Source organism: Kocuria palustris (assembly GCF_007666205.1).
Taxonomy (GTDB): domain Bacteria; phylum Actinomycetota; class Actinomycetes; order Actinomycetales; family Micrococcaceae; genus Kocuria; species Kocuria palustris_A.
Genome location: NZ_VDOR01000006.1, coordinates 1 through 55,905 on the forward strand (window position 1 = coordinate 1; position 55,905 = coordinate 55,905).

At 72.8% G+C, this 55,905-nt stretch carries 51 protein-coding genes (1 of these 51 only partly in view); 29 read left to right on the forward strand and 22 right to left on the reverse strand.

From position 1 onward, the window contains the following. Positions 1-138: 138 nt before the first annotated feature. Positions 139-993: an arylamine N-acetyltransferase family protein gene (locus FSY66_RS07335; protein WP_144792981.1), complete on the forward strand. Its 855-nt coding sequence runs from the start codon at positions 139-141 to the stop codon at positions 991-993. A 36-nt stretch (positions 994-1,029) separates the two neighbouring features. Here FSY66_RS07335 and FSY66_RS07340 read toward each other — a convergent pair whose 3' ends face one another. Together FSY66_RS07340 and hutG are read right to left on the reverse strand one after the other, a co-directional pair. Continuing rightward, the gene (locus tag FSY66_RS07340) at positions 1,030-1,620 is read right to left on the reverse strand and encodes a hypothetical protein (RefSeq protein ID WP_144792984.1); all 591 of its coding nucleotides are present in this window, start codon (positions 1,618-1,620) and stop codon (positions 1,030-1,032) included. 63 nt (positions 1,621-1,683) lie between these two features. Next, on the reverse strand, positions 1,684-2,646 hold the full coding sequence (gene hutG, locus FSY66_RS07345) for a formimidoylglutamase (RefSeq protein WP_144792986.1): 963 nt from the start codon (positions 2,644-2,646) through the stop codon (positions 1,684-1,686). Positions 2,647-2,846: 200 nt separating this feature from the next. Between hutG and hutU the strand changes: the two genes are divergently transcribed. The 6 genes from hutU to FSY66_RS07375 all read left to right on the forward strand — a co-directional run bounded on the left by hutU (position 2,847) and on the right by FSY66_RS07375 (position 9,432). Further along, positions 2,847-4,577 carry a urocanate hydratase gene (gene hutU, locus FSY66_RS07350; protein ID WP_144792988.1) on the forward strand — a complete coding sequence of 577 codons (1,731 nt, stop codon included), beginning with the start codon at positions 2,847-2,849 and terminating at the stop codon, positions 4,575-4,577. Next, positions 4,574-5,857, forward strand: coding sequence for an imidazolonepropionase (hutI, locus tag FSY66_RS07355; RefSeq protein WP_144792990.1), 1,284 nt, complete (start codon positions 4,574-4,576; stop codon positions 5,855-5,857). The genes hutU and hutI overlap by 4 nt, the downstream gene beginning before the upstream one ends. Positions 5,858-6,070: 213 nt before the next feature. Continuing rightward, entirely contained in the window at positions 6,071-6,517 is a 447-nt protein-coding gene (locus tag FSY66_RS07360; RefSeq protein ID WP_144792992.1) for a VOC family protein, read from the forward strand. A 10-nt stretch (positions 6,518-6,527) separates the two neighbouring features. Beyond that, entirely contained in the window at positions 6,528-7,232 is a 705-nt protein-coding gene (locus FSY66_RS07365) for a class I SAM-dependent methyltransferase (RefSeq protein WP_144792994.1), read from the forward strand. Between the two features lie 41 nt (positions 7,233-7,273). Beyond that, positions 7,274-8,113 carry a TetR/AcrR family transcriptional regulator gene (locus tag FSY66_RS07370; RefSeq protein ID WP_144792997.1) on the forward strand — a complete coding sequence of 280 codons (840 nt, stop codon included), beginning with the start codon at positions 7,274-7,276 and terminating at the stop codon, positions 8,111-8,113. 74 nt (positions 8,114-8,187) lie between these two features. Then, positions 8,188-9,432, forward strand: a complete 1,245-nt coding sequence (locus tag FSY66_RS07375) for an acyl-CoA dehydrogenase family protein (RefSeq protein ID WP_144792999.1) — start codon at positions 8,188-8,190, stop codon at positions 9,430-9,432. Between the two features lie 37 nt (positions 9,433-9,469). On the opposite strand, the gene FSY66_RS07380 is transcribed toward FSY66_RS07375, so the two are convergent. Beyond that, positions 9,470-10,603, reverse strand: coding sequence for an alanine racemase (locus tag FSY66_RS07380; protein ID WP_144793001.1), 1,134 nt, complete (start codon positions 10,601-10,603; stop codon positions 9,470-9,472). A gap of 167 nt (positions 10,604-10,770) precedes the next feature. On the opposite strand from FSY66_RS07380, the gene FSY66_RS12585 reads away from it, so the two are divergent. Next, the gene (locus FSY66_RS12585) at positions 10,771-11,664 is read left to right on the forward strand and encodes a cytochrome b5 domain-containing protein (protein WP_186304494.1); all 894 of its coding nucleotides are present in this window, start codon (positions 10,771-10,773) and stop codon (positions 11,662-11,664) included. Positions 11,665-11,710: 46 nt separating this feature from the next. On the opposite strand, the gene FSY66_RS07390 is transcribed toward FSY66_RS12585, so the two are convergent. Both FSY66_RS07390 and FSY66_RS07395 read right to left on the reverse strand, forming a co-directional pair. Beyond that, a complete protein-coding gene (locus FSY66_RS07390) occupies positions 11,711-14,350 on the reverse strand; it encodes an AAA family ATPase (RefSeq protein ID WP_144793004.1) in 2,640 nt (879 codons plus the stop codon). After that, on the reverse strand, positions 14,347-15,615 hold the full coding sequence (locus FSY66_RS07395) for a metallophosphoesterase family protein (protein ID WP_144793007.1): 1,269 nt from the start codon (positions 15,613-15,615) through the stop codon (positions 14,347-14,349). Before FSY66_RS07395 ends, FSY66_RS07390 begins: the two co-directional genes overlap by 4 nt. A 219-nt stretch (positions 15,616-15,834) precedes the next feature. On the opposite strand from FSY66_RS07395, the gene FSY66_RS07400 reads away from it, so the two are divergent. From FSY66_RS07400 to FSY66_RS07410, 3 genes are all read left to right on the forward strand, one after another. Further along, entirely contained in the window at positions 15,835-16,284 is a 450-nt protein-coding gene (locus FSY66_RS07400; RefSeq protein ID WP_144793010.1) for a LapA family protein, read from the forward strand. A gap of 26 nt (positions 16,285-16,310) precedes the next feature. Beyond that, on the forward strand, positions 16,311-17,252 hold the full coding sequence (locus FSY66_RS07405; protein WP_144793013.1) for a diacylglycerol/lipid kinase family protein: 942 nt from the start codon (positions 16,311-16,313) through the stop codon (positions 17,250-17,252). An 88-nt stretch (positions 17,253-17,340) separates the two neighbouring features. Further along, positions 17,341-17,754, forward strand: a complete 414-nt coding sequence (locus FSY66_RS07410) for a VOC family protein (protein WP_186304495.1) — start codon at positions 17,341-17,343, stop codon at positions 17,752-17,754. Positions 17,755-17,922: 168 nt separating this feature from the next. Here FSY66_RS07410 and FSY66_RS07415 read toward each other — a convergent pair whose 3' ends face one another. Then, positions 17,923-20,142, reverse strand: coding sequence for an NADP-dependent isocitrate dehydrogenase (locus FSY66_RS07415; RefSeq protein ID WP_144793019.1), 2,220 nt, complete (start codon positions 20,140-20,142; stop codon positions 17,923-17,925). 171 nt (positions 20,143-20,313) lie between these two features. Here FSY66_RS07415 and FSY66_RS07420 point away from each other — a divergent pair, with 171 nt between their 5' ends. Next, entirely contained in the window at positions 20,314-20,871 is a 558-nt protein-coding gene (locus tag FSY66_RS07420; protein ID WP_144793022.1) for a phage holin family protein, read from the forward strand. Between the two features lie 70 nt (positions 20,872-20,941). Here FSY66_RS07420 and zupT read toward each other — a convergent pair whose 3' ends face one another. Together zupT and FSY66_RS07430 are read right to left on the reverse strand one after the other, a co-directional pair. Next, positions 20,942-21,778 carry a zinc transporter ZupT gene (zupT, locus tag FSY66_RS07425; protein ID WP_144793025.1) on the reverse strand — a complete coding sequence of 279 codons (837 nt, stop codon included), beginning with the start codon at positions 21,776-21,778 and terminating at the stop codon, positions 20,942-20,944. Positions 21,779-21,816: 38 nt separating this feature from the next. Further along, complete coding sequence (locus FSY66_RS07430; RefSeq protein ID WP_313955543.1) at positions 21,817-22,539, reverse strand: PIN domain-containing protein; 723 nt, start codon at positions 22,537-22,539, stop codon at positions 21,817-21,819. Between the two features lie 99 nt (positions 22,540-22,638). On the opposite strand from FSY66_RS07430, the gene FSY66_RS07435 reads away from it, so the two are divergent. Then, positions 22,639-23,364, forward strand: coding sequence for a maleylpyruvate isomerase family mycothiol-dependent enzyme (locus tag FSY66_RS07435; protein ID WP_144793028.1), 726 nt, complete (start codon positions 22,639-22,641; stop codon positions 23,362-23,364). Between the two features lie 167 nt (positions 23,365-23,531). On the opposite strand, the gene FSY66_RS07440 is transcribed toward FSY66_RS07435, so the two are convergent. The 5 genes from FSY66_RS07440 to FSY66_RS07460 all read right to left on the reverse strand — a co-directional run bounded on the left by FSY66_RS07440 (position 23,532) and on the right by FSY66_RS07460 (position 28,315). After that, positions 23,532-23,879 carry a GNAT family N-acetyltransferase gene (locus tag FSY66_RS07440; RefSeq protein WP_144793030.1) on the reverse strand — a complete coding sequence of 116 codons (348 nt, stop codon included), beginning with the start codon at positions 23,877-23,879 and terminating at the stop codon, positions 23,532-23,534. Continuing rightward, positions 23,872-24,372 carry a carboxymuconolactone decarboxylase family protein gene (locus FSY66_RS07445; RefSeq protein WP_144793033.1) on the reverse strand — a complete coding sequence of 167 codons (501 nt, stop codon included), beginning with the start codon at positions 24,370-24,372 and terminating at the stop codon, positions 23,872-23,874. Before FSY66_RS07445 ends, FSY66_RS07440 begins: the two co-directional genes overlap by 8 nt. Before the next feature lie 107 nt (positions 24,373-24,479). Then, complete coding sequence (locus tag FSY66_RS07450; protein ID WP_144793036.1) at positions 24,480-25,379, reverse strand: dihydrodipicolinate synthase family protein; 900 nt, start codon at positions 25,377-25,379, stop codon at positions 24,480-24,482. Then, complete coding sequence (locus tag FSY66_RS07455) at positions 25,376-26,788, reverse strand: protoporphyrinogen/coproporphyrinogen oxidase (protein ID WP_144793040.1); 1,413 nt, start codon at positions 26,786-26,788, stop codon at positions 25,376-25,378. The genes FSY66_RS07450 and FSY66_RS07455 overlap by 4 nt, the downstream gene beginning before the upstream one ends. A gap of 30 nt (positions 26,789-26,818) precedes the next feature. Further along, the gene (locus tag FSY66_RS07460) at positions 26,819-28,315 is read right to left on the reverse strand and encodes an alanine/glycine:cation symporter family protein (protein ID WP_144793043.1); all 1,497 of its coding nucleotides are present in this window, start codon (positions 28,313-28,315) and stop codon (positions 26,819-26,821) included. Between the two features lie 590 nt (positions 28,316-28,905). On the opposite strand from FSY66_RS07460, the gene FSY66_RS07465 reads away from it, so the two are divergent. The 4 genes from FSY66_RS07465 to FSY66_RS07480 all read left to right on the forward strand — a co-directional run bounded on the left by FSY66_RS07465 (position 28,906) and on the right by FSY66_RS07480 (position 34,284). Then, on the forward strand, positions 28,906-30,387 hold the full coding sequence (locus tag FSY66_RS07465; RefSeq protein ID WP_260853566.1) for a peptide ABC transporter substrate-binding protein: 1,482 nt from the start codon (positions 28,906-28,908) through the stop codon (positions 30,385-30,387). Between the two features lie 147 nt (positions 30,388-30,534). Next, positions 30,535-31,461, forward strand: coding sequence for an ABC transporter permease (locus FSY66_RS07470; protein ID WP_144793046.1), 927 nt, complete (start codon positions 30,535-30,537; stop codon positions 31,459-31,461). After that, positions 31,454-32,491, forward strand: coding sequence for an ABC transporter permease (locus tag FSY66_RS07475; protein ID WP_396350886.1), 1,038 nt, complete (start codon positions 31,454-31,456; stop codon positions 32,489-32,491). The genes FSY66_RS07470 and FSY66_RS07475 overlap by 8 nt, the downstream gene beginning before the upstream one ends. Positions 32,492-32,634: 143 nt before the next feature. Further along, positions 32,635-34,284: a dipeptide ABC transporter ATP-binding protein gene (locus FSY66_RS07480; protein ID WP_144793300.1), complete on the forward strand. Its 1,650-nt coding sequence runs from the start codon at positions 32,635-32,637 to the stop codon at positions 34,282-34,284. A 90-nt stretch (positions 34,285-34,374) separates the two neighbouring features. Here FSY66_RS07480 and FSY66_RS07485 read toward each other — a convergent pair whose 3' ends face one another. From FSY66_RS07485 to FSY66_RS07505, 5 genes are all read right to left on the reverse strand, one after another. Further along, on the reverse strand, positions 34,375-35,046 hold the full coding sequence (locus tag FSY66_RS07485; protein WP_144793049.1) for a response regulator: 672 nt from the start codon (positions 35,044-35,046) through the stop codon (positions 34,375-34,377). Next, a complete protein-coding gene (locus tag FSY66_RS07490) occupies positions 35,043-36,419 on the reverse strand; it encodes a sensor histidine kinase (RefSeq protein WP_186304496.1) in 1,377 nt (458 codons plus the stop codon). Before FSY66_RS07490 ends, FSY66_RS07485 begins: the two co-directional genes overlap by 4 nt. 49 nt (positions 36,420-36,468) lie before the next feature. Then, positions 36,469-38,820, reverse strand: a complete 2,352-nt coding sequence (locus FSY66_RS07495; protein WP_144793055.1) for an FtsX-like permease family protein — start codon at positions 38,818-38,820, stop codon at positions 36,469-36,471. Then, the gene (locus tag FSY66_RS07500) at positions 38,820-39,653 is read right to left on the reverse strand and encodes an ABC transporter ATP-binding protein (RefSeq protein ID WP_260853567.1); all 834 of its coding nucleotides are present in this window, start codon (positions 39,651-39,653) and stop codon (positions 38,820-38,822) included. The genes FSY66_RS07495 and FSY66_RS07500 overlap by 1 nt, the downstream gene beginning before the upstream one ends. Positions 39,654-39,746: 93 nt before the next feature. Next, positions 39,747-40,508 carry a TSUP family transporter gene (locus tag FSY66_RS07505; protein WP_144793058.1) on the reverse strand — a complete coding sequence of 254 codons (762 nt, stop codon included), beginning with the start codon at positions 40,506-40,508 and terminating at the stop codon, positions 39,747-39,749. 81 nt (positions 40,509-40,589) lie between these two features. Here FSY66_RS07505 and FSY66_RS07510 point away from each other — a divergent pair, with 81 nt between their 5' ends. Together FSY66_RS07510 and FSY66_RS12590 are read left to right on the forward strand one after the other, a co-directional pair. After that, on the forward strand, positions 40,590-41,678 hold the full coding sequence (locus FSY66_RS07510) for a nitronate monooxygenase (RefSeq protein WP_260853568.1): 1,089 nt from the start codon (positions 40,590-40,592) through the stop codon (positions 41,676-41,678). A 366-nt stretch (positions 41,679-42,044) separates the two neighbouring features. Beyond that, the gene (locus FSY66_RS12590; RefSeq protein ID WP_186304497.1) at positions 42,045-42,185 is read left to right on the forward strand and encodes a hypothetical protein; all 141 of its coding nucleotides are present in this window, start codon (positions 42,045-42,047) and stop codon (positions 42,183-42,185) included. A 48-nt stretch (positions 42,186-42,233) separates the two neighbouring features. On the opposite strand, the gene FSY66_RS07515 is transcribed toward FSY66_RS12590, so the two are convergent. Then, the gene (locus FSY66_RS07515) at positions 42,234-43,232 is read right to left on the reverse strand and encodes a hypothetical protein (protein ID WP_144793061.1); all 999 of its coding nucleotides are present in this window, start codon (positions 43,230-43,232) and stop codon (positions 42,234-42,236) included. A gap of 473 nt (positions 43,233-43,705) precedes the next feature. Between FSY66_RS07515 and typA the strand changes: the two genes are divergently transcribed. The 3 genes from typA to FSY66_RS07530 are packed head-to-tail and all read left to right on the forward strand — an operon-like array spanning position 43,706 to position 47,146. After that, positions 43,706-45,607, forward strand: a complete 1,902-nt coding sequence (gene typA, locus FSY66_RS07520) for a translational GTPase TypA (RefSeq protein WP_144793065.1) — start codon at positions 43,706-43,708, stop codon at positions 45,605-45,607. Further along, entirely contained in the window at positions 45,600-46,601 is a 1,002-nt protein-coding gene (locus FSY66_RS07525; RefSeq protein ID WP_260853570.1) for a PIG-L family deacetylase, read from the forward strand. Before typA ends, FSY66_RS07525 begins: the two co-directional genes overlap by 8 nt. Further along, positions 46,598-47,146: a hypothetical protein gene (locus tag FSY66_RS07530; protein ID WP_144793068.1), complete on the forward strand. Its 549-nt coding sequence runs from the start codon at positions 46,598-46,600 to the stop codon at positions 47,144-47,146. The genes FSY66_RS07525 and FSY66_RS07530 overlap by 4 nt, the downstream gene beginning before the upstream one ends. Here the strand turns inward: FSY66_RS07530 and FSY66_RS07535 are convergent. After that, positions 47,103-47,375 (reverse strand): putative acetyltransferase, encoded by a 273-nt coding sequence (locus tag FSY66_RS07535; protein WP_222115521.1) that lies wholly within the window; start codon positions 47,373-47,375, stop codon positions 47,103-47,105. The two genes, FSY66_RS07530 and FSY66_RS07535, sit on opposite strands and share 44 nt — an antisense overlap. A 109-nt stretch (positions 47,376-47,484) precedes the next feature. Here FSY66_RS07535 and fdxA point away from each other — a divergent pair, with 109 nt between their 5' ends. From fdxA to FSY66_RS07550, 3 genes are all read left to right on the forward strand, one after another. Further along, positions 47,485-47,808 carry a ferredoxin gene (gene fdxA, locus FSY66_RS07540; RefSeq protein ID WP_144793071.1) on the forward strand — a complete coding sequence of 108 codons (324 nt, stop codon included), beginning with the start codon at positions 47,485-47,487 and terminating at the stop codon, positions 47,806-47,808. A gap of 4 nt (positions 47,809-47,812) precedes the next feature. Next, positions 47,813-48,982, forward strand: a complete 1,170-nt coding sequence (gene dapC / locus FSY66_RS07545; RefSeq protein WP_260853571.1) for a succinyldiaminopimelate transaminase — start codon at positions 47,813-47,815, stop codon at positions 48,980-48,982. 211 nt (positions 48,983-49,193) lie between these two features. Then, positions 49,194-50,492, forward strand: a complete 1,299-nt coding sequence (locus FSY66_RS07550; RefSeq protein WP_144793074.1) for a citrate synthase — start codon at positions 49,194-49,196, stop codon at positions 50,490-50,492. Positions 50,493-50,684: 192 nt separating this feature from the next. Here the strand turns inward: FSY66_RS07550 and galE are convergent, their stop codons facing one another. Then, positions 50,685-51,701, reverse strand: coding sequence for a UDP-glucose 4-epimerase GalE (gene galE / locus FSY66_RS07555; RefSeq protein WP_144793078.1), 1,017 nt, complete (start codon positions 51,699-51,701; stop codon positions 50,685-50,687). A 99-nt stretch (positions 51,702-51,800) separates the two neighbouring features. Next, positions 51,801-52,781 (reverse strand): 2,3,4,5-tetrahydropyridine-2,6-dicarboxylate N-succinyltransferase, encoded by a 981-nt coding sequence (gene dapD, locus FSY66_RS07560; protein WP_144793082.1) that lies wholly within the window; start codon positions 52,779-52,781, stop codon positions 51,801-51,803. A gap of 52 nt (positions 52,782-52,833) precedes the next feature. On the opposite strand from dapD, the gene dapE reads away from it, so the two are divergent. The 4 genes in view from dapE to FSY66_RS07580 are tightly spaced (at most 4 nt apart) and all read left to right on the forward strand, a layout consistent with a single transcriptional unit that may run on beyond the window. Then, positions 52,834-53,973, forward strand: coding sequence for a succinyl-diaminopimelate desuccinylase (gene dapE / locus FSY66_RS07565; RefSeq protein ID WP_144793086.1), 1,140 nt, complete (start codon positions 52,834-52,836; stop codon positions 53,971-53,973). 4 nt (positions 53,974-53,977) lie between these two features. Beyond that, the gene (locus tag FSY66_RS07570) at positions 53,978-54,925 is read left to right on the forward strand and encodes an LOG family protein (RefSeq protein WP_186304498.1); all 948 of its coding nucleotides are present in this window, start codon (positions 53,978-53,980) and stop codon (positions 54,923-54,925) included. After that, positions 54,922-55,155: an unc-93 family MFS transporter gene (locus FSY66_RS07575; protein WP_144793089.1), complete on the forward strand. Its 234-nt coding sequence runs from the start codon at positions 54,922-54,924 to the stop codon at positions 55,153-55,155. Before FSY66_RS07570 ends, FSY66_RS07575 begins: the two co-directional genes overlap by 4 nt. Further along, positions 55,152-55,905, forward strand: partial view of a hypothetical protein gene (locus FSY66_RS07580; RefSeq protein WP_144793092.1) — the 5' portion only. The gene runs 530 nt beyond the window's last position; the window shows 754 of its 1,284 coding nt (coding positions 1-754); it begins with the start codon at positions 55,152-55,154; its stop codon lies off the right edge, out of view. Before FSY66_RS07575 ends, FSY66_RS07580 begins: the two co-directional genes overlap by 4 nt.

The window sequence follows — 55,905 nt, forward strand, 5'->3', positions numbered from 1 at the left end:
ACGAGGAGCCCGTTCCTCATCTCATCGACGCACCCGCGCCAAGAACCTCATGACCCACAACACCTAGGCTCGAAGCACCACGGAGCAGGAGCCCCGCACATCGGCGATCCTGCGCACCCGTCGTCGAGGAGGAGCACCATGCCCGCTGCGCTGACCGGCTCGTCGTGGCGCACGGAGGAGATCGACGTCCCCTCCTACCTGGATCTGCTGGGGGTGCGGCGGGCTCGGCCGAGCCTCGAGCTGCTCGAGGCCCTGCACGACGCCCACGTGCGGACGCTGCCCTTCACGAACGCGGACATCCTGCTGGGCACGTACCCCGGCATAGCGCCGGCGGCCGTCCAGCGGCAGCTGATCGAGCGCCGCCGCGGCGGATACTGCTTCGCCCACGGCCAGCTCATGGCCGCGGCCCTCGAGGACCTGGGCTTCGAGGTCGCCCGGCACCTCGGACGGGTGGGCTCGCCGGACAGCGCCCGGACCCACATGTCCCTCGCGGTGCGCATCGACGGGCAGGAGTGGTTCGCGGATCCCGGCTTCGGCTTCAGCGTCCGGGGCCCGATCCTGCTCGAGGACGGGGCCTCGCGCGACGAGGGCGGGAGGCGCTTCGAGCTGCGCCGCGGCGGCGAGGGGGCGGGAGAGACCTGGACCCTGCGGCGCGACGGCGAGCTCCTGCACATCACGGACCGCCTGCCGGTGCGGCCCGTGGACGTGCACACCGGCGACCGGATCACCTCGGGCGGGCTGGCTCCGGGGCCGTTCACCGTGATGCTGATGGCCAACCGCTGGACGGAGCACGGGCACGTCTCCATCACGGACTCCACGCGGGTCGTGCGTGCCGACGGCCGTCCGACGCAGCACGAGGAGATCTCCCCGCGCGAAGCCGTCGAGGCGACCGCGGAGCTGGGCGTGGCCCTGAGCGCGGCGGAGCGGGCTGCTCTGGAGGACGTGCTCATCGGCCTGCGCCGTCGGCGGGAGGCCGAGCAGAAGAAGAGCTGAGGGGCCGCAGGACCGGCGGGGCGAGCCGCGGAGGGCTCAGCCGAAGCGGCGGTGCGCGGCGCGCAGCAGCTCGAGCAGGGAGGCCGGATCCGAGCCGACCACCCGGGGGATGGCACCGCGTCCGCCCTCGGTGGCCGTGGCGCGCTCGGCCCAGCCGCTGCTCCGGGGAGCGGAGCGGTCGTCGAAGCGCCGCGCCGCCCGCGGGCGCAGGGTGTACGACACGTGGTCGCAGCCGCCGACGAAGGGCACGGGACCGCGGGCGGGGGCGAAGGAGATGATCTCGTCCCAGGGCAGCCGGTGCAGGGTGGTCCATGTGCCCCGCGGCCTGTGCTCGAGCACGAGGCTCTCATCGGTGAGGATCAGCTGCAGCCCCGAGCGCCGGATCGTGCGCGTGCGCAGGAGCACGGCCGCGCCGAGGACGAGGATCACGGCCCCGAGCCACAGGGCGGGCCGCAGGAAGATCTGCGCGGCGGACTCGAGCCCGGCGGCCGCCGCCGAGCACAGGAGCGCCCCCGCGATCACGAGCACGCCGCCGGTCAGGCTGCGCAGCGCCAGGCGCCGGCGGCTCGAGGGGACGATCAGCAGCCCGTCCTCCTCGAGGATCTCGAGCTGCTCCCGGCTGTCCATGGGCTCAACCCTAGGCACCCCCGCGAAGCCGCCACCAGACCCGGGCGCTCGCCGGGACGGAGCTCACTGCGGGGCGGCCGCGGCGGTCGCCGCGGAGAGGATCTCGTGGATGAGCCGGGCCGCCGTGCGGGCCGTGCGGGAGTCGACGTCGTAGGACGGGTTCAGCTCGACCACGTCGAAGTGGCGCAGCCGGCCCGATCCCGCCGCGGCCGAGCAGGCGGCCAGGATCACGTGCGCGGGCACGCCCAGCCCGGCCGGCGCGCTGACCCCCGGCGCCACGCAGGCCGGGAGCACATCGAGGTCGATCGTGAGGTACAGGCCGTCCACCTGCGCGGCGAACTCCTGGACCTGCGCGACGACCGGCTCGACCTGCTGGGAGCCGACATCGGTGAGCCAGCCGACGCCGAGATCGCGCGCGGTGTCGAAGAGCGCGCGGGTGTTGCCGGGCTCGCTGATGCCGATCACCCGGTAGTCGAACGGATCCCCTGCGGCCGCCCGGTGCTCGGCGATCTGCCGGAACGGGGTGCCGGAGGTCGGGCGGTCGGCCTGGCGCAGGTCGAAGTGGGCGTCGAGGTTGAGGATGCCGAGACGACGGCCGCGGAACTCCTCGGCCAGTCCGAGGTAGCTGGCCCACGCGGACTCGTGGCCGCCGCCGAGCAGGCCCGTGAGCCCGCAGTCCCGGCGCAGGGCGGCCAGCTGCCGGCCGACCTCGGCCTGGCCGCCCTCGAGGTCCTCTCCCTGGGTCATGACGTCGCCGGCGTCGTAGAGCGACAGCGGCTGCTGCAGGGCCAGGGCGCCGAGCGCGGCGCGCAGCGCGTCCGGGCCCTCGGCGGCCCCGACCCGTCCGGCGTTGCGGGAGACGCCCTCGTCGGAGCGGAAGCCGAGCAGCGCGGCGTCGGCGTCGGCGGCGGTCGCCGAGCGCGCGGCCTCGTCGGGCGAGGCCGGCCCGATGATCGAGCTCCAGAGGCGCCGGTGCTCGTCGCCGGGGCCGTCGCTGCGTCCGCTCCAGGTGGGAAGGCTGTTCACGGGAGGCTCCTCGCGGTCGTCGGGTCGTCCGTCCCAGGCTAGGCGGACGGCGCCGGCGGCAGGGCGGCCGTCGTCGATCCTGTCTGGGATGCCGGACAGAAGGTGACGCGCACCACGTCGGAGCGGCCGGCGGCGGCCCCACCCTGGAGTGACAGCCACCACAGGCGGAACCTCTGCCCCCGATCATCGAGGAGCCCAGCATGCCCACTGCGGACCAGTCCTTCACCCGCCACGACCCCTCCCGCGTGATCCGCGCCCCGCGCGGCACCGAGATCACGGCCAAGTCCTGGCAGACCGAGGCCCCCAAGCGCATGCTCATGAACAACCTGGACCCGGAGGTCGCCGAGCGCCCCGAGGACCTCGTGGTCTACGGCGGCACCGGACGCGCCGCGCGCTCCTGGGAGGCCTACGACGCGATCGTGCGCACCCTGGACGACCTCGAGGACGACGAGACGCTGCTGGTCCAGTCCGGCAAGCCGGTGGGCGTGCTGCGCACCCATGAGTGGGCCCCGCGGGTGCTGATCGCCAACTCGAACCTCGTGGGCGACTGGGCGGACTGGGAGCACTTCCGCCGCCTCGAGGCCGAGGGCCTGATGATGTACGGGCAGATGACGGCCGGGTCCTGGATCTACATCGCGACCCAGGGCATCCTGCAGGGCACGTACGAGACCTTCGGGGCCGTGGCCCGCAAGCGCTTCGACGGCACCCTGGCCGGAACCCTCACCGTGACGGCCGGCTGCGGCGGCATGGGCGGCGCGCAGCCCCTGGCCGTGACCCTCAACGGCGGTGCCTGCCTGATCATCGACGTCGATCGGAGCCGCCTGGAGCGCCGGCGGGCCAAGCGCTATCTCGACCAGGTCGAGACCGATCTGGACACCGCGCTCGAGGCCGTGCTGGCGGCCAAGGAGGAGAAGCGCGCGCTGTCCGTCGGCCTGGTGGGCAACGCGGCCGAGCTGCTGCCGGTCCTGCTGGAGCGGCCCGAGGCGGCCGAGGTCGACATCGTGACCGATCAGACCTCCGCGCACGACCCGCTGTCCTATCTGCCGATCGGCGTCTCGCTCGAGGACTGGCAGGCCGAGGCCGACGAGGACGCCGAGAAGTTCACGCGCCGCGCCGAGGAGGCGATGGCCAAGCACGTCGAGGCCATGGTCGGCTTCCAAGACTGCGACGCCGAGGTCTTCGACTACGGCAACTCGATCCGCGACGAGGCCCGCAAGGCCGGGTACGAGCGGGCCTTCGAGTTCCCGGGCTTCGTCCCGGCCTACATCCGCCCGCTGTTCTGCGAGGGGCTCGGCCCGTTCCGCTGGGTCGCCCTGTCCGGGGACCCCGAGGACATCCGCGTGACCGACCAGGCGCTCAAGGAGCTCTTCCCGGAGAACGAGTCCCTGCACACCTGGCTGGACGCCGCTCAGGAGTACGTCGAGTTCGAGGGCCTGCCCGCGCGCATCTGCTGGCTCGGCTACCGCGAGCGCGAGAAGGCCGGCCTGCTGTTCAACCGGCTCGTGGCCGAGGGCAGGGTCTCGGCGCCGATCGTGATCGGCCGCGACCACCTGGACTCCGGCTCCGTGGCCAGTCCCTACCGCGAGACGGAGGACATGCTCGACGGCACCGACGCCGTGGCCGACTGGCCGCTGCTCAACGCCCTGGTCAACACCTCCTCGGGCGCCACGTGGGTCTCGATCCACCACGGCGGCGGTGTGGGCATCGGCCGCTCGATCCACGCCGGCCAGGTCTCCGTGGCCGACGGCTCCGAGCTGGCCGCCCGGAAGCTGCAGCGCCTGCTCACCAACGACCCCGGCATGGGCGTCATCCGCCACGTGGACGCCGGCTACGACCGCGCCCACGAGGTCGCCGAGCAGCGCGGCATGCGCGTGCCCATGGACCCGGCCCTCGACGTGCGGGCCGCGGCCGATCGGCCGGAGCAGGCATGAGCGCGCGGCTGCTGATCACCGACATCGGCGAGCTCGTCACGAACGAGCCCTCGGCCGCCCCGGAGCGCACCGGCGCCCCCGTGGGCGGTCCGGGGGAGGGCCCGGCCGGGCTCGAGCTGCTGGGACTGATCCGCGATGCGGCCCTGGCCGTCGGCGACGACGGCCGCGTGGCCTGGGCCGGTCCGGCCGCCGAGGTCCCGGCGGAGCTGGCCGAGGGCGCGGAGGTCGTCTCCGTGGGCGGCTCGGCCGTGATCCCGGGGTTCGTGGACAGCCACAACCACCTGGTCTTCGACGGCGACCGCTCGGAGGAGTTCGCGGCCCGGATGGCCGGGCAGTCCTACTCCGCCGGCGGCATCCGCACGACGGTCGCGGCCACCCGGGAGGCCGATGACGAGCGGCTCGAGGCCAACCTGGTGCGTCTGCTCGAGCAGGCGCAGCGCTCGGGCACCACGACGTTCGAGATCAAGACCGGCTACGGCCTCAGCCTCGACGACGAGATCCGCACCCTGCAGATCATCCGCCGCCACACGGACGAGGCGACGCTGCTGGCCGCGCACGTCGTGCCGCCGGAGTACGCGCAGGACCCCGAGGCCTATGTCGATCTGGTGATCGAGCAGATCATCCCGGCTGCCGAGGGGCTGGCCCGGTGGATCGACGTGTTCTGCGAGGAGGGCGCGTTCACCCCGGAGCAGACCGAGCGGATCCTGGCGGCCGGCGCGGCCCACGGGATGCGCCCGCGGCTGCACGCGAATCAGCTGACGCAGGGCGAGGCCCTCCAGGTGGCGGCGCGCACCGGATGCGCCAGCGCCGATCACGCGACCTTCGCCTCGGATGACGATCTCGCCGCGCTCGCGGAGTCCGGGACCGTCGTGACGCTGCTGCCGGGCGTGGAGTTCTCGACCCGGCAGCCGTATCCGGATGCCCGGCGCTACCTGGCCGCCGGCGTCCGCCTGGCGATCGCCAGCGACTGCAACCCGGGGTCGTGCTTCACGAGCAGCCTGCCGTTCTGCCTGGCGGTCGCCGTGCGGGACATGCGCTTCACCGTCGAGCAGGCGCTGTGGGCGGCCACCGCCGGCGGTGCCGCCGCGCTCGATCGCGATGACGTCGGCCGCCTGGGCATCGGCGCGCGCGCGGACTTCGCGGTCCTCGATGCGCCCTCGTACCGCCATCTGGCCTACCGCCCGGGCGTCCAGCAGATCGCCGAGGTCTACCGGGAGGGCCGGCTCATTGCCCAGAACCCTCGCTCCGTCATCATCCCCACCTCGCAGCGCCCGGGCTGAGCCCGGCCGCCGACCCTGGGAGGCGCCATGCCCGCAGCACCTGTCCCGTCCGCAGCACAGGGCCCCGAGCCCGCAGGAGGTGTCCGGGGGGGGGGGGGCGGTGAGGCTGCCCGGCGGGACGGGCACGGCTCGGACCGGGCCGGGCCGGGCATACTGGCCCCGGCCGTCGCGGCGAGCGGCGGTCAGCCCGCCGAGGAGCACCAGGAGCACGCCATGACGCAGTCGATCGCCGCCTACATCACTCTCCCCGGCAACGCGGCCGAAGCCTTCCGGCACTGGCACGCGGTCTTCGGCGGGGAGCTCGAGATCATCACCTACGGCCAGATGCAGCTCGAAGGGCTGCCCTTCGACCCGCCCGCGGACGCGGTGGCCCACGCCGTGCTGCATCTGGAGGGCGGGGACATCGCCGGCGGGGACAGCATCGGCGAGCTCCAGGGCGCCTATCCGCTGCGGGACACCGCGTACTCCCTGCTGTGCACCGAGACCGATCTGGAGCGGGCCCGCGAGCTCAGCGCCGGACTCGTGGAGGCCGGCGGCTCCGAGAACATGCCGATCATGCGGGCCCCGTGGGGCGACCACTACGGCCAGACCTTCGACCGCTTCGGCGTGATGTGGAGCTTCTCGGTGCCGCAGGACGACCCGGCCGAGCGCGTACTCTAGAATCGTTCGCATGAGCATTGCAGGGGACAGCCCCCGGGACCACTCCCACGACCATGCCCACGACCACGGCGGGGGAGCGGATCTCGAGGCCCTGCGCCGCGGCAGCACCGCCGAGGCGTGGGATGCGATCTACTCGCCCTCGGAGCGGCGCTGGAGCGGGCAGCCGAACCAGGCGCTCGTCGACGAGGTCTCGGGGATGGCTCCCGGCACGGCGCTGGACGTCGGCTGCGGCGAGGGCGCCGATGCGGTCTGGCTCGCGCAGCAGGGGTGGCGGGTCAGCGGGCTGGACGTCTCCGGCGTCGCCCTCGAGCGTGCTCGCGCGGCCGCCGAGTCCGCCGGGGCCGAGGTGCAGTGGCTGCACTCGGGACTCGACGACACCGAGCTGCCCGAGGACGGCTTCGACCTGGTCTCCGCGTTCTACCCTGCGCTGCCCCGGCAGCCCGAGGGCATGAACCTCATCGCGCTGCTGGGGGCGGTGGCCCCGGGCGGCACGCTGCTGTTCGTCGCCCACGCCGACGTCGATCCCGACGAGGCCCGGGAGCGCGGCTTCGACCCGGATGCCTACCTCTCGATCGACGACCTCGAGGCCGCACTGCGCCGGTCCTCGCACTGGGAGGTCACGACCCGCGAACGCCGCTCCCGCCGGGTCGCCGACGGGGCCGGCGCGGGCCACACCCATGACGAGGTCCTGCGGGCGGTGCACTCCGCCGAGTGAGCGCGGCGGCCCGTCGGCCCGGCTGGTAGCGTCCCGGGACTGTGAGCACTGACGATCCGCGCGGCACCGGGACGAGCCGCCCTGCCGCCCCGGCGCCCTCTCCCCGCTCCCGCCGGGAGGGCTCGGAGGTCGTGGCCGCCGCCGTGGGGCTCTTCGAGGACCCCGGATTCGAGGCCACCTCCGTCGCCGAGATCGCTGCCGCCATGGGCGTCTCCCGGGCCACCTTCTTCCGGCAGGTGGGCACCAAGGAGGACGCGATCTTCGCCGATCATCCCCCGCTGCTGGCGGAGCTCGACGCCTCGATCGAACATCGGCTGGGCAGCGCCGGCGCGGATGCCTGGGATGTCGTGGGCGCCGCCTCGCTGGAGGTCTTCGATCACTTCACGCGCGATCTGCCCATGGCCCGCCGCCGGTACCGAGTGGTGCGGCAGACCCCCGCCCTGCGCGAGCGCGAGATCGTGACCGAGCGGCGGTACGAGCAGATCTTCGACCGAGCTCTGCGCCGCGCTCTGCCGGGGGTCGATTCGCTGCGCACCGTCTGCTTCGCCGCGGCCATCACCGCCGCTCACAATCATGAGCTGCGGGCACTGCTCCGAGGCTCGGACGAGGGGGCGGCGCCGGCGGAGCGGGCGTCCGGCTCGGACGGCTCCGCCACGCAGGCCGTCCGCGAGGCGCGCAATCGGCTGCGGCGGGCCGTCGGGGCCCTGCGCGAGCGGCTGGCCCCGGAGGTCCCGCAGGCTCCGGAGCGGGGCGACGCGGGCGCGGCATCCCCGGGCGCCGGCCCGAACGGCGAGGTCGGATCCGCCGTGATCGTCGCCTCCTTCCCTGCGGGCGCGGATCCCGAGGACGTCGCGCGCCGGGTCCGGGAAGCCCTCGGCTGAGCACGGCTGCGCCGCTCTGCTGACCGATACGGCGTCGCACTATGCGTGAGACTGCGTCTCGCTACACTGGGGGCATGACTGCGAATGCGCTTCCCGGGGCCGCCGAGCCCGAGTACTCCGTGACCGACCCCCTGGACATCGACTACTACAGCCTCTTCGCCGAGATCCCCGAGGCCGATCGCCGGCTGTGGCGGAGGGCCCGGGAGGTCGGAACCGGTCTGCACGACCTGATGGCGGCCGCCTGGGATGCCCACGAGTACCCGGTCGAGGCCGTCGCCGCGCTCGGGGCTGCCGATCTGTTCGTCGACGGGCTCGAGCACCCGCAGCTCAGCTCCTGCTCCGCGCTGGGGGCCGGGCTGGTGAACATGGAGCTCTCGCGCATCGACGGCTCGCTCGGGACGATCGTGGCAGTCCAGGGCGGCCTCGCGCTGCGCAGCCTGGTCCTGCACGGCAGTCCCGAGCAGCAGAACCGGTGGGTGAGGCCGCTGGCCTCCGGCGAGGTGTTCGGCGCCTTCGCGCTCACGGAGCCGGACCACGGCTCGGATTCGGCGGGACTGGAGACCACGGCGACCCGCACGGACGAGGGCTGGACGCTTCGCGGGGCGAAGAAGTGGATCGGCAACGGCGCGGCCGGCGGTATCACGTTCGTCTGGGCGCGGGTGACCGACGACTCCGTGCCCGCCGATGAGTCGGGAGCCGCCGGCTCCGTGCGCTGCTTCCTGGTCCCGCAGGAGACTCCCGGCTACAGCGCCGAGGTCATCACCGGCAAGGGCGCGCTGCGGGCGATCGACCAGGCGCTCATCCGGCTCGAGGACGTCGAGCTGCCCGCCGATGCCGTGCTGCCCGGGTCCCGCAGCTTCCGCGACGCCTCCCGGGTGCTGTACGCGACCCGTTCGGGCGTGGCCTGGTCGGCGCTCGGACACGCGACCGGCTGCTTCGAGGCGGCCCTGTCCTACGCGCGGCAGCGTCGCCAGTTCGGACGCCCGCTGGCCGAGCACCAGCTCGTGCAGGAGCGGCTCACCCGGATGCTGTCCATGCTCACGGCCATGCAGCTCTACTGCACTCAGCTGGCCGCCGCCGAGACCGGCGGGCGGCTGCGGCCCACGCAGGCCTCGCTGGCCAAGTACCACAACACCCGCACGGCCCGGGCGATCGCGGCCGAGGCCCGGGACCTGATGGGCGGCAACGGGATCCTGATCGACAACGGCGTGATGCGGCATCTGGCCGACATCGAGGCGATCCACACCTACGAGGGCACGGAGTCCGTGCAGGCGCTGCTGATCGGCCGCGACCTGACCGGCTTCAGCGCCTTCGGCTGAGTCCCCTTCTCCGCCCGGGGCCGGGCGGGCGGTCTCGTCAGCGGTTGAGGCCGCGGGCGGCCACGTGCCAGGTCTCGAGCACCGCGGCGGCATCGATCACCGTCACGGAGTCCACCAGGTTGACCGTCTGGCACACGTGGTTCGGGATCACGCGCACCTGCTCGCCCATGGCCGGCAGCGGTTCCTCCGCGGGCAGGACGACGGTCGCATGGTGCTCGGACAGCGCCGTGATGCGTGCTCGCGGGTGGTTCGGCAGGCGCCCGAAGCCGCTGGCCCAGGCCGGGCGGTCGCTGCCCAGGACCTTCGATCCCGCATCCAGGATGATCCTGCGCAGGGGCTCCCCGTCGGGGCCGTCGTGGTCATGGCGGGAGACGACGGTCGACACGACCGACAGCGAGACGCCCTCGATGCCGATGCGGCCCAGCTCGAGCTGCTGGGCATCACCGAAGACGTAGACGCCGGGGCGGATCTCCTGCGCGGCGGTGGGCCCGTCGACCTCCGCGGTCGGCGTCGAGCCGCCGCTCAGATGCACGATCTCGTGCCCGGCCTCCCTCAGTCGACGGGCGGCGCCGGCCAGGATCTCGCTCTCCTGCTCCGCCACCGGGGTCTCCTGCCCGGGGGCGTAGCTGTGGCCGGGGAAGGTGAAGACGCCGTCGAGGCGGACGCCGAGATCGCGGGCGCGCGCAGCGATCGCGAGAGCCTCGTCGGGCATGGCGCCGCTGCGGTGGTGGCCGCTGTCGACCTCGAGGGACACGGAGATCGGGGCGCCGTCGAGCTCGCGGGCGATCTGCTCGACGGCCTCGACCGAGTCGGTGCCGATCCGCAGCCGCACCTTCTCCGCCAGGATCCGCAGCCGGACCGCGCTGCGCATGTCGACCCACAGCGGGTAGGCGATGAACAGGTCCTCGACCCCCGAGCCGGCGAAGACCTCGGCCTCGCCGATCGTGGCCACGGTCAGCCCCACCGCCCCCGCGGCGATCTGCCGACGCGCGATCTCGGGCATCTTGTGGGTCTTGGCGTGCGGGCGCAGGGACAGCCCCCGCGCCTGCGCCGAGGCGGCCACACGAACGATGTTGGCCTCCAGGATGCGGCGATCGACCACCACGGCCGGGGTGGCCAGAGGCAGGTCGGGGAGGTGCTGGGCGGGGAAGTCCACGTGCGCTTCGGTCATGCCCCGACCCTAGCGCCGGGCCCCGCATCTCGAGCCGGCGGTCCCGCGGGGCACGTGGGCGGCGGCATCCGTGGAGCATCTGCGCAGGTCAGCACCTTGCGGCGGCTCACAGGACCCCGTCCCGCTCTTTGCGGGACATGTCACTCGAAGTCCTCTACGGTGGAGGCATGATCCCGCTGACTCCTCTGCAGGCCAGTCCGTTCACCGCCGTCGGAGATCTCCCGCTGCACCCGCTCGTGGTGCATGTGCCGGTGGTGGTCCTCCCGCTCACGGCGATCCTGCTGATCGTCGCGGCGATCGCCCCCGCCGTGCGCCGACGCGTCCTGGGCCTGTCCGTGCTCGGCGCGGCGCTCGGGCTGATCGGAGTCGTCTTCGCCCTGATCTCCGGCGACGCCTTCGCTCAGCAGGTGGGCCTGCCGGAGCAACACGAGAGCGCCGCCCACCGGCTCCTCGCCGCCTCGATCATGATGCTGATCGCCTCGCTCGCGTGGTGGGTGAGCAGGCTCGCGGCCGATCGCTCGGCCGCCGCCGGCGGAGCGCGGGGCGGTGGCGGAGTGCCGGGCCGCGGCGCCGACGCGTCGTCCCGCGTGCGCGAGGCGGAGACCGCCGACGGCGGCAGCACCCGTGCGGAGGGCCGTTCGGGATCCGGCGTCCTCCCGATGATCCTGGGGATCGTGAGCGCCCTGGCCGGCGCGGCCGTGCTGATCTTCGCCGTGCAGACCGGGCACACCGGTTCGCAGGCGGCATGGTCCGGGGCCGTGGCCACGGGCGATCCGGCGGGCACGAGCTCCGAGCAGGACGCTTCGGGGGCTGAGACGGAGACCGCGAGCTACACCATGGACGAGGTCGCCGGGCACGACAGCCCCGAGTCGTGCTGGGCTGCGATCGACGGCGGCGTCTACGACCTGACCGACTGGGTCGGCCGGCACCCCGGCGGCGAGGGCCCGATCGAGTCGCTGTGCGGGACCGACGGCACCGAGGCCTTCACCGAGATGCACGAGGGCAACGACCGGGTGGCCGAGCAGCTCTCCGAGTTCCGCCTGGGCGAGCTCGCCGCCTGATCCCGCGCGCAGCGCTCGGCGCTGAGCTTCCCGTGGTCCGGATCGGTCAGTCCCCGATCCGGACCACGGCCGTGTCCGCGACCGCCGCGAAGCGCTCGGGGGTCGCGGTCAGCAGGATGACCTGAGCCTGGCGCCCCGCGGATTCGAGGGCCGCGGCCAGGCTCACGAGGCGCTCGGGATCGGTATGCCCCAGAGCGTCGTCGAAGATGACGGGCACCCCGTCCACGGGATCCACCAGCGTGGCCACGGCCAGACGCACCAGCACCGCGAGCTGCTCGCGTGCGCCCGTGGACAGCGAGGCCTCGTCGATCCACGAGCCGTGCATGAACCGCCGGGTCACCTCCAGGTCCTCGTCGAGCTCGACCTGGAAGCTCGAGCCGAACACGTAGGACCCCAGATGCTCCAGCCGCTTGCGGAACGGCTCGGTGTAGCGGCGGTGGGCCTCTGCCTGGAACTGCTCCATGGTCTCGGCCAGCAGCTTGGCGGCCGCCGCCCGGCGCAGGTGCGAGCGCAGCTCCCGGGAGACGGCGCGCCGCTGCGTGAGCGCGGTGTCGAAGGCGCTCTGCTTCTCGTCCCGGTCCAGCGCCGTCAGCGCACCGCGCGACTGGGACCTCTGATCCCGCGCGCGGTCGAGCTGCTGGCGCAGGCTCTGGGCCCGGCGCGCCATGGCCCCCTGCTGCTGCAGCACGTGCTCGGCGTCCTGCTCCTCCCATTCGCGCTCGAGCTGCTCGCGCGCCGACTGCACGCGGGCCAGCTCCGCGGCCGCGCTCGCGGCGGCAGCCTCCAGATCCTCATCGCCGATCCCCTCGCGGTCCCGGGCGAGCTGTGCCCTGGCGGCGCCGGCGATGTCGCTCTGCGCCTGCTGCGAGGCGAGGGCCGCCCCGAGCTCCTCGCGACGGGCCGAGAGCGCGGCGTCCGCGCCCGCTGCCGCATCCCGAGCCGACTCCAGCTCGACGCGAGCGGCCTCGGCGGTCTCGTCGGCGTCCTGCAGCGCGGCGGCTGCCTCCTCCGCATCGACGAACCGCGGGAGGGCGTCGTCGGCGTCGTGGGCCTCGTCGGCCGGCGCGGCCGCGAGCCGCTCGTGCTCGCGCCGCAGCTCCGCCTCGTCGCGCCCGGCCAGCACGAGGGTGCGCCGGTCCTCCAGGGAGCGGCGCTGCCGCTGCGTCTCCGTCTGCATCCGCAGCCGCTCGCGGGCCTCCTGGGGGGATCCGACCTCCCAGCGGCGCAGCGCCTGGGTCAGCGCGTCCTGGGCCTCGTCCAGCCGGCGCCGGCGGGTCTCCCGACCCTGTTCGGGGGCCACGGAGACGCGCAGCCGGCCCGGCAGCTCGATGTCGACCGGCTCCGTCACCGCCTGAGTCGTGGATGCCTCCGCCGCGAGCTCGACCACGTCGTGGCCCAGGCGCACGGAGCGGGGCTCGCCCAGGGCCGTGACGGTGAGCTGCGCCGACCCGGCCTCGAACTGCGCACGGGCCGTCTCCGCCGCGCGCTCGGCGGCATCGATCTCATCGACGGCCTCCTGGGTGATCGGAGCGTCCTCGGGGGAGCCGAGCTCCGTCAGCTGCTCAGCCACCTGATCGAGCTGAGTGACGGCCTCGGCGAGCTCCGCGGCTCGCCGTCGGTCCTCGACGAGGCGCTGGGCCGTGCGGATCTGCCGGACCCGCCGGCGGGCGGCCTCGTCCCGTGCGCGCGCCCCCTCGAGCGCCTCCCGGCGTGCGCTCACGTCCTCCTGCGCTGCGTCCGCCCTGGTCCGCAGCGACTGCGCCCTGTCCTCGAGCTCGGCCGCTGTGCGCTCGGCCTGATCCGCCTGCCCGCGGCGCCGAGTCCGCTCGTCGGCATCGAGGCGCTTCTGCTGCGCCCGCGAGGCGGCGACCTCGGCTTCGGCGTCGGCCTTCTCCCGTCGGGCCTTCAGCTCCTGCAGCGACTCCGCCGCCGAGCGCGCCGCCTCGGCCTCCTGGTCGGCGGCGGCCGATGACCGCTGGGCGGCCGTGAGGGCGCGCTCGTCCCGCTCGAGGCGCTCCTCGGCCTCGAGCAGGCCGGCGAGCTCGGCGTCTGCCTTCTCGTGCTCCGCGACGGCCTGGGCGTACCGGTCCCGCAGGGCCTTGGTGGGAGCGGACTCCCGGCCGGTCGCCGTCCAGTACCGGTCGCGCTCGGCCTGGGCGAGTGCCAGCAGGCTCGACCCGGACTCGCTCTGCGCGCTGCCGCCGCTGACCTGCTCCAGAGCCGACCGCAGCGCCGAGGAGTCGGTCAGCGGCATCGAGCCCGAGCTCGACCCCTGGAGCATGCGCAGGACGCTCCACAGCGTCTGATCGGACTGCTCGCGGAGAGCGACGACCGCATCGTGGGCCTCCCGCCCGGACAGCGCCTCGCCTGCTCGCGGCCCCTCCAGGAAGCGCAGCGTGGTCTTCTTGGCCTTGATCCAGTGCTTCCGGTAGAGCAGGCGGTGGCCCCCCAGGGAGAACTCGGCCTCGACCGCGATCCCGAGATCGTCGCCCACGGGGTTCGCGGCCTTGACCGCTCGGCTCCCCGAGGAATCGGGGGCATCGAGCAGGAGGTCGAAGGCCTCGATCATGGAGGACTTGCCGCTCTCGTTGCGGCCCTGCAGCACGGTGATGCCGGTGTCCGGGAATTCGACGGTGCGCTCGCGGACGCCCTTGAAGCTGTCGACGCGGATGCGATGGATCCTCATGCTCGCTGCCCTCCGCTCAGCCGCACGAGGAGTCTCAGAGCATCCTGCGCCGTCTCGTGCAGCGGCGGCGGTGCGGGCTCGGCCAGCAGCTCGTCCTGCTCCGCCTGCTCCGCGAGCGACTCCGCCGACTCCCCGGGGGAGGCCTCTCCGCCGCCCGCTGCGCCCCCGGAGACGGCAGCAGGGGCGCCGCGCTGCGAGAGCTCCCGCAGCTGCTCGAGGGCCTCCTGCGCGAAGCCGCCCAGCGAGAGCTCGGCGAGCTCGTCGTCGTCCGGGAGGATCACCAGCTCGGTGCGGCGCTCCCAGGCCTCCAGCGAGGCGAACAGGGAGCGGCGCGAGTCCAGCACCTGGTCCAGCTCGGCGGCCTGGCCGACGGTGAGCGCCCCGGTCAGGGCGGTCTTGACCAGGGTGCGCTCCTTGGGATCCAGAGCGTCGAGCCGGGCCGCAAGGGCCCGGATGTCCTCCGGGCCGTCCAGCTGCTGCCGGATCACGATGTGCTCCCACCGCCCGACCTCATGAGCGCGCACCCGGACCTGGTCGTCAGCGGGAGCCGAGGGATCGATCTCCACCTCCAGGACCTGGCCGCGCCCCCGCTCGTGGAAGCTCGTGGTCTCGTGCGCGCCCGAGTACTGGATGGCGCCCGAGCCGTCCTGCGGCCAGCGGATGTGGCGGTCGCCCAGGGCGACGTAGTGGATGCGCCCGTCCTGCAGGGCCTGATCCAGCGGCGCGCGGCGCACCGTGACGGGGGAGTCGGCATCCGGGTCCAGCTCCTCGAGCATCCCGTGGCCCACCACGATCCGCACGGTGCCGTCCGCGGGCAGGCCCTCGAGGGCCGGGGCGACGGGGTCGCCGTCGGGCTTGCGCGTGCGCCACGGGGCGCCCACGATCTCCACGCCGTCGGCGACCGCGACCGGTGCGCTGTCCCGCAGCACCGACGCGTTGGGCGGCAGGCGGTCCGCCACGGCGGGGGTGTCCCACAGCGACCCCGCTCCCAGGGGGTCGTGATTGCCCGGCAGCAGGTGCACGGGGACCGCAGCGCTGCCCATGGCCTCCAGGGCCCGGCCCAGGTCCCGGGGGCTGAGGTTGGCGTGGTCGAAGACGTCCCCGGCGACGACGACGAACGCGCAGTCCCGCTCCCGGGCCAGTTCGAGCAGCCGCCGCACGGTGTCCGCCCGATCGGCCGTGAACCGGGGCTGGGCCTCGCCCTCCAGATAGTGCCGGGTCATGCCCAGCTGCCAGTCGCTGGTGTGCAGGAATCGAACGGTCACGATGTGCCTCCAGGGGGCGGTCCGGCGGGTGCGGGGCGGGGAAGCGATCTGCTCTTCGAGGCTAGGAAGGGAGTCCGACATCACAAGCGGGAGATGCCGTGCGGCTCGGCGGCCGCCCACCCGAGCGATCCCGTAGATTGTCCGCACACAGCACGCCGCGCAGGCCCCGGCCCGGATGCGCCCGCCGTCGTCCGCGCCGCCGACCCCGAGGAGACCCCCATGTCCCAGAACGCGCCTCAGAACCCCTCCGGCAGCCCGGCGGAGCCCCCGGCGGGCAGCCCGGTCTCCGAGCCCGCGCCGCAGACCCGCTCGGACGCCCCGGTGCGGGAGCCCGCGTCCGAGCGCGGCGCCGCCCGCCGGGCGCCGCAGACCGATCCGAAGCTCGACGGCCACAGCTCCGGGCCCGGCGCCGGGGTCTGGGCGGCGCTGATCGTGGGCATCCTGGTCCTGATCGTCCTGCTGATCTTCATCCTGCAGAACATGGAGGATGCGACGATCCACTTCATGTCATGGACCTCGTCGATGCCCACGGGCGTGGCCATGCTGCTGGCGGCGATCGCCGGCGCCCTGGTCATGGGACTGGTCGGCTCGGTGCGCCTGTTCGCCGTGAACCGCCGCGTGCGCAGGCTCGAGAAGGAGCGCGAGCGCATCAAGTCCACGCTGGGCTGAGCGCCCCGGCTCCAGCGGCTCGATCGATGCCCGATGCCCGCACTGCCTCGAGCCGTCGGCCCGCCGATGCCGTGGTGATCCTCCACCCGCTGCGTCGGCGGGCCGAGGCGATCGCCGAGATCTCCCTGGCCGTCGGAGCGGCCTGCGGGCTCGAGGTGCGCATCGAGCGCACCACACCGCAGCGTCCCGGCGCGCAGCAGGCGCGCGAAGCGGTGGCCGCGGGGGCGCAGCGGGTCGTCGCCGTCGGCGGCGACGGCACCGTGCGCTCGGTGGCCGCCGGACTGGCCGGCTCCAGGGTGCCGATGGGGATCATCCCCACCGGCACGGCCAATCTCTTCGCCCTCAACCTCGCCCTGCGCCCGCGGCGCGGTCGTCGGGCGCCGGCCGCGGACCTGCATCGAGCCCTGACCGGGAGCCCCTCGGCCCACGATGTCGGGCGGCTGCGCTGGCGCGACGCCGAGGGGCGCGAGCATCACGCGGTGTTCCTGATGGCCGCGGGCCTGGGGGAGGACGCCGCCGTCGTGGCGGAGACCACCGAGGCGCTGAAGGCCCGCGTCGGCTGGCCGGCGTACCTGCTGCGCGGCGCCGCGCGGCTGAGCGCGGCGGACCACCTGATCGAGATCCGGGTGGATGCGGGCGCCTGGACGCGGCTTCCGGCCTGGTCCGTGCTGATCGGCAACGCTCCGAGGATTCCCGCCGGGGTGCGCGTCTTCCCGGGAGCCCGCACGGATTCGGGACGGCTGCAGGTGCTGCGGGCGGCCCCGGCATCGGCGGCGGGCTGGGCGGGCATCGCGTGGCACGGGGCGACGCGTCGCCCGCAGCGCGCGGCGGGGCTGCACTACGAGCACGCGCACCGGGTCGAGCTCGCGAGCTCCCCGCTGCCGCTGCAGGCCGACGGCGATGTCCTGGGTCGCGCGATCCGGGTCGAGGCCCGTGTGGACCCGGCGGCGCTGCTGGTCGCCTGCTGACGGCCGCAGCCGGCCGGCATGCGCGTCGGGCCCCGATGCCACACTGAGCCCCGCACGATCCCGCCCCGCATCCCAGGAGGAACTCCCCATGGCAGCCCAGCTCCAGCCCTTCGTCATGTTCTTCGGGCAGCGCCACGGCCAGGCCGAGCAGGCCCTGACCACCTGGGTCAGCGCCTTCCCCGACTCCGAGGTCCTCGAGCTGGCGCGCTGGTCCGAGCAGGACGAGAACGAGGTCGCCGGCACGATCTCCCAGGGGATCGCCCGCATCGCCGGCACCCGGGTCCGGGTCTTCGACAGCAGCTTCGACCACGGCTTCCCGATCACCCCGGCGGTGTCGATGTTCGTCGAGCTGGATGCCCCGGAGCAGGTCCGCGCCGCGCACGAGATCCTGGTCGACGGGGGCGCGGAGCTCATGCCCCTGGGGGAGTACCCGTTCAGCAGCTGCTTCACGTGGCTCCAGGACCGCTGGGGCGTCACCTGGCAGATCAGCGTCGCGCTCTGACAGCAGCGCGCCCCGTTCCGGGGACCGGCCGGGCCCGGGTGCGGACCCGTCGGAGGCGGACGACGGCCCCGCCCACCGAGCCGGTGAGCGGGGCCGTCGCGCGGCTCAGGGCCGCAGCGGATGCTCGCCCCGCACGGGACGAGCGCCCGCCTCAGGCGAGGCGGCGCCTCACCTCCTGAGGCTGTCGATGGCCTCGTTGAGCGTGGCCGAGGGGCGCATGACGGAGAAGGCCTTGTCGTCCTCGGGGCGGTAGTAGCCGCCGATGTCCACGGGCGAGCCCTGGACGCCGAGCAGCTCGCCGACGATCTTCTCCTCGCCGTCGGACAGGCGCTGGGCCACGTCGGCGAACGCGGAGGCCAGCTCGGAGTCCGCGGTCTGCTGCGCCAGCGCCTGGGCCCAGTAGAGCGCCAGGTAGTAGTGCGAGCCGCGGTTGTCGATCTCGCCGGCCTTGCGCGAGGGCGACTTGTTCTCCTCGAGGAACCGCCCGGTGGCCTCGTCCAGCGCATCCGCGAGGACCTGGGCCTTGGGGTTGTCGAAGCGCGTGGCCAGGTGCTCGAAGGAGGCCGCCAGCGCCAGGAACTCGCCGAGGGAGTCCCAGCGCAGGTGGTTCTCCTCGACCAGCTGCTGGACGTGCTTGGGCGCGGAGCCGCCCGCACCGGTCTCGAACAGGCCGCCGCCGTTCATCAGCGGGACGATCGAGAGCATCTTGGCCGAGGTGCCCAGCTCGAGGATCGGGAACAGGTCCGTGAGGTAGTCGCGCAGGACGTTGCCGGTCACCGAGATGGTGTCCTCGCCCCTGCGGAGGCGCTCGATCGTGAACTGGGTGGCGGCCACCGGGTCCATGATCCGGATGTCCAGGCCCTCGGTGTCCTCGTCGGCCAGGTACTGGTCGACCTTCTCGATGAGGTTGCGGTCGTGGGCGCGGGATTCGTCCAGCCAGAACACGGCCGGCATGCCGGAGTCGCGCGAGCGGCGCACGGCGAGCTGGACCCAGTCCTTGATCGGGGCGTCCTTGGCCTGGCAGGCGCGCCAGATGTCGCCCTGCTCGACGTCGTGGGAGAGCAGGACCTCGCCCTTCGAGTTCAGGACCTCCACGGTGCCCGGGGCGGGGATCTCGAAGGTCTTGTCGTGCGAGCCGTACTCCTCGGCCTTCTGCGCCATGAGGCCCACGTTGGGGACGGTGCCCATGGTCGTGGGGTCGTAGGCGCCGTTGGCGCGGCAGTCGTCGATCACGGCCTGGTAGACGCCGGCGTAGGACGAGTCCGGCAGCACGGCCAGGGTGTCCTCCTCGGTGTCGTCCTCGGACCACATGTGACCGGAGGTCCGGATCATGGCCGGCATGGAGGCGTCCACGATCACGTCGGAGGGCACGTGCAGGTTGGTGATGCCCTTGTGCGAGTTGACGTAGGCCAGGGCGGGACCCTCGGCCAGGCCCTTGTCGATCTCGGCCTTGATGCCGTCGCGGACATCGGCGTCGAGCTCCTGCGATCCGGAGAGGATCGAGGCCAGGCCGTCGTTGGCGGACAGGCCGGCCGCGTCGAGCTCCTCGCCGTAGACCTCGAACAGGGTGGGGAAGAAGGCCCGGACCACGTGGCCGAAGATGATGGGGTCGGAGACCTTCATCATGGTGGCCTTCAGGTGCACCGAGAACAGGACGCCCTCGGACTTGGCGCGCTGCACCTGCTCGGCCAGGAAGCCGTCCAGGGCGCGGGCGGACATGAAGGTCGCGTCCACGACCTCGCCGGCCAGCACCGGGACGGACTCCTTGAGCGTCTGGACGCCGTCCTCGGTCCTCAGCCGGATCGTCAGCGTGTCATCGGCCGGGATGACCACGGACTGCTCGTTGTCCCGGAAGTCGTTGGCGCCCATGGTGGCCACGTTCGTCTTGGAGTCCGAGGACCACTCGCCCATGCGGTGCGGGTTCTTCTGCGCGTAGCTCTTCACGGCCTTGGGAGCGCGGCGATCCGAGTTGCCCTCGCGCAGGACCGGGTTCACGGCCGAGCCCTTGACCTTGTCGTAGCGCGCGCGGGCGTCCTTCTCCTCGTCCGTGCTCGGGTCCTCGGGGTAGTCCGGGATGTCGAAGCCGGCGCTCTGCAGCTCCTTGACCGCGGCCTTGAGCTGCGGGACGGAGGCGGAGATGTTGGGCAGCTTGACGATGTTCGCCTCGGGAGTCTTGGCGAGGTCGCCCAGCTCGGCCAGGGCGTCGTCGAGGCGCTGGTCCTCGGTGAGCCGCTCCGGGAACTGGGCGATGATGCGGCCGGCCAGGGAGATGTCGCGCGTCTCGACCTCCACGCCGGCGGTGGTGGCGAACGCCTCCACGATCGGCTTGAAGGAGTAGGTGGCCAGCAGCGGGGCCTCGTCGGTCTTGGTCCAGATGATCTTGGGCATATGAGTCGTGACTCCTTCGTTCGACGTCATGCGGTGCGTGATCGACATCAAACCTACCCGATCCGCCTTTCCCGTCGGAGGGGCGGATCCGCGGTTGCGCGGGCCGAGAACAGGGGCGGCGGAGCGCGTCCGCTCCAGCGCGCGGACGGCCGCGACGGGTACAAATGGACCATGCTCTGGAGATGGCTCGTCAATTCCCTCGCGGTGGCCCTGGCCACCGCCCTGGTGCCCGGCATCGAGCTGCACGCCGGTACCCTCGGCACGCAGGTCCTGGTGATCGCGATCGTCGCCGCCGTCCTGGGCGCGTTCAACGCGGTGGTCAAGCCGGTCCTGCAGCTGCTCACCGGATGCCTCATCGTGCTCACGTTCGGGCTGTTCCTGATCGTGATCAACGCGGTGATGCTCATCGTGACCTCCGTGGTCATGGAGGTCTTCGGCGGGTACTGGTCCGTGGACTCCTTCTGGCCCTCGGCGGTGCTGGGCTCGCTGGTGATCTCGCTCGTCAGCCTGCTCCTGGGGGCGGGCCGGCCGCGGCGTCGCGAGGTCGTGGTGGTCGAGCAGCGCGGGCCCGCCGTCCCCGGCCGCGATGCCTACGGCCGGCCTCTGCGCGGCAGCCCCCATGCCCCGCAGGGCCCGGCGCCCCAGACCTACCGGTACCGCGGCGACGACGGCCGGATCCACGAGGGCGAGATCTACGATCCCGAGGACCCGACGGGCCGGGGCCGCTGAGCGGCTCGCCGCCGACGTCCTCGGCGGGCGCACCAGGGCCCGCGTCGTGCGGGCGGACGCCCCCGCCCGATCAGCCCAGCAGCGCCAGGCTCACCGCCATGACGCCCATGCCGGCCACGACCCCGTAGACGCACAGGTGGTGCCCGCCGTACTCCTCGGCGGTGGGCAGCAGCTTGTCCAGCGAGATGAAGACCATGATCCCGGCGACCCCGGCCAGCACGGCTCCGAACAGCGCGTCCGTCAGGAACGGGCGCAGGAGCGCGTAGCCCAGCAGCGCCCCGGCAGGCTCCGAGAGCCCGGACAGGAACGACAGTCCGATCGCCCTGGCCCTCGACCCGGTGGCCTGGAAGACGGGCACGGCCACCGCGATGCCCTCGGGGATGTTGTGCAGGGCGATGGCCGCCGCGATCGCCACGCCCACCGACGGGTCGCCCAGGGCCGCGGCGAAGGTCGCGAAGCCCTCGGGGACGTTGTGGATCGCGATGGCCAGGGCGGTCAGCATGCCGGTGCGCAGGAGGCGGCCGTCGACGGGGGCGGCCGCACCGGCTCCGTCGTGCGGCCGGGGCGGCGCGCCCGGCGGGGAGACGGCGTCCCCGGGGCCATGGGCGAACTCGTGCGGGTTGGCATCGTGCGGCACGAGGCGGTCGATCACCGCGATCACGGCGATGCCGGCGAAGAACCCGGCGACCATGCCCCAGGTGCCCGGGCGCTCGCCCCACGCCGAGCCCAGCAGCCCCTGCGCCTCGGCCAGCAGCTCCACGAACGAGACGTAGAGCATCACCCCCGCGGAGAAGCCCAGGCTCAGCGCCAGGAACGACCCGTTCGAGCGATGCGTGACGAAGACGGCCAGGCCGCCCAGCCCCGTTGCGAGCCCGGCGACGACCGTGAGCAGAAGCGCTGCGGCCAATCAGCCTCCTCGGACGGCCGGATCCGGCGCGATCAGGATCAGAGGTAGCGGGTCGGGTCGAACGCGTCGAGATCGATGATGCGCAGGCGGGGCAGCGGTGCCTTGAAGGCGTCGAAGTCGTCCTCCAGGTCCACGATCTGCAGGCCCTTCTCCTCCATCTCGTGCAGGCCCGCCGAGAGCAGCTCGCGGAAGCACAGGACGGCCACGCGACGACCGTCGTCGAGCAGGGCCTCGATCTGGTCGTGGAAGTCGATGTCGTGGGAGGCCAGGATGACGTCGCCGCGGCCCTGGGCCAGGATCGCGTCGAGCATGCGCTGGATGCCGACGTCGACGACCTTGACCCGCGGCGGGGCGGCCAGCGGGATCACCTGGTAGTCGAAGCCGCGCAGGGCCGCCACGAAGCTGAAGGGGAGGTGGCCGTTGGAGCCGTTGAGGAAGAACAGGCCGTTGGTGTCCTGGTTCCACAGCTTCCGGGCGCCCTTCATCACCTTCTCCCAGCGCGGACGCTCCTCCGGCTTGGGCTTGCGCTCGAGCAGGGACATGCCCAGGGTCGCGTCGATGTTCTCGCCGTCGACCAGCAGGTAGGTCACCGGCTGCCGCGCGGCGCCGGACGTCGAGGGGGCCTCGGCCGTCGCGGGCTCGGGGGCGGTCGTCGTCCCGTCGGAGGGCGGAGCCGTGCCGGCGGGATCGAGCGGGGCCGCGCCGGCGGCGGCGGAGTCGGAGCGGCGCGTGCCGAACTGGGTGCTCTCGTGCGGGACCATGCCTCCGAGGGTACGGGAGTCCGCCGCACCGGCTCCCCTCGGACGGCCTGCGGCCGCTTCGATGTGGTGCGCCTTACACAACGCCGATAGCCTGGGCCCATGAGCGCCATCCATCCCGTCCTGAATCCCGCCCGCGTCCGCTCGGACCTCTCCCGCCTGGGGCGGGAGGCCGAGCAGTACCTCTCCACCGTGGAGTCGTTCCACGACGACGAGTTCGACCAGCCGTCGCACTGCGAGGGCTGGAACCGCGCCATGGTGATCGCCCACGTGGCGATCCTGGCGCGGCGCTTCACGCGTCTGCTCGAGTGGGCCGAGACCGGCCAGGAGCAGCAGCTCTTCGAGTCGCAGGAGGAGCGCACCCGGGACCACGAGGAGCTCGCGGCCAAGCCCCGCGCCGAGCTCAAGGCGGAGGCCCGCGCCTCGCTCGAGGCCTTCATCGCCGCCGCCGACGTGCTGACCGGCGAGTTGAGGGCCGAGGAGGTCGGCATCGGCCCCAAGCGCTTCCCGGCCACCTCGATCCCCGCCGTCGTGATCGCGGAGGTCGTCGTCCACCACGCGGATCTGGACACCCAGTGGGAGGTCGAGGAGGCCGATCCCGACTCCCTGCTCAACGCCGTGACCGCCGGCGTGCTGAACCTCTCGGTCAAGGACTCGCCGGGCCTGACCATCGTCACCGACGAGGGCGACGAGTGGGTCATCGGCGACGGCTCCCTGCGCGTGGAGGGCGACCGCGAGGGCATCCTCGACTGGATCTCCCGCGGCCGCTCGCACGGCATCTACCTGCCCGAGGGCGTCGACGAGGCCCCGGAGCTGCCGAGCTGGTGATCGCCCGGCCGCTCGACGGCACGCAGGGACGACACGGGGGCGCCCGCACCGGGTCCGGTGCGGGCGCCCCCGTGCCCGCCCGGGGGGGCAGCCCGCCGGCGGCCGGCGGCGGGGGGGGCCCGGCCCCGCCGGCGGCGGCCGCCTCGCCCCCGTGCCCGTCAGGCGGCTCAGCCGTCGCGGTGCTGGCGGGCCCTGACGGCCTCGAGGTGGCGCGGATTGATCGCGATCGCGTGGGGCGCGTAGTCCTCGTGCTTCTGCAGCCACGACTTCACGTACGGGCACACCGGCACGATCCGGAAGCCGTGCTCGATCGCGTCGTCCAGAGCGAAGCGCACCAGCTGCGAGGCCACGCCCTGCCCCTCGAAGGCGTCGTCGACCTCCGTGTGGAAGAAGATCCGCTCGGGGCGCTCGCAGTCCGGGGCGTCGACCCAGTAGGCCCTGCCGGCCGTCTCCTCGCCGGCCAGGGCCTCGTAGCGCATGCGGCCGGAGTTGTTCAGGAAGCTCAGATCAGTCATCGCGGGCCTCGGCTCTCCTCTTCCGGTCCAGGGCGCGCTCCCGGACCGGGTACTCGGACAGGATGGAGATGCGGTTGAAGGCGCCGATGGTCACGGCGGCCCACTGGACGGCCGCGTACTGGGCGTCGGTGAGGACCTCCCGGGCGGCCTCCTGGCGCGAGCGGCGGGTGATCGCATCGGGCAGCTCGACGGTGATCTCGGCGATCGTCAGCGCGGCGCACTCGACGTCGTCGAACAGATCCGTCTCCTGCCAGGCGGTCAGCACGGCGAGCTGGCGATCCGTGACACCTGCCCGGCGGGCCAGCTTGACGTGCATGTCCAAGCAGAACGCGCAGCCGTTGAGCTGGGAGACGCGGACGTTGATCAGCTCCGCGACCGAGCGGGGCAGGCCCGCCGCCGCCAGGGACTGCGCGACCTGCCGGGAGACGCCGTTGAGCGCCTTCCACGACGCCGGGTCGGCCTTGTCGAGATAGAACCGCTGGTCATCGCTCATGCCGCCAGACTAGCGTGACGTATCACGTAGTACAAGGGCGGGGCAGGGCGCCGCCGGGCGGCCTGCGTCGCCCCGTCGATCCGACCGGGGCGACGCCGGCCCGGCGCTCAGTCCGCGGGCGCCTCCAGGGCCGCCAGCAGGCGGGCGAGCTCCCGGCGCCGGGCTTCGTCCAAGGGGGCCATCGGGTGACGCGGGTCCCCGACGGGCACGCCCTGCAGCTCGAGACCGGCCTTGACCGCGGCCACGAAGGACCCGGACATCATGGACTCGAACAGCGGGTAGAGCCTGTCCCACTCGCGGCGGGTCCGCTCGTGCTCGCCGGCGAGCACCGCATCGTGCACGGAGACCAGCTGGCGGGGGACCACGTTGGCGGTGCCGGCCATGATGCCGGCTGCTCCCTCGGTCAGCGCCGACAGCGCGTAGACGTCCCAGCCGATGAAGATCTCCAGGCGATCGCCCAGCCCGCGGATCAGCTCCAGGCCCAGCTGCCAGTCGGCGCTCGAGTCCTTCATGCACCGGATGTGCTCGTGCTCCTCCGCGAGCCGGCCGGCGATCTGCGGCGTCAGGGTGACCCCCGTGGCCCCGGGGATGTTGTAGAGCATGATCGGCAGCTGCGTGGACTCGGCCACTCGGCGCAGGTAGTCGACGGTCTCCGCCTCGGTCAGCGGCTCGTAGTACGGGGTGACCACCATGAGGACATCGGCTCCGGCCTCCTCGGCGGCCCGGGTGTGGCGCAGGGCCTCGGCCGTCGTGACGGCGCCCGTCTGGGCGATCACGGGCACCCTGCCGTCGACGTGCGCGGTGACCTCGTCCACGAGGCGCATGCGCTCCGACTCGGACAGGGCCGCGAACTCGCCTGTCGAGCCGCCGGCCACGACGCCGTGCACGCCGCCGTCGATGGAGCGGTCGATCACCTGCCGCAGCACCGGGACGTCGATCCGTCCCTCGGCGTCGAAGGGGGTGGCCAGCGCGGTGAGCACGCCGTGCAGGGTCTGATCGCGGGTCATGGCATCTCCTGGGTGAGTCGGTCGAGCGGGCGGTCGGAGCGAGCGGCCCCTGCGGCGAGCTGACGCCGGGTGGCCAGTTCGCTGGCCGCCTTCTGCGCCGCGGCGAAGCCGGAGGCGATCGCGGATTCGGTGTAGAGCGAGCCCATGTAGTCCCCGGCCAGGAAGACCCGCCCCTGGGGGCTGGCCAGTGCGGGCTGGAGGCGGCCGCGGCCCGGGAAGCTGTAGGGGGCCCCCGTGTGCCAGCGCTGCACATGGGCCTCCTCGACCAGGCTCGCCGATCCGGGCAGCGTGGCCTCGAGGTCCTCCAGGTACTGCTCCAGGATCTCCTCGTCCGTCCGCTCGAGCAGACGGTCGGCCAGGGAACCGGGGGAGAAGACCATCAGGCTGCCGCCGGGACGACGCGAGCGCTCGGCCCCGCGCTGGATGCTCCCCTGGTTGATCAGCACGCTGAACGACCGCTTGGGGGCCGCGATGCCGTAGGCGCCGTCCCAGGCCTGGGGCTCGGTCTCCCCGGTCAGGAACGCGGCGGAGACGTAGGAGCCGTAGCGGATGGCGCCCAGGGCCTCGTGGGCGTCGGCTGCGAGGTTCTCCGCCAGGCGGTGGCTGACATGGGCAGGCGTGGCCAGCACGGCCGTCCGTGCGGTCTCGGTGCGGGGTGCCCCGTTCTCGTCCCGGTAATGGACCTCCACGTGATCCGCATGGCGGATCACCCGCTGCACGGAGCACCCCAGCCGCAGCTTGTCGCCCAGGCCGGCGGCCATCGCCTCGGTCATCGTGGAGGGCCCGCCGAGGATGCTGCGGCTCAGGCCGGCGCCGATGTTCCAGACGAGGGAGAAGTACCCGATCCCCGCGCCGGCGGAGATCTGGTCGGGGTCGCCGGCCGAGCGGGTCACCGTGGGGCGGAACAGGGCGTCGGCATCCTCCGGGAGCCGCCCCGTGTACTCCTGGAACGTGCGCCGGGACTCGAAGTCGTAGATCCGCTGCTGGCGCACCGCTGCGCTCTCTCCCGGGCGGGTGCGGGTCTCCCAGGCGTAGCGCAGGACGTCCAGGCTCACCCGGGCCCCGGCTCCCAGCAGGGCGGCCCGGGCGCCCAGCGGCATGGGCACGCGGAAGGCGTACGACGGCACCGGCCCCCGGGTCAGCAGCCGGCCGTTCATGGACAGCCCGGCCAGCGACCCCGGGATCTGCGTCCATGACGTCCCGGTCTCGGCGAAGAGCCGGTCCGTGGCGGTGCCCTCCCCGGCGAACATGTGCCCGCCCCAGTTCAGGACGTAGTCGCCGCGGGTCTCCGAGCGCAGCCGCCCGCCCACGCGCGGCGAGTCCTCGAGGACGGCGATGTCGCGGTGGCGCAGGCGCCAGGCTGCGGAGAGCCCGGCCAGTCCTGCGCCGATGACGATGGTGTCCAGCATGATGCGGCTCCTCTCGGAAGCGGTCGGGGGTCAGCGCGCCCCGGCGGGATCGGTGCCGGGGTCGGTGGCGGCGGCCGCGGGCACGATGGTCTGCGGCGCCGTCTCGGGGTCCTCCCACCAGTCGGCGTTGCGGATCCGCAGGGCCTTCGGGTCGAACTGCGGGTCCAGGCCGGCCGCGAGCTGGCGGTCGTAGTCGCGCATGATCCGCAGGACCACCGGGGTGAGGAAGAGCAGGCAGGTCATGTTCAGCCAGGCGATCAGCCCGTAGCCGATGTCGCCGGCAGCCCACATGGCCTCGGCATCGACCAGGCAGCCGAAGAAGGAGATGGCCAGGGCCCCGATCTTGAGCACGTTCTCCGCCGCGCGGCTGCGGCGCTCGCCCAGCAGGAAGAACAGATTGGTGGTCGCCACGTAGTAGAAGAAGACCTGCGACGTGAAGGCGAACAGCAGGATGGCCAGCGCCACCGCGACGGAGCCCCAGCCCGGGAACGTCGTGTCGATGGCCGCCTGGACGTAGTTGGGTCCTGCGACGAGCCCCGGGACGTTCTCGACGATCAGGCCGCCGTCGGGGTCGGTCACGTTGTACTGCCCGGTGAGCACGATCAGCACGCCGGTGGCCATGCAGACCAGCATGATGTCGAAGTAGATGCTGAAGGCCTGGACGACGCCCTGCTTGCCCGGGTGGGTCACGCGTGCGGCGGCCGCCGAGAAGGTGCCCTCGCCGAAGCCGGTGGCCGAGGCGAAGACGGCGCGGCGCACGCCCCAGGCCACGGCGTAGCCGACCATGCCGCCGAACACCGCGTCGGAGCCGAAGCCGGAGGCGAAGATCACGCGCGCGGTCTCCGGGACCAGCTGGATGTTCAGGACCACGATGACGGCCGCGGTGACGATGTAGCCGAAGCCCATGAACGGGACGACGGTCTGCGCGAACAGCACGATGCGCTTGGTCCCGCCCACGATCACGAGGGCCAGGGCCCCGGTGATGATCAGCGCGGTGCCCCAGGGCGGGATGCGGAAGGCCAGCTCGACGCTCGAGGCGATGTTGTTGGCCTGGATGCCGGGGAAGACGAAGCCGTAGCCGATCATCGTGACCAGGGCCAGCACGAAGGCGACCCGCGGCAGCCGGAGGCCGTAGCGCACGTAGTAGGGCATGCCGCCCCGGTCCTCGCCCTGGATGCGCCGCTTGTAGACCTGGGCCAGGACGCCCTCCGCGTAGGCGGTGGTGGAGCCCAGGAAGCCGGTGATGAGCATCCACATGATGGCGCCGGGCCCGCCCGCGGCCACGGCCGTGGCGACGCCGGCGATGGATCCCACGCCCATGCGGCTGGAGAGCGTCAGCGCGAGAGCCTGGAACGAGGACATGCCGGCCTCGCTGGAGCCGCCCTGCGCGAGCTGGCGGAGCATGTCAGGAAGCCGGCGGATCTGAATGCCCTTGGTGAGCAGCGTGAACAGCACGCCGAGGCCGAGGGCGAAGTACGCGAGCGGATTCCAGATGATGTCGCTCACGGTGGTGATCAGTTCGGTCACATCGGACTCCCTTGGCTCGTCCGCAGCCCGGCGGGGCCGTGTCGTGGATGTGCGATCAGTGATCACAAAATAGGGCAGAGTGATGAGGATCACAAGATGCTGCGGCGATCCGATGTGCTGCGTCGTTCCCGGGCGGTCCGCGCGGCCGCGCGGCGGCGATCGGCGGCACGCAGACACGCCGAGGTCGATACGGGAATGTTGCGGATGTCAGATCGTCCACCCTGCGGCCCTGTGGGGCCGCCCGGCCCGGACGGACGGGCGAGATGGGGGCTTTCCCGTGGACCTTCTGCCGCGGAGTCCCCGGGTATGCGAGGGAGAGTCCCAGAAATCTCCGTGAACACTGGAAGCGAGCTGTAATCTGTCTCACACCTCGGGGTGCTGCAGATCACAATCACAGCTCCAGGACCCCATCGGCTTCCACATCAGGAGATCACCATGAACCCTTCCGTCTCCCGCCGCGGCCTCCTCGGCGCCTTCGCCCTCACCTCGGCCTCGGCCCTCGTCCTGACCGCCTGCGGGGGCGGGGACGGAGGGGGGGCGGCTCGAGCGAGCCGATCACGGCCTTCGGCACCGAGCCCGAGAACCCGCTGGTGCCGACCAACACGACCGAGCAGGGCGGCGGGCGCATCGTCACCCTGATCTTCGTGGGCCTCATCTCGTACGACGACAACTCCGAGCCGGTCAACGAGCTGGCCGAGTCGATCGAGTCCAACGAGGACAACACCGTGTGGACCATCAAGATCAAGCCGGACAAGACCTTCACCAACGGCGAGGCGATCACGGCCCAGAGCTTCGTGGACTCCTGGAACTACGGCGCCGCCGCCAAGAACGCGCAGCAGGGCTCCTACTTCTTCGAGACCATCGACGGCTACGAGGACGTCGCCGCCGAGGGCTCGGAGCAGGAGGAGATGAAGGGCCTCAAGGCCGTCGACGACACCACGCTCGAGGTCACGCTGTCGGCCCCGGACTCCACGTTCGGCAACCGCCTGGGCTACAGCTCCTACGCGCCCATGCCCGAGTCCGCCTTCGAGGACATGGAGGCCTTCGGCGAGAATCCCGTGGGCTGGGGTCCGTACAAGATGGACGGCGAGGGCGCCTGGGCCCACGACCAGGAGATCCGCCTGGTCAAGAACGAGGACTACGACGGCTCGAGCACGGCGGCCAACGACGCCGTGACCTTCAAGATCTACCAGTCGGCCGAGGCGGGCTACACCGATCTCGTGGCCGGCAACCTGGACCTGCTGGACACCATCCCGCCCTCCAACATCGAGGTCGCCGACGGCGATCTCTCGGGTCGGCTCGCCGATCGCGAGTACGCCGGCAACTACGCCTTCGGCATCCCGTACTACCTCGAGGGCTGGTCCGGAGAGGCCGGGAAGCTTCGCCGCCAGGCGATCTCGAAGGCGATCGACCGCGACGAGCTCATCGAGGTGATCTTCAAGGGCCAGAACACCCCGGCCGTGGACTTCACCTCGCCGGTCGTGGCCGGCTACGACGCGGACGCCCTGCAGAACAAGGGCAACGTCGAGTTCGATGCGGAGGAGGCGAAGCGGCTCTGGGACGAGGCCGACGGCATGGAGCCCTACAGCGGCGACACGTTCGAGATCGCGTACAACGCCGACGGCGGCCACAAGGAGTGGGTCGACGCCGTCTGCAACATGATCAAGAACAATCTCGGCATCGAGGCGGCCGGCAAGTCGTACCCGACCTTCAAGGAGCTGCGCACCGAGGCCAACGACGGCAAGCTCACGTCGGCCTTCCGCTCGGGCTGGATGGCCGACTACCCGTCGCTCTACAACTTCCTCTCGGCGCAGTACGCCAGCGAGGGGTCGTCGAACGACGCCCACTACGAGAACCCCGAGTTCGACGACAAGCTCAAGGAGGGCCTGGCGGCGCCCAGCGACGACGAGGCGAACGCGGCGTTCCTGGAGGCGGACGACATGCTGCTCGAGGACCTGCCGGCGATCCCCCTGTACTACCCGAACCGCAGGAGCGGCTACAGCGAGAACGTGGACAACGTCGCGCTGACCTGGAACGGCGAGATCGACTACACCCAGGTCACCAAGGTCTGAGGCGGCAGGAAGCGGACCGGGGCGGCTCAGTCGCCCCGGTCCCGTCCCGCCCTCGCCTCAGCCGCACCGTTCCAGGAGCTCCACGCATCATGACCCACCTCGCGCCGGCGCGCCGGCCACTCCGCCCGACGGGGGGTGCCCGCTGACATGGCCTGGTACCTCGTCCGCCGCCTCCTCCAGATGATCCCGGTCTTCCTGGGAGCCATCTTCCTCGTCTACTTCCTGATGTTCGCCACCTCCGGCGACCCGACCGCCGCGCTGTGCGGCGAGAAGGGCTGCACCCCGGCCACCAAGGCCGCGCTCGAGGCGCAGTACAACCTGGACAAGCCGTTCCTGGTCCAGTTCCTGCTCTACCTCAAGGGCGTGGTCACCCTCGACCTGGGGGAGAACTTCTCCGGGCGGCCGATCCTGTCCGTCATCGCCGAGACGTTCCCCACCACGATCAAGCTGGCCGTGCTGGCCGTGATCTTCGAGGCCGTCTTCGGCATCCTCTTCGGCGTGATCGCCGGGATGCGCAAGGGGAGCTGGATCGACTCGGTGCTGCTGGTCGTCTCGCTGCTCGTGATCGCGGTGCCCGTGTTCGTGCTGGCCTTCGTGGCGCAGTACGTGATCGGCATCCACTTCGGCCTGGCCAGACCGACGGTCTCCGGAGGGGCCCCGCTCAACGAGCTCATCCTCCCGGCCCTGGTCCTCGGGGCGATGTCCTTCGCCTACGTCCTGCGGCTGACCCGCAACTCGGTCGCGGAGAACCGCGAGTCGGACCACGTGCGCACCGCCACCGCCAAGGGCCTGCCGCGGCGCCGGGTGATCCAGGTCCATGTGCTGCGCAACTCCCTGATCCCGGTCGTGACCTTCCTGGGCGCGGACCTGGGGGCCCTGATGGGAGGCGCGATCGTCACCGAGTCCATCTTCAACGTCAACGGCATCGGCAATCAGCTCTACTCCGCCATCAACCTGGGCGACGGGGCCATGGTCGTGTCGATCGTGACCCTCGTGGTGGTCATCTTCCTGATCACCAACCTGGTCGTCGATCTGCTCTACGCCGTGCTCGACCCGAGGATCCGATATGCCTGAGCCGACCCAGAACCAGACCCCGGACCTGACGCGGGGCGCTGCGCACGAGACCCTGGACCCCTCGCCGCGGGTCATGGGCTCGCACGAGGTGCACCTGCCGGATCACTTCGTCGCCCCGATCGCGGAGGAGCAGGGCCGAGCGGGGATCGAGCAGCAGCTCGAGGGAAAGCCCTCGAGCCTGTGGCGCGATGCCTGGTCGTCCCTGCGCCGCAATCCGATCTTCCTCGTCTCGGCGCTGCTGATGCTCTTCGTGCTGTTCGTCGCCGCGTTCCCCGGGGTGTTCACCTCCGCCTCGCCGACCGCCGGGTGCGAGCTGTCGAACTCCAACGGCGGCCCGGCCCCCGGTCACCCGCTGGGCTTCACCAACCAGGGCTGCGACATCCTGGCCCGCGTGGTCCACGGCACCGGCCCGTCCGTGCTCGTGGGCTTCGGCGCCACGCTCGGCGTCGTGATCATCGGCGGCCTGCTGGGCGCCCTCGCCGGCTACTTCGGCGGCTGGGTGGACGCGATCATCTCCCGCTGCATGGACATCTTCTTCGCGCTGCCGCTGATCCTGGGCGCGATCGTGCTGATGCAGGTCCCGGTCATGCGCGAGAACCGGGGCGTGGCCACCCTGGCCCTGACGCTCGTGATCTTCGGGTGGCCGTCGATCGCGCGCATCACCCGCAGCTCGGTGATCGCGGTGCGCAATGCCGACTTCGTGACCGCGGCCCGGTCGCTGGGCATGGGCCGCTTCGGCATCCTGTTCAAGCACGTCCTGCCCAATGCCGCCGGGCCCGTGATCGTGATCGCCACGATCTCGCTGGGCACGTTCATCGTGGCCGAGTCCACGCTGTCCTTCCTGGGCATCGGGCTGCCCGCGGAGGCCATCTCCTGGGGCAACGACATCTCGGCGGCGCGCCCGCAGCTGCGCACCAACCCCGAGACGCTGTTCTGGCCCTCGCTCATGCTCTCCATCACCGTGCTGAGCTTCATCATGCTGGGCGACTCGCTGCGCGACGCCCTCGACCCCAAGGGGAGGACCAAGTGAGCACCTCGGCGAACAGCCCCGAGCACGGCGGCGCGGCCGACGGCGGCACCGGTCGGCATCGCGCCGAGACCCAGGGGCCGTGGGCTCCCGGGCAGGAGCCGCTGACCCGCACGGGCCGGATGGTCAGCCTCAAGGCCTTCGACATGCTCCACGCGGACACCGTCGACAGCCGCGAGCGCCAGCACGGACAGACGCCGCTGCTGGAGATGAGGGGCGTCGGCATCACCTTCAGGACGGGCACCGGCGACGTCCAGGCCGTGGCCGACGCCGACATCCGCGTGATGCGCGGAGAGACCGTGGCCATCGTGGGGGAGTCCGGCTCGGGCAAGTCCACCTCGGCGCTGGCGGCCATCGGGCTGCTGGCCTCGAACGGGCGCGTGTCATCGGGGCAGATCCTCTTCGACGGGGAGGACATCACCCATCCGTCGGCCAAGCGGCTCGAGGCCCTGCGCGGCTCGCAGATCGGCATGGTCCCGCAGGACCCGATGTCGAATCTCAACCCGGTGTGGACCATCGGAGCGCAGGTCCGCGAGACGCTCAAGGCCAATGACAAGCCCCACGGGGACGCCGACGTGATCCGCGCCCTCGAGGAGGCCGGCCTGCCGGACGCCGAGCGGCGCATGAAGCAGTACCCGCACGAGTTCTCCGGAGGCATGCGCCAGCGCGCGCTGATCGCCATCGGGCTCTCGTGCCGGCCCCAGCTGCTGATCGCCGACGAGCCCACGTCCGCGCTCGACGTCACCGTGCAGCGCCAGATCCTGGATCACCTGGACCGGCTCACCGACGAGCTCGGCACCGCCGTGTTGCTGATCACCCACGACCTCGGCCTGGCCGCCGAGCGCGCGGACCGGGTGGTCGTGATGCAGAAGGGCCGCGTGGTCGAGTCGGGCCCGGCGCTGAGCCTGCTGCGCGACCCGCAGCACCCGTACACCAAGGAGCTCGTGGCGGCGGTGCCCTCGCTGAGCCCGGATGATCTCGCGGCCGACGTCGACAGCGGCGCCCCGGAGCTCATCCAGGTTCGGGATCTGGTCAAGGAGTACAGGACCCGCGGCTCGTGGGGCCGGTCCTCCGCGTTCCGCGCGGTGGACGACGTCTCGTTCAGCGTGCGGCGCGGCCGCACGACCGCGATCGTGGGGGAGTCCGGCTCGGGCAAGTCGACGATCGCCAAGATGCTGCTGGGCCTGGAGGACATCACCGCCGGGACCGTGACCGTGGACGGGAAGGACATCAGCGGGTTCAAGGGGCGCCAGTGGTTCGACTACCGGCGCAAGGTGCAGCCGATCTTCCAGGACCCCTACGGCTCGCTGGATCCCATGCGCAGCGTCTTCCGCTGCATCGAGGAGCCCCTGAAGGTGCACAGGGTGGGCGACACCGCCTCCCGGCGCGCCAAGGTCCACGACCTGCTGGATCGCGTGGCCCTGCCCCGGCAGCTCGGCGATCGGTACCCGAACGAGCTCTCGGGCGGCCAGCGCCAGCGCGTGGCGATCGCCCGCGCGCTGGCCCTGGATCCGGAGATCGTGGTGTGCGACGAGGCCGTCTCGGCCCTGGACGTGCTCGTCCAGGAGCAGGTCCTGCAGCTGCTCGGCCGGCTGCAGGAGGAGCTGGGCCTGACCTACCTCTTCATCACCCACGACCTGGCGGTGGTGCGCGAGATCGCCCACGACGTCTGCGTCATGGAGAAGGGCCGGCTCGTGGAGACCGGGACGGTCGAGTCCGTCTTCGAGCACCCGCAGCAGGACTACACCCGGCGGCTGCTCGACGCGATCCCGGGCAAGGACCTGCTGGAGGTCTGAGGCGACGGCCCGCCGCGCGACGGGCCCCGTCGACGTCCCCTGCCGGGCCGATGACGGGGCCCTCGTCCTGCCCCCTCGCGGGCGGGGCCTTCAGCCGACCACCCCGAGCTCGTGGGCCAGCACGACGGCCTGCACGCGATCCCGTGCGCCCGTCTTGGCCAGCACTCGGGAGACATGGGTCTTGACCGTGGCCTCGGAGAGCACGAGCGCGGCCATGATCTCGTGATTCGACAGCCCCCGCCCCACGAGCTCGAAGACCTCCTGCTCCCGCGGGGTGAGCGAGCTCAGCCGGGGGTCGTCGGCCACGACGCGCGGCGGCGGGTCGATGAACCGGCGCAGAAGCCGCTGCGTGGTCGACGGCGCGATCACCGCGTCGCCGCGGGAGCAGGTGCGCAGGGCGCCGAGCAGCTCCTCGGGCTGGGCGTCCTTGAGCAGGAAGCCGGAGGCGCCGGCGCGGATCCCGTCGAGCGCGTACTCGTCCAGGTCGAAGGTCGTCAGCAGGACCACCGTCAGCCGGGGGCGCCGGGCCAGGATCCGCCGGGTGGCCTCGAGGCCGTCCAGGCGCGGCATGCGGATGTCCATGAGCACGACGTCGGGCTCCTGGCCCGTTCCGGCCAGGCGCTCGACGGCCGCGACGGCCTCCTGCCCGTCACCCGCCTCCTCGACCACCTCCAGGTCGGGCTGGGAGCGGATCAGCATGGCCAGGCCGCCGCGCACGAGCGGCTGATCGTCGACCAGCAGGATGCGGAGGGGCTCGCTCATGACTCTGTCCTCTCGTCGTCGGTGCCGGGGCCGGCCTGCTCGACAGCGGCCCAGGGGGCCCCGGCAGCCCCGGCGTCCTCGGCGGCCGACACGGGCTCGGGGGCCAGCGCCTCGCCCGGCAGCCGACCGCGCACCGCCCAGCGGGTCGGGTCGCGGGGATCCGGGCCCGCATCGAGCGATCCGCCGTAGAGCTCGAAGCGCTCCCGCAGCCCCAGCAGCCCGTGTCCGCCGTGACCGCGTCCGGCCGCCGTCCGCCCGGAGGCCCCGAGGCCGTCGCTGCTCACGACGGCCTCCGCGCCGCGGGCGTCCGCCCGGAGCTCGACCTCGGCCCCGCTCGCGCCGGGGGAGTGCTTGAGCGTGTTGGTCAGCGCCTCCTGGACGAGCCGGTAGATCGCCAGCGAGGCGCCGGAGGGCAGCTCCGGCATCTCGTCGAGACCCCGGCAGCGGATCGGCAGGCCGGTCGCGCGCACGGACTCCAGCAGCTCCGGAAGGTCCGCCAGCCCCGGGACGGGCGCCCGCTCGGCCGGCTCGTCGGTGCGCAGCACGCCCAGCAGGCGCCGGGTCTCGGCCAGGGAGCCGCGGGCGCTCTCGGCGATCGTGACCAGCGCGATCTCGGCCGCCCCGGGGTCGGACCGGGCGGCATAGCGCGCGCCGTCGGCCTGGGCGATCACGACGGAGAGGGAGTGGGCCACCACGTCGTGCATCTCGCGGGCGATGCGCGTGCGCTCGTCGTGGGCGGCCAGGCGGATCTCCTGATCGCGCTCGACCTCGAGCCGCCGGGCCCTCTCGGCGAGCGCATCGGCCCGGTCGAGCTCCGCCTGCCGGCGCTCCAGGGTGGTCCGCCGCAGATCGCCGGCCAGGTGCGCGGCGATCATGACCAGCGCGGTGAGCAGCAGCAGGACGACGGCGCCGATGAGCCAGTCGGCGAACGGCACCTGCACGCCGGTGCCGTCGAGCGCGGGATTCAGCCACCAGCGCGGCCACAGCAGCGCGCAGACCAAGCAGGTCAGCAGGGCCAGCGCCAGCACGCCGCGGCGCGTCGGGCGCCGGCACCGCGACGCCACGGCGTGCATGAGCCAGGGGGCGGCCCACACGCCGATCGCGAAGGGCCATACGCGCAGGACGACGGCGCCGAGCAGGATCAGCGCCGCGAACAGGCAGGCGGCTGCCGCGGGGCGGCTCGCGCGCAGGTACAGCGGCACGAGCAGGACGAGCAGGAAGAGCACATGGATCCCGGCGGCCGCCGAGAGCAGCACGGGGACGGGCGCCAGCAGCGTCACGATGATCGCATTGCCCGCGACGGAATGCTCCTGGAGCCATCCGGCCGCGCGCACGTGCGGCAGCGACCGCCGGGTGTCCTCGACTGCCGGCATGCGCCCACCTCCTTCCGCTGCTCCGCAGCGTCGCCTCCGCCCCAGCATCTCAGTCCAGGGCGGAGAGCCCCTCGACCGGCGGGACCCGGGTGGCGCGCCGGGCCGGCAGCGCCGAGGAGACGAGCGCCACGGCCAGGACTCCCAGCGCCACGGCTGCCAGCCCGCCCCACGGGACCGTGATCGCCACGGGGATGGTCTCCGTGACCATCGCCGAGACCACGCCCGTTCCGAGCAGCCATCCCGCCACGACGCCGGCCGCGCCGGCCGCCGCCGCGATGACCAGAGCCTCCCGGCGGATCAGGGCGCCGAGCTGGCGGCGCGAGAGCCCCAGGGCCCGCAGCAGCGAGTTCTCGCGGGTGCGCTCCAGCACGGACAGCGACATCGTCGAGGTGATGCCGAGGACCGAGACCCCCACGGCAGCGGCCAGCAGCCCCAGGGCCACCCACAGCATGACGTCGAGGATGTCGACGTACACCGCCTTCTGCATGCCGTTCGCCGCGATCTGCTGGGCCTCCGCGCCCGTGAGCCCGACGACCTCGGCGATCTCCTGCGCGGCCGCCGCGGTCTCGGCGCCGCCGAGGCCGCGCTCCAGGTCGATCTCGACCGTGCCGCCGGACTGCTCGGTAGAGATGACCGACGGGACGTCCCGGATCTCCTGCAGGGCGACGTCGTCCACGGTCTGCTCGATCGCGACATCGACGGGCAGGGAGCGGTCGAGGTCGTCGAGCACCGACTTCTGCGCCACGGCGTGCCCGGTCAGCACGGTCGTCACGAGCGTGATGCCGATCAGCAGGGCGGTGGCCGTCGTCGTGGTCCGGGACCTGTGGCGGGTCGCGTTCGCGGCCGCCAGCCGCGACGGCACGCCGCCGGGCAGGATCCGTCCGATCGCCCCGACGATCGCGGGCATCCACAGCCGCGACGTCAGGATCAGGCCCACGCCCGCGCCGATGCCGCCCAGGATGCCCACGATCGCCTGATCGTGGACGGCTGCGGCCCAGCCCAGGGCGATCGCCGAGGGCGCCAGGACGAGCAGCCCCAGCCCGGAGCGCACCCAGGGGATGCCCTCCGCACGGCGCGATCCGCGCATGCCGTCCAGCGGCGAGGCGCCCATGGCCCGGCGGGCGGGCCCGAGCGAGGCCAGCACCGTCACGAGCACGCCGATCAGCAGGCCCGCCGCGATGTCCTCGGGCGCCACCGCCACCTCGACGGGAGCAGAGGCCGGCAGGAGCGGCTCCACCGCGAAGCCCAGGGCGACGACCGCGGCCACCCCGAGCACCGAGGAGACGAGCCCCAGCACGAGGGCCTCGAGCAGCACCGAGCGCTGGATCTGGGACCCGGTGGCGCCCAGGCAGCGCAGCAGGGCGAGCTCGCGAGCGCGCTGGGCGGTCAGGACGCCGAAGGTCGTGGTGATGACCAGGAAGGCCACGAGCACCGCCAGCAGGGCGAAGGCCAGCAGGAACGCGGTGAGCCCGGCCGTGGCGCCGGCCATGTCCTCGAGCGCCTGCTCGGTCAGCTCCTGCGGGGTCTGCACCTGGTAGGCGGCATCGCCCGGGAGGTCGTCCAGCCGCTGCTGGACGTCCGCGCGCACGGCCTCCGGGTCGGTGCCGTCGTCGAGGACGAGCTGGATCGCGACATCGCTGGGCAGCTGGTCCGCCTCGAACGGCGAGAGCGTCCCGCTCAGCTCCGGGGAGATCCAGCCGTCCTGGGTGTCCGAGGAGCTCTCGGCGCCGACGATCCCGGTGACGACGGCCTCCGCGCCGTCTCCCGTCGGCAGCTCGACCGGGGAGTCCGCGGTCTGCGGCCCCCCGGCCTGCGCTTCCAGGGGCTCCAGGCGCACGGTGTCGCCGACGCCCACCCCGAGCTGCTCGGCGCGGACGACGTTCAGCGCGATCTCGTCGGGGCCCTCGGGGAGGGCGCCCTCGTCGATCTGCCACGGGAAGACGCCGTGGTCCTCGGGCGCGGTGCCCAGGTGCATCGTCCGGGGCTCGCCGGTGCCGGCGGCGTCGACGGCCACGACCGGGGAGGCCCACGCGGAGGCCACGCCGTCGACGTCCTGCAGCGACTGCGCCTCGCCCACGGAGAGGTAGTCCTCCCCGTACAGGGTCGCCGGATCGGAGGGGTCGGGGACGCCGGAGCCGGCAGGTGCGCCCTGACCGGGATCGCCCTCCGCGGACTCGGCCTCGGCAGACTCGACCTCCGCGGACTGCGCCTCCCAGTCCTCGGAGACGACCAGGTCGGCATTGCGGGTGGTGTCGGAGACGGTCGAGACCATCGAGTGGGTCATCGTCGTGCCCAGCATGAGCGATCCGGTCGCGAAGGCGGCCGAGACGGCGATCGCCAGCAGGATCAGGACGTAGCGCGTCCACTGGAGGCGCAGACGGCTCAGGACGATGCGGCGCATCAGCGCGCACCTCCCCTCGGGCGCTCGTCGTCGGCGGCCGCGGGGACCGGGCCCGCGGAGCGGGAGCCGCGGGGCTCGTCGGAGACGATCGCGCCGTCCTGCACGCGCACCGTCCGGTCCGCGAAATCGGCCACGCGGGGGTCGTGGGTCACCACGACGACCGTGTGGCCCTGCTGGTGCACGGTGTCCGCCAGCAGCTGCAGGACCTGGGTCGTGGTGTCGGTGTCGAGCGCGCCGGTGGGCTCGTCGGCGATGATCACGTCCGGGCCGGTGATCAGGGCGCGGGCGATGGCCACGCGCTGCTGCTGGCCTCCGGAGAGCTCGTCGGGACGGTGATCGAGGCGCTCGGTCAGGCCCAGGGCGTCGGCGATCTCTCCCAGCAGCCGCTCGTCGGGCCTGCGACCGGCCAGGGTCAGGGGCAGCTCGATGTTCTGCCGGGCCGTGAGCACCGGGACGAGGTTGAAGGCCTGGAAGACGAAGCCGACGTGCTCGCGGCGGAACTCGGTGAGCTCCTTGTCGCGCAGGGAGACGATGTCGCGTCCGCCCACCACGATGCTCGTCTCCGGGCGGCGGTCGGGGGAGTCGAGGCCCGCCAGGCAGTGGACGAGCGTGGACTTCCCGGAGCCCGACGGCCCCACGACCGCGGTGAAGGTCCCGCGCTCGATGTCCAGGGACACGCTGTCGAGGGCGGTGACCGTGAGATCGCTGTCGCCGTAGGTCTTGGAGACGCTCCGAGCGCTGACCGCGAGCTCGCGCGGGGCCTGCCACGGGGTGTGCGGGATGGCCTGGTGGATGTGTCCGGCGGGTGCGGATCCGTCGTGTCGTGTGCTCATGGTCCAAGACTGCTCCGCGCCCGGGCCCGGCGCATCGGACGGGCGGCCCATCTGCGGGTGCCGCCGAGTCATCCCGGGGTATGACGGCGGGCCTCAGAGCAGGCCGAGCACGCCCTTCACCACGGCGGCCGCGCCGCCCAGCCCGGCGATGAGCAGAGCGAGGGTCCGGGCGCGCTCCGAGGGGACCCGGGACTCGAGGGCCGACCCGGCCCGCACGCCGCCCAGCACCAGGGCGATCACCACGGGCAGGGCCCACCACGGGGGAAGTCCCTGTCCGCCGGTGGCGCCCATGGCGGATTTGAGGACCACGGACATCAGGCCCATCGACATGAAGATGGGCTGCAGGGACGCGGCGAAGGCCCGCTGCTCCCAGCGGGTGAGGCGCGAGACGATGACCATGGCCGGCGCGGCCACGCCCGCCGTGGTGTTGAGCAGCCCGCCGATCGCACCGGCCGTCGGCAGCGCGGCCCGGCTGGTGACGTGGGGCAGCTGCGGCACGGCGACCGTGAGCCCGAGGGCGAGCAGCACCAGAAGCCCGATGCCGAGCTGCAGCCAGGCCGCCGGCAGGACGAGCACCAGCAGCGCCCCGACCACGGCGCCCGGCAGCGCGGAGGCCACGACGATCCCCGCCTTGCGCCAGTCCACCCGATCGCGCACCGAGAGCATGATGGTGAACCCGGAGACCGTGGTGGTCGCATTGGTCATCAGGACCCCGGAGACCGGGCCGAGCAGCAGCGACAGCACGGGGGTGACCACCAGACCCACCCCGGTGCCCGAGAGCCGCTGCAGGGCCGAGCCCACCAGGATCGAGGCCGCGGCCAGCAGCGCCGACGCCAGCGGCAGGTCGGTCAGCATCGTGCGTCCATGGGCGGGCCCCTAGAGTGATCAGCGGCACGTTCGATCACGCGCCAGGCTACTCGTCAGGAAGGCCCCGTCATGATGTCCGCACGCTCCTCCGTCCTGAGCGATCTCGAGGTCCCGCTCATCGCCGCGCCCATGGCCGGAGGACCGTCGAGCCCCGAGCTGGCGATCGAGGTGTCGCGCGCCGGCGGGCTGGGAATGCTCGCGGGCGGATACCGGACCGCCGCAGCGCTGGCCGAGCAGATCGCAGCGGTGCGCCAGGGGCTGCGCGATACCGAACGTCTGTTCGGCGTCAACGTCTTCGCCCCCGAGCCGGTGCCCACCGACCCCGAGGCGCTCGCCGGGTTCCGGGAGCAGTGGGTCCGCGCCGTCACCGCGCTGGACGAGCAGCTGGGGGCGCAGGCCGCGCAGCGTCCGATCCCGGAGTGCACCGACGACGGCTGGGACGAGAAGATCGCGCTGCTCGTGGCCGATCCCGTCCCGGTCGTGAGCTTCACCTTCGGGCTGCCGCCGACGGCCGCGATCCGGGCGCTGCAGGAGGCCGGGACCGCGGTGCTGCTGTCGGTGTCCTCGGCGGAGGAGGCGGTGCGCGCCGCCTCGTGCGATCCCGACGCACTCGTCCTGCAGGGCGCCGACGCCGGCGGGCACCGCTTCACCCTGGCCCAGGACGCCGTTCCGGGAGAGACGCCGCTGTTGGAGCTGCTGGGCGATGCGCTCTCGGCGCTGTCGTCGACCCGTCCCGAGCTGCCCGTGATCGCCGCCGGCGGGATCGGCTCGCCCGCCGAGGCTGCTCGGGTGCTCGCCGCCGGAGCCGCCGCCGTGCAGGTGGGGACCCTGTTCGCGGTCGCCGACGAGGCCGGCACGAGCCGGACCCACCGCGAGGCGCTGCTGGCCGCCGCGGCGGACCCGTCGTCGTCGCGCACGACGGTGACCCGGGCCTTCTCGGGACGTCCCGCCCGTGCCCTGGCCACCGCGTACACGGAGGCGATGGCCGAGCACGAGATCGCCGGGTATCCGCAGATCAACACGATGTCCTCGCCCATCCGCAAGGCGGCCGCCGAGGCCGGCAGGACCGAGCTGGTGCATCTGTGGGCGGGCACGGGCTTCGCGGCCTGCCGCCCGAGGCCCGCGGCGGAGATCGTGGCCGAGTTCCGCGGCCTCTGAGGGGCCTGTGCCTGCGTGCCTTCCGCCTGCCCCGCCGCGCTTGCCGCCCTCGACCCGCCCTTTCCGCCCCCGATCTCCTTGCCCTCGCCTTTTCCGCGCTCCCCTTTCCCGCGAGCGGCCGCTACTTCACTTCTCTCCTCGCGAGTGGCCGATTCTTCACCTCTCTGCTCGCGAGCGGCCGATTCCTCACTGCTTCGCGGCTGAAACGGTGACGAAGCGGCCACTCGCGGCCGATGGGGTGAGGAATCGGCCTGTCGATGCAAGTGAGCAGGATCCAGAAGGGGCGGTCACTGTGGGGAGCCGGGGAATCGCGGCATCGGGCCGGCGTCTCGGCGGCGGAAGGTGCCTGCTGGCACGGAGGATACGATGCCGCAGCACCCGCGCCGGCCGGATGAGATCACCGACGTGCTGAACCGCACCGGATGGACGACGACGGCGGCGATCCGTCGCGAGCCCGTGCCCGCGGAGCATCCGCAGGGCTTCGTGGCGGCTCGTCGACGCGACTGATCCGGTCGCCCGGTCGGCCGCCCCTCCGTCGTCCTGCCGCCCCCGAGATCAGCCGGTGCGACCGAGGCGGTCGCTGCGAGCGGCCCGGAGAACGAGGGCGACTGCGCGCGGCACACGCTGCCCGTCGACGGGCTCGGACTCCACGAGGTCACGTGCCGTGAGCCGGATCTCGATCCACCCGCTGCCAAGAGTCGCGCGCTGACGTCGCACATCGCGCTCGCGCTGACCCTGCCCGTCGTGGTGGGCGCCGTCGTACTGCAGGCTGATGCGCAGCCCCGGGTCGGCCAGATCGGGGTGCACGGCGCAGCCGTCCGCGCTCCTCAGCTCGAGATCGGTGCGGAAGCCGCGCAGGCCGTGGTCCTCGAGCAGCAGCCGCAGCCTGGTCTCCGGCTCCGAATCGACACCGACGCGTGCGCGTTCCAGGGCCCGGCGCACTCGTCGCGTCCCCCGGGTGCCGGTCAGCTGACGAAGGTCGTCGCGGACCTGCGCGAGGCTGCGCAGGGCGGGCAGGCCCGCGCGGATCCCGTGCCGGTGCTCGCAGATCACCCCGTCGACCGCCGCAATGAGCTCAATGTCGCTGAGCCGCCCGGCGATGTCCACGAGAGTCCGCGTCGGCCCGGTCAGCAGGGCGCCGTGCGGACCGGTCGTCAGCAGCAGCGGATTCGTGGCCCGATGCCCGACCAGGCCCGCGCGCTTCACCCTGGTCTCGGATTCCGCTCCCCGGATGTGCGTGACGTGGAGGGGCCACGCGCGCTCGAGCCGACGGGGCAGCCGGAACCCCCACAGCAGGGCCGCAGACTGATGGCTGATCGCGTGATCGGGCATGGCCAGGCGCTGGGCGTGCACGAGGCGGCTGAGCTCGTCGTACGCGCTCGGCCCGGACGACGCCCGCGGCCGTGCGGAATCCGGCGGCGTCCAGAGGCCCGAGACGATGCGCTCGTAGTGGGGGTGTCGCAGCTGCCGGGAGCTCAGACCCGCCGACATCGCCTCGCCGCGCGTGAAGACGCGGTCGGCAAGAGCCTCGGGGGTGTGGTGGCGCTGCGGCATGCGGACACGATGCGCGTCATATCGACCACCGCCGTCCGCCGGGTCTCGTCGGGGAGCGCGGCTCCCGCGCGTGCGTCGTCGACTCGTCTGTGGAGCCTCCGAGCCGGGGCCCTTGTGTGTCGCTTGCGCCCACGACGTCGGCGCATCGAGCGGCCGAAATATCACTGCTCACCCCGCGACCGGCCGATTCCTCACCGTTTCAGCGGCGAATCGGTGAGGAATCGGCCGGTCGCGGGGGGTGGGGTGAGGAATCGGCCGGTCGCGGGAGGAGGGGCGGCGGGAAGCCCCCCCCCCGGCGGGCTGCAGGCGTGTGAGGTCCGCGACTCGCAGCGGGAGGGCTTGCGCCCGCGCGCTAGACTCCACGACGGACTTCCGCGACCCTCGTCGCATCCCGCGCGGCACCGGCCGCAACCGAGCGCCGTCCTGGCAGCAGGGCGGCCGCACGCCATCGTCTGAAGAGAGACCGCACTCGTATGAGCACTGCCCAGCGCAACGACCTCCGCAACGTCGCGATCGTGGCCCACGTCGACCACGGCAAGACCACGATCGTGGACGCCATGCTCCGGCAGACGAACACGTTCGCCGAGCACGGCGAGGTCGCCGATCGCGTCATGGACTCGGGCGACCTCGAGCGCGAGAAGGGCATCACGATCCTCGCCAAGAACACCACCGTGTTCTACGAGGGGCCGTCGGCCGACGGCGAGGTCATCACGATCAACGTGATCGACACCCCGGGCCACGCGGACTTCGGCGGCGAGGTCGAGCGCGGCCTGTCCATGGTCGACGGCGTCGTGCTGCTCGTGGACGCCTCGGAGGGCCCGCTGCCGCAGACCCGCTTCGTGCTGCGCAAGGCCCTCGAGGCCAAGCTCCCGGTGATCGTGGTCGTCAACAAGATCGACCGGCCCGACGCCCGCGCCGAGGAGGTCGTCTCCGAGACGATGGATCTGTTGCTGGGCCTGGCCTCGGACATCGCCGAGGACTACCCGGAGATGGACCTGGACGCCGTGCTGGACGTGCCGGTGGTCTACGCCTCGGGCAAGGCCGGCCGTGCCGATACCGAGTTCCCCGGCGACGGCCAGCTGCCCGCCAGCGAGGACCTCGAGCCGCTGTTCAAGACGATCCTGGAGCACATCCCGGCGCCGTCGTACGAGGACGACGGGGTGCTGCAGGCCCACGTCACCAACCTCGACGCCTCCCCGTTCCTGGGGCGCCTGGCCCTGCTGCGCATCTTCTCGGGCACGCTCAAGAAGGGCCAGACCGTGGCGTGGGCGCGCAAGGACGGCTCGCTCAAGAACGTGCGCATCTCCGAGCTGCTGGCCACCAAGGGCCTGGACCGCGTCCCGGCCGAGTCGGCCGGCCCCGGCGAGATCGTGGCCGTCGCGGGCATCGAGGACATCACGATCGGCGAGACGCTGACCGATCCGGAGAACCCCAAGCCGCTGCCGGTCATCACGGTCGACGACCCCGCGATCTCCATGACCATCGGCATCAACACCTCGCCGATGGCCGGCCGCGTCAAGAACGCCAAGGTCACCGCCCGCCAGGTCAAGGACCGCCTGGACAAGGAGCTCGTGGGCAACGTGTCGCTGCGCGTGCTGCCGACCGAGCGCCCCGACGCCTGGGAGGTCCAGGGCCGCGGCGAGCTCGCCCTGTCGATCCTGGTGGAGCAGATGCGCCGCGAGGGCTTCGAGCTGACCGTGGGCAAGCCCCAGGTGGTCACCCGCGAGATCGACGGCAAGGTCCACGAGCCGGTCGAGCGCATGACGATCGACACCCCGGACGAGTTCCTGGGCGCGATCACGCAGATCATGGCCACCCGCAAGGGCCGCATGGAGACCATGACGAACCACGGCACCGGCTGGGTGCGCATGGAGTTCGTCGTCCCGGCCCGCGGCCTGATCGGCTTCCGCACGACGTTCATGACCGAGACCCGCGGCGCGGGCATCGCGTCGTCGTACTCCGACGGCTTCGAGCCGTGGTTCGGCCCGATCGAGTACCGCACCAACGGCTCGATGATCTCCGACCGCGCCGGCGTGGCGACCCCGTTCGCCATGATCAACCTCCAGGAGCGCGGCACGATCTTCGTGAAGCCCACCGAGGAGGTCTACGAGGGCATGGTCATCGGCGAGAACGCGCGCGCCGATGACATGGAGGTGAACATCACCAAGGAGAAGAAGCTCACCAACATGCGCTCGGCCGCCGCCGACAACTTCGAGAACCTCACCCCGCCGCGGCAGATGACGCTGGAGGAGTGCCTCGAGTTCGCCCGCGAGGACGAGTGCGTCGAGGTCACCCCGGAGGCCATCCGCATCCGGAAGGTGGTCCTGGACTCCAACGAGCGCGTGAAGCAGGCGCGCCAGCGCAATCGTGCGTGACCGGAGCCGGGAGGCGACGGCGCCGGGGGAGGCCTCTGCGCCGTCGTACCCCGCCGTCGGCACCCTGATCCGCCCGGATGCCGTCGGCTCGCTGCTGCCCCGGGACATCGCCCCGGGGCAGGCGCGCGTGCTGGCCGTGCACGCGCATCCCGACGACGAGACGCTGGCCTCCGGACTCGCCCTGGCCTCGCTGGCCGCGGCCGGGACGGACGTGCATCTGCTCACGATGACCCGCGGGGAGCGCGGGGAGGTCATGGTCCCGCGCCTGGCCCGGCTCGAGGTGGGGCACCCGGACAACCACGACGACGGCACCGAGCTCGGGGCGCACCGCGAGCACGAGCTGGCCGAGGCCTGCCGCGCTCTGGGCGTGCAGCACCGGGTCTACGCGGGGCAGCCCCCGGCCCTCGATCCGCGGGCAGGCTTCCCCGGGGGCGGCGACCGCTTCATGGACTCCGGGATGTCCTGGGGCGATGACGGCCGCGCTCAGCCGGCTCCCGATGTCTCCCCGCAGGCCCTGACGGCCGCGCCCCTGGACCAGGCGGCCGCGCACGCGGCGGCCGCGATCCGCGAGATCCGTCCGCATGCGGCCCTGACCTACGACGACGACGGCGGCTACGGCCATCCCGACCACGTGCGCACCGCGCAGGTCCTGCTGCGCGCGCTCGAGCTGGCCGCGCAGGAGGCCCCCGATCAGCCGGACTGGACGGTGCCGCTCGTGTGGGCGATCGAGGCCGCGCCCGACCCGGCCGATGAGCGCCCCCAGGCCGTGATCCGGGCCGACGAGCGCTCCCGCGCCGCACGGCACGCCGCCATGCGCGCCCACGCGACCCAGATCGAGACGGGGGACGACCCCGCCGATCCGGCCTACGAGCTCTCGAACCGGGTGCCCCAGCGCATCCCCGAGGCCGAGACGTACCGGCTGGTCCGGGGCTTCGCCTCGCACCTGGCGGAGCCGGCCGCGGCGGGCAGCGCCGAGGACGGCGGGCGGGCGTGAGGGAAAGCCGGGATCCGCAGGCCCGGGCGCGTGGGCGCTCGCCGGTCGACGTCGCCAGCGTGCCCGTCTCGGCGGTCGTCTCGGTCGTGAGCGGGCTGCTGGCCGGCATCCTGGGCACGGTCGTGCACGGGAACATCCTGCGCCTGGGCGGGCATCTCTGGATCCCGTGGGGCGCGGTGCTGGCCCTGGCCCTGCTGCTGAGCCTGTCGGTGTGGTCGGGCACGACCACCCGCCGCATCTGGGCCTCGGCGGTGCCGGGGATCGTGGCCTACGCCGCGGCCTTCGTGCTGGCCTTCGGTCGGCCGGACTCGCCGCTGGTGGTGATGAGCCCCGGATCCGCGATCGGGATCTCCGGGCTCCTGTGGTTCGGCGGCATCCTGGTGGTCACGCTGCTCTCGGTGGTCCTCGTGGGCCGCTGGTGGCGGCAGCGGCGGCGGGCCGCCGCCCGGCAGGCCGCCGACGAGGACGTCGCCCGGGAGACGCGGGAGGCCTCCGAGCGCGTCAGCGCCGCGGCGCCGGCGGAGGGACCTGCCGGGCGAGCCTGACGTCCGCGAGCGGGATCCGCACCGGCCCGCCGCGGGTGTCGAGCACGACGGCCGCGGGATCGTCGTCGGAGCGCTCCCGCAGGGTCCCGATCGCGTCGGTGCGGCCCTTCCCGGAGGCATCCCCGGTCGGCAGCGCGTAGCGCACGGTGACCCTCGTGCCTGCGGGCAGCCGCGCGAGCCGCTCCAGGGCGGTGCGCCGCGCGGGGTCGGAGTGCTCGGGCGCTGTCATGGCCCTCACCCTAGCCGGGCGGCCGGCGGCGTATGACGTGCGGAGTCGGGCACCGTCCGCACGCCCGTAGAATGGCCCGGAAACTCCGCGAGAAAGGACCGTCGGCTCCATGACGTACGTGATCGCCCAGCCCTGTGTCGATGTGAAGGACAAGGCCTGCGTCGAAGAGTGCCCCGTCGACTGCATCTACGAGGGCGAGCGCAGCCTCTACATCCACCCCGACGAGTGCGTCGACTGCGGCGCCTGCGAGCCCGTGTGCCCCGTCGAGGCCATCTACTACGAGGACGACACCCCCGAGGAGTGGGCCGAGTACTACAAGTACAACGTCGAGTTCTTCGACGACCTGGGCTCCCCGGGCGGCGCCGCCCGCCTGGGCAACACCGGCAAGGACCACCCGGGCATCGCCGCCCTGCCGCCGCAGAACCAGGACTGAGCCCGTGAGCGCCGAGCAGCCCCGCGCCTTCGGCCTGGACCTGCCGGAGTACCCGTGGGAGGCCATGGCCCCGTACCGGGAGATCGCCGCCGGCCACGAGGACGGCACCGCCGATCTGTCGATCGGGACCCCCGTGGACCCCACGCCTCTGGTGGTCCAAGACGCCCTGGCCGCTGCCTCCGACGCCCCCGGCTACCCCACGACGCACGGCACGTCCGCGCTGCGGGAGGCGATCGTGCGCTGGTACGAGCGCCGCCGCGGCGTGAGCGGGCTGGACCCCGAGCAGCAGGTCATGCCCACGGTCGGCTCCAAGGAGCTCGTGGCGTGGCTGCCGCTGCTGCTCGGCCTGCGCGCCGGGGACGTCGTGGTCCGCCCCTCGGCCGCCTATCCCACCTACGACATCGGCGCCCGGCTGGCCGGTGCGCAGCCCGTCGCGGCCGACAGCCTGGACGAGCTGCCGCAGGAGGTGCGCGAGCGCGTGCGCCTGGTGTGGCTGAACTCGCCGGCCAATCCCACCGGCGCCGTGGACGACGCCGGGACCATGGCCCGCACGGTCTCCCGAGCCCGGGAGCTGGGCGCGGTCGTGGCCTCGGACGAGTGCTACGCCGAGCTCGGCTGGGGCCGCTGGGACCGGGAGGAGGGCGGCGAGCCCGTCCCCTCGATCCTGGATCCGCGCGTGAGCGGGGGAGATCCCGCGGGGCTGCTGTCGGTCTACTCCCTGTCCAAGCAGTCCAACCTCGCGGGCTACCGCGCGGCCTTCGTCGCGGGGGATCCCGGGATCATGGCCGGGCTGATCAACTCCCGCAAGCACGCCGGGATGATCGTGCCGGCTCCGGTCCAGGCGGCCATGCGCGCGGCCCTGGACGACGACGCCCACGTGGTCGCCCAGAAGGCGCTCTACCGCGATCGCCGCGAGCGCCTGCGCGGCGCCGTGGAGGCCTTCGGGCTGAGCATCGAGCACTCGGAGGCCGGCCTGTACCTGTGGTGCCGCCGCGAGGGGCGCACGGCGCCGGACACCTGGGATCTGGTGCGGGAGCTCGCGCAGCTGGGCATCGTCGTGGGCCCCGGGGTCTTCTACGGCGAGGCCGGCGCGGGGTTCATCCGCATCGCCCTGACGGCCTCGGACGAGCGGATCGACGCGGCCGTCGGGCGCCTGCGGGCCGCCGCGGCCTGAGGCCGGCCGCGGTGCCGGCGGCCCCCGGCAGATTGGCAGGTCCCGCCGCAGTGCGAGTAGATTGACGAGCAGAGGTGTGTCTGCGGACACTCCGACGACCTTCCGCCGCGCGACGGAGACGCCGCCGGCTCCAGAGACTCGCCGCGTCCGGCACCCGGGCGCGATGAGCGCAGGTGAGCACCACGTGGCTCACAGACAACGGAGGAGATCCATGACCGAGTCCGGCAACGACGGCCGCACGGCCCAGCTGAGCATCGACGAGGGCAGCTCCCTCGATCTGCCCGTCCTGGAGGCCCACGAGGGCAACGAGGGCCTCGGCATCGCGGCCCTGCGAAAGGAGACGGGCCGCGTCACCTACGACCCCGGCTTCATGAACACGGCCAATGCGCGGTCGGCGATCACCTACATCGACGGCGAGAACGGCGTGCTGCGCTACCGCGGCTACCCGATCGAGCAGCTCGCGGAGCACTCCAACTTCCTGGAGACCGCCTACCTGCTGATCTACGGAGAGCTGCCCACCGAGGACCAGTACCAGGACTTCGAGCATCGCATCACGACGCACACCATGGTCCACGAGGACCTGAAGATGTTCTTCAACGGCTTCCCGCGCTCGGCGCACCCCATGCCCGTGCTGTCCTCGGCCGTCTCCGCGCTGTCCACGTTCTACGCCGACTCGCTGGATCCGCACGATCCCGAGCAGGTCGAGATCTCCACGATCCGCCTGCTGGCCAAGGTCCCCACGCTGGCGGCCTACGCCTACAAGAAGTCGATCGGCGAGCCGATGCTCTACCCGCGCAACGAGCTCTCCTACGCGGAGAACTTCCTGCGGATGTGCTTCGGCGTGCCGGCCGAGGAGACCGAGATCGACCCGGCGCTGTCCAAGTCGCTCGACATCCTGCTGATGCTGCACGCGGATCACGAGCAGAACTGCTCGACCTCGACCGTGCGCCTGGTGGGCTCGTCGGAGGCCAACATGTTCGCCTCCGTCTCGGCCGGCATCAACGCCCTCTACGGCCCGCTGCACGGCGGCGCCAACGAGGCCGTGCTGGCCATGCTGGACCAGATCCAGAACCGGGGCCTGTCGCCCGAGGACTTCATGGAGAAGGTCAAGAACAAGGAGGACGGGGTGAAGCTCATGGGCTTCGGTCACCGCGTCTACAAGAACTACGACCCCCGGGCCAAGATCATCAAGGGCTACGCCCACGACATCCTGGAGCGCCTGGGCGGCGACAACGAGATGCTCGACATCGCCATGCGCCTCGAGGAGAAGGCCCTGGCCGACGACTACTTCGTGGAGCGCAAGCTCTACCCGAACGTCGACTTCTACACCGGCCTGATCTACAAGGCCATGGGCTTCCCGGAGCGCATGTTCACGGTGCTGTTCGCGATCGGGCGCCTGCCGGGCTGGATCGCCCAGTGGCGCGAGATGGTCGAGGATCCCGAGACCAAGATCGGCCGTCCCCGCCAGCTCTACGTCGGCGAGGGCGAGCGCCAGTACCCGACCCGATGAGCCGCTGGGCCGGGCCCGGCCGCTGAGGTCCGGGTCCGCGCTGCGGAGTCCGCGCACCGCGCACGGCGGGTCGCCTCCTTTCCGGGGGAGGCGGCCCGCCGTGCGTCGTGTCCGGCTCCTGCCGGGGCCCGGTTCCGGGCCCGTGCCGGCTCCGGGCTCGGCCCGGCCGGCTGAACCCGGTCCGAGCAGGGCTCAGGAGGAGTAGCCCATGGGATTGGCCTTCTGCCAGTTCCAGTGATCGCGGCACATGGTGTCCATGTCGCGGTCGGCGGACCAGCCCAGATCGGCCAGCGCCGAGGCCGGGTCGGCGTAGTTGACGGCGACGTCGCCGGGGCGGCGCTCGACGATCTCGTACGGGATCTCGACGCCGGAGGCTCGCTCGAAGGCCTCGCGGACCTCGAGCACCGAGTAGCCGCGGCCGGTGCCGAGGTTCCAGACCTTCGCACCGCCGCTGCGGGCAAGCCATTCGAGGGCGCGGACGTGGCCGTCGGCCAGGTCGACCACGTGGATGTAGTCGCGCACGCCCGTGCCGTCGGGGGTGGGGTAGTCCCCGCCGAAGACCTTCAGCTTCTCCCGGCGCCCCACCGCGACCTGGGCCACGAACGGCATCAGGTTGTTGGGGATCCCCGTCGGGTCCTCGCCGATGATCCCGGACTCGTGCGCGCCCACCGGGTTGAAGTAGCGCAGCAGCGCCACGTTCCAGCGGTCGTCCGAGGCCGCGATGTCGGCCAGGATGTCCTCGATCTGCTCCTTGGTGCGCCCGTACGGGTTGGTGGCGTCCTTCTCGACCTTCTCGGTCAGCGGCATGGTCTCGACGTCGCCGTAGACGGTGGCCGAGGAGGAGAAGACGATCGTGCGGCAGCCGGCGTCCTCCATGGCGTGCAGCAGGTTCAGCGTGCCGCCCACGTTGTTGGTGTAGTACCACAGCGGCTTCTCGCCGGACTCGCCCACCGCCTTGAGACCGGCGAAGTGGATCACGGCCTCGGGCGCCCACTGCTCGAAGACGCGGCGCAGGCCGGGCTGGTCGAGCAGGTCGATCTCCTCGAAGCCCAGGACCTCGCGCCCGGCGAGCTGCTGGACCCGCTCGAGGCTGACCTTCGAGGAGTTCGCCAGGTTGTCGAGCACGACGACGTCGTGCCCGGCCTCGAGCAGGGCCAGGACGGTGTGCGAGCCGATGTAGCCGGTGCCGCCGGTGACAAGGATGCGCATGGGGACAGATCTCCTCTGCTGGAAGCGGGACGCGCCCGGCCCCCGATGGCCGCGGACGCGCCGGTGCGGGAGGGGCCGGTTCGGTCCCTCCCGCGCGGGTCAGTTCTTGTGGAGCGCGTCGTTGAGCTCGACGGTGCGCCCGCCCCGGGGCAGCGCCTCGACGGCGCCGGTCGTCGAGTTGCGGCGGAAGAGCAGGTTGGAGACGCCCGAGAGGTCCAGGGCCTTGACGGCCTGCGCCTGCTCGGCGCTGTCCTGCTGGACCAGCACCCGCGTGCCGGCGGTGAGGTAGAGGCCGGCCTCGACGATGCAGTCGTCGCCCAGGGAGATGCCCACGCCGGCATTGGCGCCGAGCAGGACGCGCTCGCCCAGGCTGATGCGCTGCTTGCCGCCTCCGGAGAGCGTGCCCATGATCGAGGCGCCGCCGCCCAGATCGGTGTGATCGCCCACCACGACCCCGGCGGAGATGCGGCCCTCGACCATCGCCGAGCCGAGCGTGCCGGCGTTGAAGTTCACGAAGCCCTCGTGCATGACCGTCGTGCCCTCGGCCAGGTGTGCGCCCAGGCGGACGCGGTCGGCATCGCCGATCCGCACGCCCGAGGGCACCACGTAGTCGACCATGCGGGGGAACTTGTCCACCGAGAGCACGGAGACGTGGCCGGTCGAGCGCATGCGCAGGCGCGCGGTGTTCAGCTCCTCGGCCAGCACGGGGCCGCGATCGGTCCAGGCCACGTTGGCCAGCAGTCCGAACACCCCGTCCAGGTTGATGGAGTTCGGCCGGACCAGGCGGCGGGAGAGCAGGTGCAGGCGCAGGTAGACGTCGGCGGCATCGACCGGAGCGGCGTCCAGGTCGATCACGCGGTCCACGACCTCGACCGTGACATTGCGATCGGCGTCCGGCAGCGCGGCTCGGCGCAGATCGCCGTCGAGGGACCGGTCGGGCTCCTGGTCGAGGACGGGGGCGGGGTACCAGACGTCCAGGACCGTCCCGGCCCGGGGGCCGTCGGCGACGACGCTGGCGAGCCCGATGCCCGCTGCGCGGCGGGACGGTGCGGGGCTGGATGCGGTGGAGTCGGAAGTCATGGGCTCCATCCTACGGATCCGGCCGCTCGATCGGGGTGGATAGGGTGGCCGCATGCCGAGTCCCCAGCACCCTGCCGACGAGCCCGCCCCCGCCCTGGACCTCAGCGCGGATCCCGCGCAGCTGACCGCCGCCCTCATCGACGTCGAGTCGGTCTCGGATCACGAGACCCGGCTGGCCGATCTGGTCGAGGACGCCCTGCGGGGGCTGGATCATCTGAGCGTGCACCGCGACGGGGACGCGATCGTGGCCCGCACCGAGCTCGGCCGGCCCGAGCGCGTCGTCCTGGCCGGCCACCTGGACACCGTGCCGCTGCCGAGCATCGACGGGGCGCGGGGCACGGTGCCGTCGTCGTGGACGGGATCGGACGACGACGGCGATCTGACCCTCTGGGGGCGCGGGGCGACCGACATGAAGGGCGGCGTCGCGGTCCAGCTCGGGCTCGCCGCGCAGCTGACGCGGCCCGCGCGCGACATCACCTACGTCTTCTACGACCACGAGGAGGTCGACTCCGCGGCCTCGGGCCTGGGCCGCCTCGAGCGCAGCGTCCCCGAGCTGCTCGAGGCGGACTTCGCGGTCCTGCTCGAGCCCACGGACGGCACGGTCGAGGGCGGCTGCAACGGCACCCTGCGGTTCGTGATCGCCCCGCAGGGACTGGCGGCCCACTCCGGGCGGGCGTGGCGCGGCGACAACGCGATCCACAAGCTCGCCGACGTCCTGGCGGTCCTGGCCGAGCACGAGCCCGCGACGATCGAGGTCGAGGGCCTCGAGTACCGCGAGGGCCTGAACGCGATCCGGATCGGCGGAGGGACGGCGGGCAACGTCATCCCGGATGCGGCCTCGATCGAGATCAACTACCGCTTCGCCCCGGACAAGAGCCTCGAAGAGGCCCAGCAGCGCTGCCGCGACCTGTTCCCGGGCCACGAGCTCGAGTTCGTGGACCTCTCCGCGGCCGCCCGCCCGGGCCTCGACCGAGCCGCCGCCGCGGACTTCGTGGCAGCCGTCGGCCAGGAGCCCAAGCCCAAGTACGGCTGGACCGACGTCGCCCGCTTCTCCGCGATGGGGGTGCCGGCCGTCAACTTCGGGCCCGGGGACGCGCTGCTGGCGCACACCGACGACGAGCACGTCAGCGCCGCGGCGATCCGCGAGTGCCGCCGCGTCCTGCTGAGCTGGCTGAGCCAGGACATAGCCTAGGCGCATGACTGCCAGCGACCCCCGCGCATCGACCCCCGACGAGCCCGGCAGCGACCTGCCGGGCGACGAGCTGCCCGCCGCCCCTGCGGCGCATCGCCCGGCGCGCGCCTCGCGGTTCAAGGGCCCGATCGTGCTGCGGGGCCGGGAGACCGCCCGCCGCACCTCGGATCAGCGGCTGCTCGAGCACTGGTCGGCGGAGGCGGTCGGGCACGACGCCGACTTCACCCGCACCGACCCCTGGCGGATCCTGCGGATCCAGTCGGAGTTCGTCGACGGCTTCGACACCCTGGCGCGCCTGGGGCCGGCCGTGACCGTGTTCGGCTCGGCCCGCATCCCCGAAGGCGCCGCGGACTACGAGCTGGGCCGCGAGGTCGGCCGCCGTCTGGGCCGGGCCGGCTACACCGTCATCACGGGCGGCGGCCCCGGGATCATGGAGGCCGCCAACCGCGGGGCCCACGACGTCGAGGCCCCGTCCGTGGGGCTGGGCATCGAGCTGCCGCACGAGCAGAGCCTGAACCCGTACATCGACCTGGGCATCAACTTCCGCTACTTCTTCGTGCGCAAGACGATGTTCGCCAAGTACAGCCACGGCTTCATCGCGCTGCCGGGCGGCTTCGGCACGATGGACGAGCTCTTCGAGTGCCTGACGCTCGTGCAGACGGGGAAGATGACGCGCTTCCCCGTGGTGCTCATGGGCGTCGGGTTCTGGACCCCGCTGCTCGAGTGGATCCGCGGCTCCCTCGTGGAGCAGGGGATGATCTCGCCCGGGGACCCCGATCTGATGCACCTGACCGACTCCGCGGAGGAGGCCGTGCGGATCATGCGCGATGCCCACGACCGCTACAACCGCGAGGCGCAGCACCGCGCCGATCTGGGCGGCTACGACGCCGACCTGGACTCGGACGGGCGATACGGCGCGGGCGGGGAGCACGACCGGGGGGATCTGCGGTGAGCGCACCCGCCGCGGTGCTGCTCGTGTGCGCGCTGCTGGCGGCCTGCGGCACGGCCGCGGCCGTCGTGCTGATGCCGCCGCCGCAGGACGTCGGCGCCGAGCGCGAGGCGGACGGCACGAGGCCGGCGCTGCGCCCCCGGACCCCGTGGATGCGGGCCGGCTGGTCCTCCGGAGCGCCCCCGCGCCTCGAGCCGCCCCGGGCCGACGACGCACCAGGGACCGACCGGTGAGCCAGGCGGCCGGGTTCCCGGCCGGCGACGCCGCACCGGGCCGGGAGATCGCCTCGACCCGCGTGCACGCCGCCCTGGGCCGCGGCGCCAGCGCCGCGAGCGCCTGGCTGGGCGATCGGCCCCTGTGGCTGCAGGCGCTGCTGATCTGGGCGATCGCCCGGCTGTGGTCGGCGCTCGTGCTCGTCGTGGTCGACCGCCAGGCCCCGGACGGGCCCTGGGGGGAGACCCCGCTGGGCTACTTCGGCACCGCCTCGATCTGGGACGGCACCTGGTACGAGCAGATCCACGACGAGGGCTACCCGGGGCGGATCCCCCGGGACCCCGACGGCGCGGTCCAGGAGAACGCGTGGGCCTTCCACCCGCTGTTCCCGCTGGTGGTCCGGGGGCTGACCGCGCTCACCGGGGCCCCCTGGACCGTGGCCGCCCCGCTGGTCGCGCTGCTGGCGGGCTTCGGCGCGGCGGTGGCCGTCGCGGCGCTCTTCCAGCGCCTCGCCGGGCCGCGCGACGCCGTGTGGGCCCTGGCGCTCGTGGCGTTCTGCGCGGTCTCCCCGGTGCTGCAGACCGCCTACGCCGAATCGCTGCACCTGGCCCTGCTGGCCCTGGCGCTGCTGCTGATCCTGCAGGGGCGGGCCGTCGCCGCGATGCCCGTCGTCCTGCTGATGTGCCTGACCCGCCCGGCCGGCGTCCCGTTCGCCGCCGCGCTCGGGATCGCCTGGGCCGTGCGGGCCCTCCCGCGGCTGCGCGAGCACG

Coding starts and splice junctions, on each gene's coding strand:
- FSY66_RS07550 (WP_144793074.1), top strand. CDS start 49,194: ATGACCGAGTCCGGCAACGACGGCCGCACGGCCCAGCTGAGCATCGAC.
- FSY66_RS07380 (WP_144793001.1), bottom strand. CDS start 10,603: ATGACCGAAGCGCACGTGGACTTCCCCGCCCAGCACCTCCCCGACCTG.
- FSY66_RS07390 (WP_144793004.1), bottom strand. CDS start 14,350: ATGAGGATCCATCGCATCCGCGTCGACAGCTTCAAGGGCGTCCGCGAG.
- hutU (WP_144792988.1), top strand. CDS start 2,847: ATGCCCACTGCGGACCAGTCCTTCACCCGCCACGACCCCTCCCGCGTG.
- FSY66_RS07515 (WP_144793061.1), bottom strand. CDS start 43,232: ATGCCGCAGCGCCACCACACCCCCGAGGCTCTTGCCGACCGCGTCTTC.
- FSY66_RS07485 (WP_144793049.1), bottom strand. CDS start 35,046: ATGAGCGAGCCCCTCCGCATCCTGCTGGTCGACGATCAGCCGCTCGTG.
- FSY66_RS07420 (WP_144793022.1), top strand. CDS start 20,314: ATGCTCTGGAGATGGCTCGTCAATTCCCTCGCGGTGGCCCTGGCCACC.
- FSY66_RS07400 (WP_144793010.1), top strand. CDS start 15,835: ATGTCCCAGAACGCGCCTCAGAACCCCTCCGGCAGCCCGGCGGAGCCC.
- FSY66_RS07365 (WP_144792994.1), top strand. CDS start 6,528: ATGAGCATTGCAGGGGACAGCCCCCGGGACCACTCCCACGACCATGCC.
- FSY66_RS07405 (WP_144793013.1), top strand. CDS start 16,311: ATGCCCGATGCCCGCACTGCCTCGAGCCGTCGGCCCGCCGATGCCGTG.
- FSY66_RS07450 (WP_144793036.1), bottom strand. CDS start 25,379: ATGACCCGCGATCAGACCCTGCACGGCGTGCTCACCGCGCTGGCCACC.
- FSY66_RS12585 (WP_186304494.1), top strand. CDS start 10,771: ATGATCCCGCTGACTCCTCTGCAGGCCAGTCCGTTCACCGCCGTCGGA.
- FSY66_RS07490 (WP_186304496.1), bottom strand. CDS start 36,419: ATGCCGGCAGTCGAGGACACCCGGCGGTCGCTGCCGCACGTGCGCGCG.
- FSY66_RS07445 (WP_144793033.1), bottom strand. CDS start 24,372: ATGAGCGATGACCAGCGGTTCTATCTCGACAAGGCCGACCCGGCGTCG.
- FSY66_RS12590 (WP_186304497.1), top strand. CDS start 42,045: ATGCCGCAGCACCCGCGCCGGCCGGATGAGATCACCGACGTGCTGAAC.
- galE (WP_144793078.1), bottom strand. CDS start 51,701: ATGCGCATCCTTGTCACCGGCGGCACCGGCTACATCGGCTCGCACACC.
- FSY66_RS07435 (WP_144793028.1), top strand. CDS start 22,639: ATGAGCGCCATCCATCCCGTCCTGAATCCCGCCCGCGTCCGCTCGGAC.
- fdxA (WP_144793071.1), top strand. CDS start 47,485: ATGACGTACGTGATCGCCCAGCCCTGTGTCGATGTGAAGGACAAGGCC.
- FSY66_RS07340 (WP_144792984.1), bottom strand. CDS start 1,620: ATGGACAGCCGGGAGCAGCTCGAGATCCTCGAGGAGGACGGGCTGCTG.
- FSY66_RS07570 (WP_186304498.1), top strand. CDS start 53,978: ATGACTGCCAGCGACCCCCGCGCATCGACCCCCGACGAGCCCGGCAGC.
- FSY66_RS07410 (WP_186304495.1), top strand. CDS start 17,341: ATGGCAGCCCAGCTCCAGCCCTTCGTCATGTTCTTCGGGCAGCGCCAC.
- hutI (WP_144792990.1), top strand. CDS start 4,574: ATGAGCGCGCGGCTGCTGATCACCGACATCGGCGAGCTCGTCACGAAC.
- FSY66_RS07505 (WP_144793058.1), bottom strand. CDS start 40,508: ATGCTGACCGACCTGCCGCTGGCGTCGGCGCTGCTGGCCGCGGCCTCG.
- dapE (WP_144793086.1), top strand. CDS start 52,834: ATGCCGAGTCCCCAGCACCCTGCCGACGAGCCCGCCCCCGCCCTGGAC.
- typA (WP_144793065.1), top strand. CDS start 43,706: ATGAGCACTGCCCAGCGCAACGACCTCCGCAACGTCGCGATCGTGGCC.
- FSY66_RS07415 (WP_144793019.1), bottom strand. CDS start 20,142: ATGCCCAAGATCATCTGGACCAAGACCGACGAGGCCCCGCTGCTGGCC.
- FSY66_RS07470 (WP_144793046.1), top strand. CDS start 30,535: ATGGCCTGGTACCTCGTCCGCCGCCTCCTCCAGATGATCCCGGTCTTC.
- FSY66_RS07500 (WP_260853567.1), bottom strand. CDS start 39,653: ATGAGCACACGACACGACGGATCCGCACCCGCCGGACACATCCACCAG.
- FSY66_RS07495 (WP_144793055.1), bottom strand. CDS start 38,820: ATGCGCCGCATCGTCCTGAGCCGTCTGCGCCTCCAGTGGACGCGCTAC.
- FSY66_RS07510 (WP_260853568.1), top strand. CDS start 40,590: ATGATGTCCGCACGCTCCTCCGTCCTGAGCGATCTCGAGGTCCCGCTC.
- FSY66_RS07440 (WP_144793030.1), bottom strand. CDS start 23,879: ATGACTGATCTGAGCTTCCTGAACAACTCCGGCCGCATGCGCTACGAG.
- FSY66_RS07480 (WP_144793300.1), top strand. CDS start 32,635: ATGCTCCACGCGGACACCGTCGACAGCCGCGAGCGCCAGCACGGACAG.
- FSY66_RS07475 (WP_396350886.1), top strand. CDS start 31,454: ATGCCTGAGCCGACCCAGAACCAGACCCCGGACCTGACGCGGGGCGCT.
- FSY66_RS07455 (WP_144793040.1), bottom strand. CDS start 26,788: ATGCTGGACACCATCGTCATCGGCGCAGGACTGGCCGGGCTCTCCGCA.
- FSY66_RS07335 (WP_144792981.1), top strand. CDS start 139: ATGCCCGCTGCGCTGACCGGCTCGTCGTGGCGCACGGAGGAGATCGAC.
- dapD (WP_144793082.1), bottom strand. CDS start 52,781: ATGACTTCCGACTCCACCGCATCCAGCCCCGCACCGTCCCGCCGCGCA.
- FSY66_RS07360 (WP_144792992.1), top strand. CDS start 6,071: ATGACGCAGTCGATCGCCGCCTACATCACTCTCCCCGGCAACGCGGCC.
- FSY66_RS07535 (WP_222115521.1), bottom strand. CDS start 47,375: ATGACAGCGCCCGAGCACTCCGACCCCGCGCGGCGCACCGCCCTGGAG.
- FSY66_RS07375 (WP_144792999.1), top strand. CDS start 8,188: ATGACTGCGAATGCGCTTCCCGGGGCCGCCGAGCCCGAGTACTCCGTG.
- FSY66_RS07430 (WP_313955543.1), bottom strand. CDS start 22,539: ATGGTCCCGCACGAGAGCACCCAGTTCGGCACGCGCCGCTCCGACTCC.